Below are 53552 nucleotides of genomic sequence, written 5' to 3'. Positions count from 1 at the left end.
TCCCCGGACCCCCCCCCGCGCCCCACCCCCCGCACCACACCCCGCCGGCCCGGGCTTGGCCCCGCCCCACAACGCCCAGGGCCCCCCCCCACTTTCGCGGGGGCCCCCCTTCCCGGTTCCGGTCGCCTGGGATCTCGCCTCAGATCTCGCCGCGCAGCTTCGCCAGCGCCTCGGCCAGGATCGCCTCGCCGTCGGCGTCGGTGCGCCGCTCACGGACGTAGGCGAGGTGGGTCTTGTACGGCTCGTTGCGCGAGGGAGCCGGCGGGTTGTGCTGGTCCTGCCCGGCCGGGAAGCCGCAGCGCGGGCAGTCCCAGGTGTCCGGGATCGCCGCTTCGGCGGCGAAGCTGGGCCGGGTCTCGTGCTTGTTGGCGCACCAGAAGGAGATCCGGTTGCGCGGGGCGGACTCGCCGCGCTCCGCCTCGCCCATCGGGCCGGCCCCAACCCTGCTGCCACGGATGGCATTGCCACTTGCCACGGTCTGACTCCCTGCGTACTGGTGCGCCGACCCGCCGCGGTGCGCGTCGGTGGCGAAAGTCGTCCTAGTGTAAGCAGGAGTTAAGGATCCGCCACCATCGCCTCCGCCCCCGACCGCTCCAGGATAGGCGCTCGGGCGACGGGGCGTCAGGCTTGTGTCAGCTCTGGTACTTCAGCACCAGGCCCAGGACGATGATGGAGGCGAACCAGCCCAGGCCGACCACGATGGTGATGCGGTCCAGGTTGCGCTCGGCCACCGCCGAGCCGCCGCCGGTGGACATCGCGCCACCGCCGAACATGTCCGACAGGCCGCCGCCCTTCCCCTTGTGCAGCAGCACCAGGAGGATCATCAGCAGACTGAAGATGATCAGGGCAATCGAGAACCCGAGAACCACGACGGGACCAACTCTCTCGTATCTTCGGCGAAGGGGCCGGGCCGCGTACGGCGGTCCGGCCCCAAAGCCTACGTTGCTGCAGCGGCGTTAGCCTACTGCCTGCTCACGGTAGCGCACGATCTTGACGAACTCGTCGGCGTCCAGCGAGGCACCGCCGATCAGGCCGCCGTCGATGTCGGGCTTGGCCATCAGGCCGGCCGCACTCGACGACTTGACCGAACCGCCGTACAGCACGCGGACCTTGCCGGCCAGCTCGGCGTCGTACAGCTCGGCGATCCGCTTGCGGATGGCGGCGCAGACCTCCTGCGCGTCCTCCGGGGTGGCCACCTCGCCGGTGCCGATCGCCCAGACCGGCTCGTAGGCGACCACGATGGTCTCGGCCTGGTGGGCCGGGACGTCCGCCAGGGCGCCGTCCAGCTGGGCCAGGGTGTGCTCGACGTGGGTACCGGCCTTGCGGACGTCCAGCGGCTCGCCGATGCACAGGATCGGGGTGATCCCGGCACGGTAGGCGGCCTTCACCTTGGCGTTGACGATCTCCTCGTTCTCGCCGTGGTACTGGCGGCGCTCCGAGTGGCCGATCACCGCGTAGGTGCACTGGAGCTTGGCCAGCATCGGGCCGGAGACCTCGCCGGTGTACGCGCCGCCGTCGTGCTGCGAGATGTCCTGCGAGCCGTACTTGATCTTCAGCTTGTCGCCGAAGACCAGGGTCTGCACCGAGCGCAGGTCGGTGAACGGCACCAGGACGGCGACCTCGACGGCCTCGTAGTCCTTGTCGGCCAGCGCGAACGCCAGCTTCTGGGTGTGCTGGATGGCCTCAAGGTGGTTGAGGTTCATCTTCCAGTTGCCCGCCATGAGCGGGAGACGGTCGGTCATGTTCTTTCAGTCCTCCAGAGCGGCGAGACCGGGGAGGGTCTTGCCCTCCAGGTATTCGAGGCTGGCGCCGCCGCCGGTCGAGATGTGTCCGAAGGCGTTCTCGTCGAAGCCCAGGATGCGGACGGCCGCGGCGGAGTCGCCGCCGCCGACGACGGTGAACGCGTCGCTGTCCAGCAGGCCCTGCGCGACGGCCTTGGTGCCGTTCGCGTAGTCCGGGTGCTCGAAGACGCCCATCGGGCCGTTCCAGAACACCGTGCCGGCGTCGGCCAGCTTGGCCGCGTACAGCTCGCGGGTCTTCGGGCCGATGTCCAGGCCCTCCTTGTCGGCCGGGATCGCGTCCGAGGCGACGAGGTCCGGGTTCGCCGGGGTCTTGCCCTTGAGGTCCGGGAACTCGGCGGAGACCAGCACGTCGACCGGCAGGACGAACTCGACGCCCCGCTTCTCGGCCTCGGCCAGGTACTCCAGGCAGACCGGGATCTGGTCCGCCTGCAGCAGCGAGATGCCGACCTCGTGGCCCTTGGCCTTGAGGAAGGTGTACGCCATGCCGCCGCCGATCAGGATCCGGTCGGCCTTCTTCAGCAGGTTGTCGATCACGCCGAGCTTGTCGGAGACCTTGGCGCCGCCGAGCACCACCACGTACGGGCGCCGCACCTCGTCGGTGAGCTTCTTCAGGACGCCGACCTCGGTGGCGATCAGGTCGCCGGCGGCGTGCGGCAGGAGCTTCGGCAGGTCGAACACCGAGGCGTGCTTGCGGTGCACGGCGCCGAAGCCGTCACCGACGTACAGGTCGGCCAGGGCGGCCAGCTGCTCGGCGAAGGCGCCGCGCTCGGCGTCGTCCTTGCTGGTCTCGCCGGCGTTGAAGCGCAGGTTCTCCAACAGCGCGACCTCGCCGTTCGCCAGCGCGGCGACGGTGGCCTCGGCGCTGTCGCCGACGGTGTCGGTGGCGAAGGCGACGTCCTTGCCGAGGATCTCGCCGAGCCGCTTGGCAGCGGGCGCGAGCGAGAACTTCGGGTCCGGCTCGCCCTTGGGGCGGCCGAGGTGCGAGGCAACGACGACCTTCGCGCCGGCCGCGGCCAGCTTGGCGATGGTCGGGGAGACGGCGCGGATCCGGCCGTCGTCGGTGATCGTCTCGCCGTCCAGCGGGACGTTCAGGTCGGCGCGCACGAACACGCGCTTTCCTTCGACACCGGCTTCGATGAGCTCTTCGATGGTCTTCACGGGGATTCGGTTGCTCCTGGGGAGATGGTCGATGCGCAGAGGCGGCACGGCGCAGGGGCCGCCTGAGAAGTCCTTGAGCGCGGAGCGAGGGCCCGGTCGGCAGGTGCGCCGTCCGGGCCCTCGCCCCTACATCACGTCAGCTCCCACGCGTCAGAGCTGGCCACCGACGAGGGTGACCAGGTCGACGACGCGGTTCGAGTAGCCCCACTCGTTGTCGTACCAGCCGAGCACCTTGACCTGGTTGCCCTGGACCATGGTGAGCTGGCTGTCGAAGATGCAGGAGGCCGGGTCGTTGACGATGTCCGAGGAGACGATCGGGTCCTCGGTGTAGGCCAGGATGCCCTTGAGCGGGCCCTCCTGCGCGGCCTTCTGGAAGGCCGCGTTGACCTCGTCCTTGGTGACCTCGCGCTCCAGGGTGACGACCAGGTCCGTGATGGAGCCGGTCGGGACCGGGACGCGCAGCGAGGTGCCGTCCAGCTTGCCCTTCAGCTCCGGCAGGACCAGGGCGGTCGCCTTGGCGGCACCGGTCGAGGTCGGGATGATGTTCTGGCTCGCCGCACGAGCACGGCGCAGGTCCTTGTGCGGGAAGTCCAGGGTGACCTGGTCGTTGGTGAACGCGTGGACGGTGGTCATCAGACCCTTGACGATGCCGAAGGCCTCGTTCAGCACCTTCGCCATCGGCGCCACGCAGTTGGTGGTGCAGGAGGCGTTGGAGATGACGTGGTGGTTGGCCGCGTCGTACTTCTCGTCGTTGACGCCCAGGACGATGGTGACGTCCTCGTCGGTCGCGGGCGCCGAGATGATGACCTTCTTCGCGCCGGCGGCGAGGTGCTTCTTCGCAGCCTCGGCCTTGGTGAAGATGCCGGTGGACTCGACGACGATGTCGGCGCCCAGGGCGGCCCACGGGAGGTTGGCCGGGTCACGCTCGGCGGTCACCTTGAAGGTGTGGCCGTCGACGGTGATGCTGTCCTCGGTGTGCGAGACCTCCGCCTGGAGGGTACCCAGGGTGGTGTCGTACTTGAGCAGGTGAGCCAGGGTCTTCGTGTCGGTGAGGTCGTTGACACCGACGATCTCGATGTCCGCGCCCTGGGCCTTGACCGCGCGGAAGAAGTTGCGGCCGATGCGGCCAAAGCCGTTGATGCCTACCCGGATCGTCACGAACCGATCTCCTCGTTAGGTACGCCGGGCCGGAGCCCGACGGGGGTGAGATTTGGGAAGTCCCCGACCGCCTATGACCCTACCCCTCCCGGGCCTGGGAGGGCACATCGCGCCACCTCGTGAGACGTGGCGTGGCGTGCCCTGAACCCGGGTTTCAGGCCGTCCTGCCTTGGCCCGTCGGGCAGTTGGTCACGGGCCAGTGGTCTCTACCAATTCGGGAGTCCGGCGGGTGCCCGGAAACGACGACGGCCGGCGCCCGGGAGCCGGGCGCCGGCCGTGTCGTGATCACGGACGGTGGGCGTCAGTTCATCGCCATCTCGTCGGTCAGGCTGGCCTCGGTGCTCGGCAGGCCGAGCTCGGAGGCGCGCTTGTCCGCCATCGCGAGCAGGCGGCGGATCCGGCCGGCCACCGCGTCCTTGGTCAGCGGGGGGTCGGCGAGCGCGCCCAACTCCTCCAGCGAGGCCTGCTTGTGCTGCATCCGCAACTGGCCGGCCGCAGCCAGGTGCTCGGGCACCTCTTCGCCGAGGATCTCCAGCGCGCGGGCGACCCGGGCGCCGGCCGCCACCGCGGCGCGGGCCGAGCGGCGCAGGTTGGCGTCGTCGAAGTTGGCGAGCCGGTTCGCGGTGGCCCGCACCTCGCGGCGCATCCGGCGCTCCTCCCAGGCGAGCACCGACTCGTGCGCGCCGAGGCGGGTCAGCAGCGCGCCGATCGCGTCGCCGTCGCGGATCACCACCCGGTCCACGCCGCGGACCTCGCGCGCCTTGGCCGGGATGCCGAGCCGACGGGCGGCGCCGACCAGCGCCAGGGCCGCCTCGGAGCCGGGGCAGGTGATCTCCAGCGAGGACGAGCGGCCCGGTTCGGTGAGCGAGCCGTGCGCGAGGAAGGCTCCGCGCCAGGCGGCCTCGGCGTCGCAGGTGGCACCGGAGACGACCGCGGGGGGCAGGCCGCGGATGGGGCGGCCCCGCCCGTCCACCAGGCCGGTCTGGCGCGCCAGCAGCTCGCCGTCCTTGACCACGCGGACCACGAAGCGGCTGCCGCGGCGCAGCCCGCCGGGGGCCATCACGACGAGGTCGGAGGAGTGCCCGAAGATCTCCAGGAGGTCCTTGCGCAGCCGCCGTGCCGCCGCTCCGGTGTCCAGCTCTGCCTCGATCACGATGCGGCCGCTCACGATGTGCAGCCCGCCCGCGAACCGCAGGATCGCCGACACCTCCGCCTTGCGACAGCAGGCCCGGGTGACCGGGAGCCGGCTGATCTCGTCCTTCACCGCTGGAGTCATCGCCATGGCCCGATCCTTCCATGTGTCCGGAAAATCCGGTCGTACGCTGCGGCCAACAGCTCGGGGTCGTGTCGCGGCGTACCGTCGGTGCGGGCCACCGAGCCGAGCACCAGGGCTGCGCCCATCCGCTCGGCCGCCTTCTCCAGTCCGTCGAGGTCGGCCTGGCCGAAGGCGCCGCCGGTGACGGCGCGCTCGTCCACCAGGATCGCATCCACCGCCAGCTCCGGGGCGTGGTCGGCGATGACCTCCAGGTGACGCTGCGGGGTGAAGCCCTCGGTCTCGCCGGGCTGGGGGGCGAGGTTCAGGGTGAGCAGGCGGCGGGCGCGGGTCTCGGTGAGCGCCTTGGCCAGGTCGGGCACCAGCAGGTGCGGCAGCACGCTGGTGAACCAGGAGCCGGGGCCGAGCACCACCCAGTCCGCCTCGCGGACGGCGGTGACCGCCTCCGGGACGGCGGGCGGCCCGTCCGGGAGCAGCCGGATCGACTGCACCGTGCCGGGGGTGACCGCGACGTTCGCCTGGCCCCGGACCGCCGACACCTCGCCGGGCAGCTCCGGGTCGTGGCCGCGGACGGTCGCCTCGATGTCCAGCGGCACCGCCGACATCGGCAGTACCCGGCCCTGGACGTTGAGCAGCCGGCCGACCCAGTCCAGGGCCTCCACCGGGTCGCCCAGCTTCTCCCAGAGGGCGACGATCAGCAGGTTGCCGACGGCGTGGCCGCCGAGCTCGCCGTTGCCGGTGAAGCGCTGCTGGATCACCTCGGACCAGGTGCGGCCCCAGTCGTCGTCCCCGCACAGCGCGGCCAGCGCCTTGCGCAGGTCGCCCGGGGGCAGCACGCCGAGCTCGGTGCGCAGCCGTCCGCTGGAGCCGCCGTCGTCGGCGACGGTGACCACGGCGGTGAGGTCGCTGGTGAGGCGGCGCAGCGCGGACAGCGAGGCGGACAGGCCCTGGCCGCCGCCGAGCGCGGTGATCCTGGGGGCCGGGTTGGCCCTGGCGGGACTACTGCGCGGACGGCTCGGCGCCGGGGGCCGGGCCGGGCTGCCCGCCCGGTCACCGGTCCTGCTCTGCGGCTGCCGCCCGGGCACGTATCCCGCCACACATCACCTCGCGTTCCTCGCCCCGCCACCGGCTCCGCCGGGGGCCCGGCAGGGAAAGCGGCGGTTACTCCCGTCCCATGTCACGGTGAACGAGCACCGTCTCGACTCCGTCGGCGATGAGACGCTTGGTCAGACGCTCGGACATGGCGACGCTGCGGTGCTTGCCACCGGTGCAGCCTACGGCAAGCGTCATGTAGCGCTTCCCCTCGCGTCGGTAGCCCTCGGTCACGATCCGCAACAGCTCGGTGTAGCCGTCCAGGAACTCGTTGGCTCCGGGCTGCCGGAACACGTAGTCGGCGACGTCCGCGTCGGTGCCGGTACGGGCGCGCAGCTCGGGCACCCAGTGCGGGTTGGGCAGGAAGCGGCAGTCCACCACGAGGTCGGCGTCGACCGGCAGGCCGTACTTGAAGCCGAAGGACATCACGGTGGCGCGCAGCTCGGGCTCGTCGTGGTCGGCGAACTGGGCGTCCAGCTTGGCCCGGAGCTGGTGCACGTTGAGGTTGGAGGTGTCGATCACCAGGTCGGCCTCGCCGCGCAGGTCGCGCAGCAGGTCGCGCTCCTGGGCGATGCCGTCCACGATCCGGCCGTCGCCCTGCAGCGGGTGCGGGCGGCGGACGTTCTCGAAGCGGCGCACCAGCGCCTCGTCGGAGGAGTCCAGGAAGACGACCCGCAGCCGGACGCCGCGCTTCTCCAGCTCGTCCAGCGAGGTGAGCAGGTCATCGAAGAACTGGCGGCCACGGACGTCCACGACGACGCCGATCCTGGCGACGTTGCCCTGGGACCGGGCGCCCAGGTCGACCATGGTCGGGATCAGGGCCGGCGGCAGGTTGTCCACCACGAACCAGCCGAGGTCTTCCAGGCACTTGGCGGCGGTGGAGCGGCCGGCTCCGGACATGCCGGAGATGATCACCAGCTCCGGCGCGTTCTCGGCCACGTCTGACACGGTCACTTCGGTTCCCCGCTCTCGGTCTTTCTGCTGGGGAGAACGCGCACGGCACGGCCACCCTTCCCCGGCCCGGGCAGGCGGGCGGGGTCGGGGCACACCGACTGACGGGCGGCGTCGGCCGTCATGGCGTCTCCTGGGATGGTGCGGTCTGGGGTGCTGCTGCCGCCGGCTCGGCGGCCTGGTCGGCCCCGTCCTCGATGATCTCGCCGGTCGCGGTGTTGACCGCGGGTGCGGCGGGTGTACGGGACGACAACGCCGCCGCAACAGTCTCCGCGGTGCGGCGTCCGATGCCGGGTACCGCGCAGAGTTCGTCCACGGTGGCGGCCCGGAGCTTCTTCAGCGAGCCGAAGTGCTTGAGCAGCGCCTGGCGGCGAGTCTCGCCGAGGCCCGGGACGGAGTCCAGTTCCCCGGCGGTGAGTCGCTTGGAACGCTTGTTGCGCTGGTAGCCGATCGCGAAGCGGTGGGCCTCGTCGCGGACCCGCTGGAGCAGGTAGAGGCCCTCGCTGGAGCGGGGCAGCACCACCGGGTCGTCCTCGCCGGGCAGCCACACCTCCTCCAGGCGCTTGGCCAGCCCGCACAGCGCGACGTCGTCGATGCCGAGTTCGTCCAGGGCACGCTTGGCGGCCGCGACCTGCGGTCGGCCGCCGTCGACCACCAACAGCTGGGGCGGGTAGGCGAAGCGCTTGGGGCGGCCCTCCTCGGTGCGCGGGCCGTCCTCGGGCTGCTCGTCCTCCTCGGGGACGGCCCACTCGCCGGTCTGCTCGCGCTCCCGGAGGTAGCGGCGGAAGCGGCGGCCGATCACCTCGTGCATGGAGCGGACGTCGTCCTGGCCTTCGAAGCCCTTGATCTGGAAGCGCCGGTACTCGCTCTTGCGGGCCAGGCCGTCCTCGAAGACGACCATGGAGGCGACCACGTCCTCGCCCTGGAGGTGGGAGATGTCGTAGCACTCGATGCGCAGCGGGACGGAGTCCAGCTCCAGCGCGTCGGCGATCTCCTGCAGGGCGCGGCTGCGGGTGGTGAGGTCGGAGGCGCGCTTGGTCTTGTGCAGCGCGAGCGCCTGCTGGGCGTTGCGCTGCACGGTGGCCATCAGGTCCTTCTTGTCGCCGCGCTGCGGGATGCGCAGGTCGACCTGGCTGCCGCGCAGGCCGTTCAGCCACTCCCGCACCGGCTCGACCGGCTCGGGCAGGGCGGGGACGAGGACCTCGCGCGGGACGGCCTCGCCGCCGCCGTAGAGCTGTTGGAGGGCGTGCTCGACCAGGCCGGCGGTGTCGACGTCCTCGACCTTGTCGGTGACCCAGCCGCGCTGGCCGCGCACCCGGCCGCCGCGGACGTGGAAGATCTGCACGGCGGCTTCGAGTTCGTCCTCGGCGAGGGCCAGCAGGTCGGCGTCGGTGGCGTCGGCGAGCACGATGGCGTTCTTCTCCATCGCGCGCCTGAGGGCGCCGATGTCGTCGCGCAGCCGGGCCGCCTTCTCGTACTCCAGCTCGGCCGCGGCCTCCTGCATCTGTTCTTCCAGCCGGCGCAGGTAGTTGCCGGTGCGCCCGGCCATGAAGTCGCAGAAGTCCTCGGCCAGCGCCCGGTGTTCGTCCGCCGAGACCTTGCCGACGCAGGGCGCGGCGCACTTGCCGATGTAGCCCAGCAGGCAGGGCCGGCCGACCTGCCGGGCGCGCTTGAAGACGCCGTTGGAGCAGGTGCGGACGGGGAAGACGCGCAGCAGCAGGTCGACCGTCTCGCGGATCGCCCAGGCGTGCCCGTAGGGGCCGAAGTAGCGCACGCCCTTCTTGTGCGCCCCGCGCATCACCTGGACCCTCGGATACTCCTCGTCGAGGGTGACGGCGAGTTCCGGATAGCTCTTGTCGTCGCGGTACTTGACGTTGAACCGCGGGTCGAACTCCTTGATCCAGGAGTACTCCAGCTGGAGCGCCTCGACCTCGGTGCCGACCACGGTCCACTCCACCGAGGCGGCGGTGGTGACCATGGTCGCGGTGCGCGGGTGCAGGCCGGCCAGGTCCTGGAAGTAGGACGACAGGCGTGGCCGCAGGCTCTTGGCCTTGCCGACGTAGATGACCCGGCCGTGGGCGTCACGGAACTTGTAGACGCCCGGGGAGGTCGGGATCGCGCCGGGCGCCGGGCGGTAGGTGCTCGGGTCAGCCATGGGTCCACCGTACCGAGTGGGGACGGGGCCGCGGGGAGGAGATCAACTCGACGGGGGTCAACTGCTTCAGCTCGGGGTCACCTTGAGGTTCCCGCCCTCGACCGTGACGGTGTAGGCGGGCAGCGGGGAGGGGGCCGGGCCGTCCTGCACGGCGCCGTCGGCGATGCCGAAGCGGCTGCCGTGGCAGGGGCACTGGATCTGCTGGTTCTTCACCTGGTCCACGATGCAGCCGGCGTGGGTGCACTTGGCGCTGAAGGCCTTGTACTGGCCGGCGGTCGGCTGGGTCACCACGATCTTCTGCTCGCGGTACACCTTGCCGCCGCCCTCCGGTACGGCCGAGGCCGCGCCGAGGTCCACCGGGCCCTTGGCGGCACCGCTGGAGCCGGAGGAACCCGAGGAGGAGCTGCAGCCGGTGACGGCCACGGTGCCGCCGGCCGCCAGGACGGCCGCGGCCCCGCAGAGCAGGGTGCGGCGGGAGGCGGTCGGGCTGGTCTCGGGGGCCTCGGACATCGGTGCGCTCCTACGGTTGCTGCTGCTGCGAGGGACCACGGAATTCTATGCCGCACGCGCCCCGCCGCTCCCGGGAGTCCCACTGTTCGGGCGTCCCGGGAGCGGCGGTGCGGGCGCGGTCGCTCCTTCGCCTACTTCTTCGCGGCGGCGCGCTTGCGCGGTGCCGCCTTCTTCGCCGCGGCGGCGGCGACCGGGGCGTCCGCGAAGTCGCTCGGCAGGATGTCCCGCAGGAACTTGCCGGTGTGGCTCTCCGGAACGGCGGCGATCTGCTCGGGGGTGCCCTCGGCGACCACCGTGCCGCCGCCGGAGCCGCCTTCGGGGCCCATGTCGACGACCCAGTCGGCGGTCTTGATCACATCGAGGTTGTGCTCGATGACGATCACCGTGTTGCCCTTGTCGACGAGCCCGCTGAGCACCTTGATCAGCTTGCTGATGTCCTCGAAGTGCAGACCGGTGGTCGGCTCGTCCAGCACGTACACCGTCCGCCCGGTGGAGCGCTTCTGCAGCTCCGAGGCGAGCTTGACGCGCTGCGCCTCGCCGCCGGACAGGGTGGGCGCGGACTGGCCGAGCCGGACGTAGCCGAGGCCGACGTCGTTGAGCGTCCTGAGGTGCCGGGCGATCGCCGGGACGGCCTCGAAGAAGGCCAGCGCCTCCTCGATCGGCATGTCCAGCACCTCGGCGATGGACTTGCCCTTGTAGTGCACCTCCAGCGTCTCCCGGTTGTACCGGGCGCCGTGGCAGACCTCGCACGGGACGTAGACGTCCGGCAGGAAGTTCATCTCGATCTTGATCGTGCCGTCGCCCGAGCAGTTCTCGCAGCGGCCGCCCTTGACGTTGAACGAGAACCGGCCCGGCAGGTAGCCGCGGACCTTCGCCTCCTGGGTCTCCGCGAAGAGCCGGCGGACGTGGTCGAACACCCCGGTGTAGGTGGCCGGGTTGGAGCGGGGCGTGCGGCCGATCGGCGACTGGTCGACGTGCACCACCTTGTCCACCTGGTCGGTGCCGGTGATCCGGGTGTGCCGGCCGGGCACGCTGCGGGCGCCGTTCAGCTCCCGGGCGAGGTGGGTGTAGAGGATGTCGTTGACCAGCGTCGACTTGCCGGAGCCGGAGACCCCGGTGATCGCCGTGAAGGTGCCGAGCGGGAAGCCGACCGTGACGTCCTTGAGGTTGTGCTCGCGGGCGCCGTGGACGGTCAGCTGGCGCTTCTTGTCCCGCTCGCGGCGGGCGGCCGGGATCGGGATGGACCGCTTGCCGGCGAGGTACTGGCCGGTCAGCGACTCCTTGTTGCCGAGCAGCTCCTTCAGCGAACCGGAGTGCACCACCTTGCCGCCGTGCTCGCCCGCGCCCGGGCCGATGTCGACCACCCAGTCCGCGGTCTTGATGGTGTCCTCGTCGTGCTCGACCACGATCAGGGTGTTGCCGATGTCGCGCAGCCGCACCAGCGTCTCGATCAGCCGGTGGTTGTCCCGCTGGTGCAGGCCGATGGACGGCTCGTCCAGCACGTAGAGCACGCCGACCAGGCCGGAGCCGATCTGGGTGGCCAGCCGGATGCGCTGGGCCTCGCCGCCGGACAGGGTGCCGGCCGCGCGGTCGAGCGAGAGGTAGTCCAGGCCGACGTCGACCAGGAAGCGCAGCCGCTCGTTGACCTCCTTGAGGACCCGCTCGGCGATCTGCTTGTCCCGGGCGTTGAGCTTCATCGCGCCCAGGAACTCGGCGCAGTCGCTGATCGACATCGAGGAGACGTCGGCGATCGACCTGTCCTGGACGGTGACCGCGAGCACCACCGGCTTGAGCCGGGTGCCCTGGCACGTCGGACAGGGCACCTCGCGCATGTAGCCCTCGAAGCGCTCGCGGCTGCTGTCGCTCTCCGCCTCGGTGTGCCGGCGCTGGATGAACGGGACGGCGCCCTCGAAGCCGGTGCTGTACGAGCGCTCGCGGCCGAAGCGGTTGCGGTAGCGGACCTCCACCTGGTGCTTGTGCCCGTACAGCAGCGCCTTCTTGGCGCGGGCGGGCAGCCCGGCCCAGGGGATGTCGGTGCGGAAGCCGAGCTCCCCGGCCAGCGCGTCGATCAGCCGCTGGAAGTACTCCTTGGCGTGCCCCGCCGACCACGGGTGGATCGCGCCCTCGTCGAGCGAGCGCTCGACGTCCGGCACCACCAGCTCCGGGTCGACCTCCATCCGGTTGCCCAGGCCCGAGCAGTCCGGGCAGGCGCCGAACGGCGAGTTGAAGGAGAACGAGCGCGGCTCCAGCTCCTCGAACGACACGTCGTCGTACGGGCAGTAGAGGTGCTCGGAGTACATCCGCTCGCGCTCCGGGTCGTCCTCGGGGAGGTCGACGAAGTCGAGCACGACCATGCCGCCGGACAGCCGCAGGGCCGTCTCCACCGAGTCGGTGAGCCGCCGCTTGGCGCTCTCCTTGACGGTGAGGCGGTCGATCACCACCTCGACGGTGTGCTTCTCCTGCTTCTTGAGCTTCGGCGGCTCGGCGAGCTGGATCGTGGCGCCGTCGACGCGGGCGCGGGAGTAGCCCTTGGACTGGAGGTCGGCGAAGAGGTCGACGAACTCGCCCTTGCGCTCGCGCACCACCGGGCTGAGCACCTGGAACCGGGTGCCCTCGGCGAGCTCCAGCACCTTGTCCACGATCGCCTGCGGCGACTGCTTGGCGATCGGACGACCGCAGTGCGGACAGTGGGGCTTGCCGATGCGGGCGAACAGCAGGCGCAGGTAGTCGTAGACCTCGGTGATGGTGCCGACGGTCGAACGGGGGTTGCGGTTGGTGGACTTCTGGTCGATCGAGACGGCCGGGGAGAGGCCCTCGATGAAGTCCACGTCGGGCTTGTCCATCTGCCCGAGGAACTGACGGGCGTAGGACGACAGCGACTCGACGTAGCGGCGCTGGCCCTCGGCGAAGATCGTGTCGAAGGCGAGCGAGGACTTGCCGGAGCCGGAGAGGCCCGTGAAGACGATGAGGGAGTCGCGGGGCAGGTCGAGCGAGACGTTCTTGAGGTTGTGCTCGCGAGCACCGCGGACGATGAGGCGGTCGGCCACTGCTTCTGGCGCCTTTCTCCGGGGCGAGAGGGCTTGCGGTGAGATTCGGTACTTCTTCCAGGATGCGGCAGCCAGCCTATAGCTCAGACGTTCGAATCTCGACTCTGTCCAGTGGAGACCACCCGAACGAGTGAGGGCGGGGTCGGGACGGTCCGTACCCGTACCGTGCGCGTACCGGAAAACCCGCTGCTCAGGGCCGGGATCCGGCGGTAGCGTCGCAGGGTCAACGAGCGGAGCCCCCCGTGGGCAACGCCCCGCCCCGTCCCGAAGGCAGGATCGATGACCGACCCGCAGTCCGCCGCAGCCTCCGCCACCGCCCGGCTGGGCCAGGTCGAGGAGAGCACCCAGCGCCTGCTGCAGACCGTCTCCGGGCTGGCGCCCGGGGCCGTCGCCGAACCCTCCGCGCTCCCCGGCTGGACCCGCGGCCACGTGCTGGCCCACCTCGCCCGCAACGCCGACTCCCTGGTCAACCTGCTGAACGGCGCCCGCACCGGCACCGACATCCCGCAGTACGCCAGTCACGAGGCCCGCGACGCGGACATCGAACGCGACGCCCCCCGCCCGCTGGAGGTCCACCTCGCCGACCTGCGCGCCTCGCACGCCCGCTTCGCCGAGGCCGCCGCGCAGATGACCCCCGAGGCCTGGACGGCGGAGGTGAAGCACCGCTCCGGCTACGTCTTCCCGGCCTCCGACATCCCGCACAAGCGCCTGCTGGAGGTCGAGTACCACCACGTCGACCTGGCCGCCGGCCACGGTCCGGGCGACTGGCCGGAGGACTTCGCCGTCGAGGAGTTCCACCGGCTCGTGGAGAAGCTCCACGGTCCCGGCCTGCCGCTCGTCGAGGTGCACGCACAGGACACCGGACGGTTCGGCACGATCGGCACCGGCACCACCTCGCTGACCGTCGAGGGCCCGCAGCGCGAGCTCACCGCCTGGCTCTCCGGCCGATCCGCCGGCGCCGGCCTGCTCCGCACCCCCGACACCGCCCTCCCCCCGCTTCCCCCGATGGGCTGACGGCGCGAGGATGATCCTGAACCCTGTTGGCGGGTCCGGACTAGGACGAGGAGCGGACGGATGACGTACCACGGAGCGGTCAAGGTCGGCGGGCCGCCGGACGTGCGGGAGCTGGCGCACCTGATCATCACCAAGGTGGCCGTCGGCCCGTACGACAACAACGCGTACCTGCTGCGCTGCCGGGCCACCGACGAGCAGTTGCTGATCGACGCGGCCGCCGACGCCCCGGTGCTGCTGGAGACCGTCGGGGACGAGCTGGAGACCGTGGTCACCACCCACCGGCACCACGACCACTGGGGCGCGCTGGCCGAGGTGGTCGCCACCACCGGCGCCCGCACCGCCGCCGGCGAGCACGACGCCGAGGGCATCGACGTGCCCACCGAGCTGCTGCTCGCGGACGGCGAGCGGCTTCGGGTCGGTGACGTCGAGCTCACCGTGCGGCACCTGGTCGGGCACACCCCGGGTGCGATCGTGCTCATCTACGACGACCCGCAGGGCCACCCGCACGTCTTCACCGGCGACTGCCTCTTCCCCGGCGGCGTCGGCAACACCTGGGGCGACCCGGCGGCCTTCGAGAGCCTCTTCCGGGACGTCAACGAGAAGATCTTCGACGCCCTGCCGGACGAGGCCTGGGTCTACCCCGGCCACGGCAACGACACCACCCTCGGCGCCGAGCGCCCCCACCTCGACGAGTGGCGCGAGCGCGGTTGGTAGCCGGGGCGCCCCGCACACGGCCGAGGCCCCCGCGACCGGATGCGGTCGCGGGGGCCTCGGCGTTCGGCCGGCGAGCCGGCCTTCGCTCAGCCGCTCAGGCGGCTCAGGCGTCGAGCTTCGCGGGCTCGGCCTGCTCGGCCTGCTCGGCCTCGGCGGCCTTCTTCGAGGCCCGCAGGCTGGTGAACGTGGTGACGGCCAGCACCACCACGATGAAGCCCAGCGAGAACGGGATGCCGATCTCCGGGGCCCACGTCGCGCCCGCCTCGTGCGCGGCGTGCAGCACCAGCTTCACACCGATGAAGCCGAGGATCACCGACAGGCCGTAGCTCAGGTGGACCAGCTTCTTCAGCAGGCCGCCGATCAGGAAGTACAGCTGGCGCAGACCCATCAGGGCGAAGGCGTTGGCGGTGAAGACGATGTACGGGTCCTGGGTGAGGCCGAAGATGGCCGGGATCGAGTCCAGGGCGAACAGCACGTCCGTCGTACCGATCGCCAGCATGACGATCAGCATCGGGGTGATCAGCCGGCGGCCGTGCTCCTTGACCAGGAGCTTGGTGCCGCGGTAGCCGTCGGTGGACGGGAAGCGCCGGGTGATCGACTTGAGCAGGCGGTTCTCCTCGAACTCCTCGTCCTCCTCCTCGGCCCGCGCCTCCTTGATCAGCTTCCAGGCGGTCCAGATCAGGAAGGCGCCGAAGATGAAGAACACCCAGGAGAACTGGGTGACCAGCGCGGCGCCACCGGCGATGAACGCCGCCCGGAGCACCAGCGCGATGATCACACCGAACATCAGCACGCGCTGCTGGTAGATCCTCGGTACCGCGAACTTGCCCATGATCAGGATGAACACGAAGAGGTTGTCGACACTGAGCGACTTCTCGGTGATGTAGCCGGCGAAGAACTCACCCGCCGGCTGCCCGCCGGAGTGCCACCACAGGAACCCGCCGAAGAGCAGCGCCAGCACGACCCAGACGGCCGTCCAGATCCCGGCCTCCTTGATCGAGACCTCGTGCGGCTTTCGCCCGCCGATGAAGAAGTCCGCCACGATCAAGGCGATCAACACGCCGATCGTGGTGGCCCACATGGTTACGGAAACGTCCATTACTGCTCCTCCGGCAGCTAGGCGAGACGGTCATCGTCACTGCCGGAGGTCTCTTCCGCCCGTCGGGCAAAGCCACGTCGGACCAGCGCCCCGGGGTGCCGCGACGGGCACCCGTGATGACGGGGTCGGCTGTCGAGGAATACTCCCCTCCGCTGCCATCGAGAGTAACAGGACAGACAAGGAAAGGTAAAGAAGGTAAAGACCCGTCAGGGCGGCGGCGTCAGAGGAACGGCTCGATCGCCGGCAGCAGGTCCTGGAAGGTGCGCCCCTTCGCCGGGGCGCCAATCGCCTGCATCTCCCAGCCGCCGTTGCCGTCCCGGACCACCTTGGCCATGATCTGCCCGGTGTGCGGCCCGCCGCCCGCCAGCTCGTAGCGGGCCAGCTCCAGCCCGGTGGTCTCGTCCACCAGCCGGCAGTGCGCCCGCTGCACCTCGGCGAAGGTCTGCCCGGTGTACGAACTCACCGTGAACACCACCTGGGTGATGTGCGTCGGCACGTGCATCAGGTCGACCAGGATCGCTTCGTCGTCCTCGTGGCCCGAGCCGCCCTGCAGGTTGTCCCCGGTGTGCCGGACGGAGCCGTCGTTGCTCTCCAGGTGCTGGAAGAACACCACGTCGGACGGGGTCCGCTCGGCGTACAGCAGCGCCGAGGCGTCCAGGTCGATCGTCCTGGTACGGCTGCCGAACAGGCCCCGCTTGGGGGCGGCCTGCCAGCCGAGGCCCATCCGGACCACGGTCAGGGCGTCGCCCTGCCCCTTCTGGAGGCTGACCCGCTGCCCCTTGGCAAGGTTCACCGACACGACGTTGTCCTCTCTGCCGGCCACGCGGTCGCTGCCGCCCGGCTCCCCTGGAACACCCCGTCGCCGTCCCCCGGCTGAGGCCCCCTCTGCGTACGGCCCGCGCCCGTCCCGTGAGCGTGATGCCGCAGGCCAGCCTAGGCCCTGCGGCACCCCCGCCTCCTCAGGGTTTCCCCGTTTGTGGCAAGGCTGAGACACCGCCGGGCTTGACCGGTGCCATTCCGGCCAAGCCCGGCGCCCCGGGTCGAGCGGCTACGCCACACCGGCCTCGCGCATCTGCCGCAGCTCCTTCTTCAGCTCCTTGACCTCGTCGCGCAGGCGGGCCGCGACCTCGAACTGCAGGTCGGCGGCGGCCGTGTGCATCCGGTCGGTCATCTCCTGGATGAGTTCCGCCAGCTCGGCGGCCGGCAGGGACTTGGCGGGCTTGCGCGCCGCGCCCAGCGCCGGCACCGGGGCCTTGCCCTTGCCCTGGCCGCGGTAGCCGGTGGACAGCAACTCGTCGGTGTCCACGTCCTCGCGGGCGAGGGTGTCGAGGATGTCGCCGATCTTCTTCCGCAGCGGCTGCGGGTCGATCCCGTGCTCCTGGTTGTAGGCCTGCTGCACGGCCCGGCGGCGGTTGGTCTCGTCGATCGCCTTCTCCATCGAGGGCGTGATCCGGTCCGCGTACATGTGGACCTGGCCGGAGACGTTGCGGGCCGCGCGGCCGATCGTCTGGATCAGCGACGTCCCGGAGCGCAGGAAGCCCTCCTTGTCCGCGTCCAGGATCGCCACCAGCGACACCTCGGGCAGGTCCAGGCCCTCGCGCAGCAGGTTGATGCCGACCAGCACGTCGAACCGGCCCGCCCGCAGCTCGCGCAGCAGCTCCACCCGGCGCAGGGTGTCCACGTCGCTGTGCAGGTACCGGACCCGGATGTCCAGGCCGAGCATGTAGTCGGTGAGGTCCTCGGCCATCTTCTTGGTCAGCGTGGTGACCAGCACGCGCTCGTCCCGCTCGACCCGCTTGCGGACCTCGTGCACCAGGTCGTCGATCTGGCCCTCGGTCGGCTTGACGATCACCTCGGGGTCGATCAGACCGGTCGGGCGGATGATCTGCTCGACCTGGCCGTCGCCGCGCGACAGCTCGTACGGGCCCGGCGTCGCCGACAGGTACACCGTCTGGCCGATCCGTCCCAGGAACTCCTCCCACTTCAGCGGGCGGTTGTCCATCGCGGACGGCAGCCGGAAGCCGTGCTCGACCAGCGTGCGCTTGCGCGAGGCGTCGCCCTCGTACATCGCGCCGATCTGCGGGACGGTCACGTGCGACTCGTCGATGACCAGGAGGAAGTCCTCCGGGAAGTAGTCGAGCAGGGTGTTCGGCGGGGAGCCGGGCTCGCGGCCGTCGAAGTGCATCGAGTAGTTCTCGACGCCCGAGCAGGTGCCGATCTGGCGCAGCATCTCGATGTCGTAGGTGGTGCGCATCCGCAGCCGCTGGGCCTCCAGCAGCTTGCCCTGCTTCTCCATCCTGGCGAGCGTCCCCTCCAGCTCCTGCTCGATGCCGGTGATCGCGCGCTCCATGCGCTCGGGGCCGGCCACGTAGTGCGAGGCGGGGAAGACGTAGACCGAGTCGTCCTGGCTGATGATCTCGCCGGTGAGCGGGTGCAGGGTGTAGAGCGCCTCGATCTCGTCGCCGAACATCTCGATCCGGACGGCGAGTTCCTCGTAGACCGGGAAGATCTCGATGGTGTCGCCGCGCACCCGGAACGTGCCGCGGGTGAAGGCGACGTCGTTGCGGGCGTACTGGATGTCCACGAAGCGGCGCAGCAGGTCGTCCCGGTCGATCTCCTGTCCGACCTTGAGCGGCACCATCCGGTCCACGTACTCCTGCGGGGTGCCGAGGCCGTAGATGCAGGAGACGGACGCGACCACGATCACGTCCCGACGGGTGAGCAGCGAGTTTGTCGCCGAGTGGCGCAGCCGCTCGACCTCCTCGTTGATCGAGGAGTCCTTCTCGATGTAGGTGTCCGTCTGCGGGACGTACGCCTCGGGCTGGTAGTAGTCGTAGTACGAGACGAAGTACTCGACCGCGTTGTTCGGCAGCAGTTCGCGGAACTCGTTCGCCAGCTGCGCGGCCAGCGTCTTGTTCGGCGCCATCACCAGGGTGGGCCGCTGCAGCTTCTCGATCATCCAGGCCGTGGTGGCCGACTTGCCGGTACCGGTGGCACCGAGCAGCACGACGTCCTTCTCCCCTCCCTTGACCCGTCGCTCCAGCTCGGCGATCGCCGCCGGCTGGTCACCGTTCGGCTGGAAGGGGCTGACGACCTCGAAGGGCGCCACGGACCGCTCAATACTCGTGATGGGACGCACGACTCCACCGTACGACCCACCACCGACAGCCGGGGCCTACTTCGCGCTGTCGCGGGCGAGGGCGACGAGGCGGGAGATGGCGCGCAGGTACTTCTTGCGGTAGCCGCCGCGGAGCATGTCCTCGGGGAAGACCCGGTCGAACGGGATCCCGGAGGCGGTGATGGGCAGTTCGCGGTCGTACATGCGGTCGGCCAAGACGACCAGGCGCAGGGCGGTGGACTGGTCGTCGACCTGGTGCACGCCGCGCAGGCAGACCGCGGCGACGTCGTCCAGCAGCGCGCCGTAGCGGCTGGGGTGGACGGCGGAGAGGTGGGCGAGCAGGGCGTCGAAGTCGTCCAGGGAGGCGCCGGGGGTGCGGGCGGCGGCGGCCTCGACGGCCTCGTCGGAGTACGGCGGCGGGGCGTCGGGCAGGCCGCGGTGGCGGTAGTCCTGGCCGTCGATGCGCAGCGGGCGGAAATGCGCGGACAGGCCCTGGATCTCGCGCAGGAAGTCGGCGGCGGCGAAGCGGCCATCGCCCAGCTTCTCGGGCAGGGTGTTCGAGGTGGCGCACAGCTTGACGCCGTTGTCGACCAGGCGGCCGAGCAGGGTGGAGACCAGCACGGTGTCGCCCGGGTCGTCCAGCTCGAACTCGTCGATGCAGAGCAGCGTGTGCGCGGAGAGGGTCTGCACGGCCTGCTGGAAGCCGAGCGCGCCGACCAGGTTGGTCAGCTCGACGAAGGTGCCGAAGGCCTTCGGGCCGGGGGCGGCGTGCCACAGCGAGGCGAGCAGGTGGGTCTTGCCGACGCCGTAGCCGCCGTCGAGGTAGACGCCGGCCGGGCCGGTGGGTGCGGGGGCGGAGCGGCGGAACCAGCTGCGCTTGGGCGCGGAACCGTTTCCTCCCGCGAGGGTCGCCGCGAACTGCTCCAGGACCTGGACGGCCTCGTACTGGCTGGGCTGGCTCTGGTCCGGGATGTACGACCCGAAGCTCACCTCGGCGAACCGGGGCGGCGGGACCATCTCGGCGACCAGCCGCTCGGCGGGCACGACGGGACGGCGGTCGGCGAGCGCGATCGGGGAGCCGGCCGCGCTCGCGGTGGCTATGGACTCGGTCGCGGTGTCGGGGCGGGAGGCTGCGGGCACATCAGTAGAGGGTACGCCTGGTCCCGGTGCCCTCCGAACCGCCTCCGGACGACCTGCGGTGGAACACTGAGGGCATGCAACAGTTGATCAGCCCGCTGGGTGAGCCGGTCGCCGATCCGGCCGCACTGGAGTCGCTCGCCGCCGTGTACGCGTACCCCGAACAGGTGAATCGGGGCCGCCCCTGGCTGCGCGCCAACATGGTGGCCGGTCTGGACGGCGGGGCCGGGCTCGACGGCCTGTCCGAGGGGCTCTCCGGCGACGCCGACAAGCGGATCTTCGGGGTGCTGCGGGCGCTGTCGGACGTGGTGCTGGTGGGCGCGGAGACGGTCCGCGCGGAGGGCTACCGGCCGGCCCGGGCCCGCAAGGAGTTCGCGGCGGCCCGGGCCGCGGCCGGACAGGCCCCGGCGCCGGTGATCGCGATCGTGACGCGCTCGCTGCAGCTGGACCTGACCGCGCCGCTGTTCACGGAACCGCTGGTCAGGACGGTGGTGATCACCACCGAGGACGCCCCCGAGGAGCGCCGCCGGGCGGTCGCCGAGGTGGCCGACCTGGTGCTCGCCGGCACCGGCTCGGTGGACCTGCGGGCGGGCGTGGCGGCGCTGGCCGAGCGGGGCTGGACCCGGCTGCTCACCGAGGGCGGCCCGCGCCTGCTGGGGCAGCTCGCGGCGGCGGACCTGCTGGACGAGCTGTGCCTGTCGCTCGCCCCGCTGCTCACCGGCGGCGACGCGCCGCGCATCCTCCACGATGCGGAAATGGCTGACGTGCAACCGATGCGGCTGGTCTCATTGATCGAGCAGAAAGGATTCCTCTTCACCCGCTACCTGCGTCACCTGGGTTCGGAATGACCCCGTGACCCCCCGGTCGTGATCCCGTTATGCGATGCCGGGGCCCGGGGGCCGGCCACTGGAAGGGACTCACGTGTTCAAGACGGTACTGATGATCGAAAAGGCTCTCTCGGACGCGGACGTGGAACTCGTCACCACGCTCCACAGCGACGAGAAGGTCTCCTTCGTCGTCCTGATGCAGCCGCGCGGCAAGCAGGACGAACTGCTGCGGGCGCTCGACGACGTCGCCCTCGGCCACCTCGACAAGGTGAGGCGCGAGCACGACGAGTCCGAGAGCGGGCCGACCGTGGCCACCGAGTCGCTGGAGCACAGCCTGCGCCACCTGCGCTCGGCCGGGGCCGAGGCGGTGGGCGAGCTGGTCGAGGAGAAGCCCCTGGAACGGCTGCGCGCGGTCGTCGAGGAGCACCGGGCGGACGAGGTGGTGGTGCTCACCTCACCCCACTTCGTGGAGGAGTTCTTCCACCGCGACTGGGCCTCGCAGGCCCGGCACAAGGTGGGGGTCCCGGTGCTGAGGCTGTTCGCCAGCGACTCCTAGCTCCGCGCGCCGGTGGTGCAGAATCGTCCTTGCGGTCCGCCCGCGAGGACGGTTCCCACGTCGGCTCCCACGCCGGCCGGTGCCGAGCCGTCCGCCCGACCTGTCTGCCCCCGCCCGTACGGAGCCACGCCTTGAACGACGCCGCGCACGACCTGCACGCCCCGCACTTCATCGGCATCGGCGGCGCCGGGATGTCCGGCCTGGCGAAGATCCTCGCAGTGCGCGGTGCCAGCGTCTCCGGCAGCGACTCCAAGGAGTCCGAGACCGTCCTCGCGCTGCGCGCCCTCGGCGCCACCGTGCACGTCGGCCACGCCGCCGAGCACGTGCCGGACGGCACCAGCAGCGTGGTCGTCTCCAGCGCGATCCGCGCCGACAACCCGGAGCTGGCCGCCGCCCGCGAGCGCGGCATCCCGGTGGTGCACCGCTCCGACGCGCTGGCCGCGCTGATGGGCGGCCGCCGCGCGCTCGCGGTGGCAGGCACCCACGGCAAGACCACCACCACCAGCATGCTCGCCGTCGCCCTCGGCGAACTGGGCCTCGACCCGTCCTACGCGATCGGCGGCGACCTCGACGCGCCCGGCTCCAACGCCCACCACGGCACCGGCGAGATCTTCGTCGCCGAGGCCGACGAGAGCGACCGCAGCTTCCACAAGTACGCGCCCGAGGTGGCGATCGTGCTCAACGTGGAACTGGACCACCACGCCAACTACGCCTCGATCGACGAGATCTACGAGTCCTTCGAGACCTTCGTCGGCCGGATCGTCCCCGGCGGCACCCTGGTGGTCTCCGCCGACCACGACGGCGCCCGCGAGCTGACCGCCCGGGTGGCCGGCCGCGAGGGCCTTAACGTGGTCACCGTCGGCTCCGCCGAGGACGCCGACGTCCGGGTGCTCTCGGTGGTCGCCCGCGGCATGACCAGCGAGGTCACCGTCGTCCTGGACGGCGCCGAGCTGACCTTCACCGTCTCGGTGCCCGGCCGCCACTACGCCCACAACGCCGTCGCCGCGCTGGCCGCGAGCGTCGCGCTGGGCGTCCCGGCCGCCGACCTGGCCAAGGCGATCGGCGCCTACACCGGCGTGCGCCGCCGCCTGCAGCTCAAGGGCGAGGCCGCCGGCGTCCAGGTGATCGACTCCTACGCCCACCACCCGACCGAGATGACGGCCGACCTGGAGGCGATCCGCGAGGGCCTGGAGGGCGAGGGCCGGGTCCTGGTGGTCTTCCAGCCGCACCTGTTCAGCCGCACCCAGCAGCTCGCCGAGGAGATGGGCCAGGCCCTGGCGCTGGCCGATGCCTCCGTGGTGCTGGACATCTACCCGGCCCGCGAGGACCCGATCCCCGGCGTGACCAGCGAGCTCATCATCGACGCCGCCCGCCGGGCCGGCGCCGAGGTCACCGCCGAGCACTCCTTCGCCGCCGCCCCCGCCGTGCTGGCCGGCCTCGCCCGCCCGGGCGACCTGCTGCTCACCATGGGCGCGGGCGACGTCACCAACCTCGGGCCCGAAATTCTCAAGCACCTCGCGAACGTTGCTTCCAACGTCTGACGCACGTCCGTCCGACGTCCACCGCGACCGGGAGCCGTGATGAGCTACGAGATCGAGAAGTCCGAGGCCGAGTGGCGCGCCGAGCTCAGCCCCGAGGAGTACCACGTACTCCGCGAGGCGGGCACCGAGCGCCCGTTCGTCGGCGAGTACACCGACACCAAGACGGTCGGTGTCTACGGCTGCCGGGCCTGCGGCGCGGAGCTGTTCAGCTCCGAGACCAAGTTCGACAGCCACTGCGGCTGGCCGTCGTACTACGCGCCGCTGGCGGAGGACCGGGTCCAGTACATCGAGGACACCTCGCTCGGCATGCGCCGGGTCGAGGTACGGTGCGCGCGCTGCGGCGGGCACCTCGGGCACGTCTTCGAGGGCGAGGGCTACGGCACGCCGACCGACCAGCGGTACTGCATCAACAGCATCTCGCTGACGCTGCGACCGGCCGAGTAGGCCGCGCGGCGAGGAGGCCCGGACACCCTGCGGTGTCCGGGCCTCCGTGCCGTCCGGGCCTCCGTGCCGTCCGGGCCTCCGTGCCGTGGGGCCGTCGTGCCGTCCGGCGCTACCCGGTGACCGGTTCGAAGCGGACCGGGAGGTGCACCAGGGCCCGGTGGAACGGGCCCGGACGCCAGAGCAACTCCTCCGCAGGGGTGGCCAGTTCGAGGTCGCTGAGGCGGCTGCCCAGTTGCTCGATCGCGGTGATCGCGATCAGCAGGGCGGGGTCACGGGCCGGGCAGGCGTGCGGGCCGGCCGCCCAGGCCAGGTGGGCGCTCTCGCCGCTGCGCAGCCCGCCGCCGTCGGTGGGCGGCGCGGCCTGGGAGTTGGCGGCCGCGTAGGAGACCAGGAGGAGGGTGCCGGCCTTGATCTCGCGGCCGTGGAACACGATGTCGTAGCGCGGGTAGTGGGCGGAGAGGTTGGCCAGCGGCGGCTCGTGCCAGAGCACCTCGTCGATCGCCTGGTGGGCGGTCATCGCGCCGCCGAACAGCGAGCCGGCGTAGCGGGCGTCGGTGAGCAGGCGCAGCACCGCGTTGCCGATCAGGTTGGTGGTCGGCTCGTGCCCGGCGATCATGGTCAGGCTGATCTGCCGGATCGCCTCGTCGTCGTCCAGCCCGAGCGGGTGGGTGACGAACCAGGAGGCGAGGTCGTGCCGGGGGCGTTCGCGGCGTTCGGCGACCATCGCGGTGACCACCGCGAGGAGCTTCCCGTACGCGGCGCCGGCCTGCGCGGTGGACTCGATCAGCCCGGTGATCGCGGCGACCACCTCGGCGTGCTGCTCCTCGGGCACGCCGAACCAGGTGGTGAGCACGGAGGCGGGCACCTGGCGGGCATACTCGGCGATCAGGTCGGCGCGGCCGACCGCGGCGAAGCGGTCGATCAGCCGGTGGGCGGTCTCGGCGACCTGGCGCTGGAGCCGGTGCGGTTCGAACAGTGCGAGGGCGTCGGTGATCACCGCGCGGTAGCGCGCGTGCGTCTCGCCGTCGCTGAACAGGGCGGTCGGGCGGTAGCCGAGCACCGGCAGCAGCGGGGAGTCCGGCGGGACGGTCCGCTGCCAGGCCCGGGAGTCCTTGGAGAAGGTGTCGCTGTCGCGCAGCAGGTCCAGCGCGGCCTGGTAGTCGGTGACGAGCAGGGCCTCGACGCCGGGCGCGACCTCCACCGGGGCGACCGGGCCGTGCCGGCGCAGCCGCTCGTAGACGAGTTGCGGATCGGCGGCGAAGACCGGGCCGTGGATCGGGGTCGGGCGGGTCTCGACGGTCACGGGCGCTCCTGGGTGACGGTGGAGGCGGTGGGCAGGGCGTCGAGGACGTGCTCGGCCAGCGCGATCAGCGCGTCCAGGCTTCCCTCGCGTTCGCGGGCGTCGCAGAGCAGCAGCGGGGTGGCGGGGTGCAGGTCCAGGTGGGCCCGGAGCACCTCGACCGAGTGGACCGGCGCGTCCGGGAAGCAGTTGACGGCGACGGCGTACGGCAGGCCCTGCTCCTCGACCATGTCCATGATCTCGAAGGAGTCGGCCAGCCGGCGGGTGTCGGCGAGCACCAGCGCGCCCAGGGCGCCGCGGGCGATGTCCTGCCAGAGCGGGAAGAAGCGGCGCTGGCCGGGGGTGCCGAACATGTAGAGCACGACGTTGCCGGGCAGGGTGAGTCGGCCGAAGTCCACGGCGACGGTGGTGGTGGTCTTCTCGGGCAGGCCGGCCAGGTCGTCCACCGGCCGACCGGTCTCGGTCATCGCCTCCTCGGTGTGCAGGGTGGCGATCTCGGAGAGGGTGCGGATGAGGGTGGTCTTGCCGACGCCGAAGGGCCCGGCGACCACCAGCTTCATCAGCGTCTGGTCCCGGTCGGGCAGGTAGCCCACCCGCTCCGGCGGCCCGACGGGACGGTCGTCGGAGTGACCGGTGGGGTGGCCGACGGGCGGGTCGACCGGCGGGTCGACGGACCGGCCGACGGCCTGGCCGACCGGGTCGGCGGCCCGGTCACCGGAGCGCACGGAGTCCAACGAGGAGCCTCTCGACGATGGAGCGGTCGGTCTGCTGGGCGCGCGGGATCGGTGCGCGGGCGTGCAGGCAGCCCGCCTCGACCAGATCGGCCGCGAGGAAGACGGTGGCGCTGACCGGCAGGCGCAGGTGCGCGGCGGCCTCCACCACGGTCAGCGCGCCGGGGCACAGCAGTTCCCAGAGCCGGCGGTGTTCGGGTTCGAGCCCGGTCGGCGGTTCGGCACGGTCGGCGAACAGGACGGTCAGCCGCTCGAAGCCCTCGGTGCCGGGGCGGCTGCGGCCGCCGGTGGCCAGGTAGGCGGGCACCATCCGCCTGCGGGGGACGGCGGTCATGACCGGGCGGTGTCGTCCTGCCGCCGGCACGGGCTCGCGAGCGCGCGGCCCAGGGCGGCGACCTGCACCTGCATCTGGTACGACACGTTGCCGAGTTGGGCGTCCGGGGTGGTGAACACGGCGAGCGAGGTGTTCTCCCCGGCGGGGACGACGATGGCGTAGCCGAGGTCGGACTCCACCACGGTCTGGGCCAGTCGCGGCCGCTCGGCGTCGGTGAACGCGCCGGTGAAGGCGCGGGCGGCGGCGTACACGGTGGCGGTCATCGCGGCGACCCGCTCGGCGGAGGCCCGTCCCAGGCTCTCCGAGGCCCCTTCGACCAGGCCGTCCCCGGTGGCGATGACCGCGTGCAGCACCCCCGGCAGCTCCAGCAGCGGGGTCAGCACCCACGAGATCTCGTCGGTGGCGGTCGGGCTGGGCGAGCTGCTCACTGCTCGGCTCCTTCTAATGTCGTCGGGCCGGTGGTGTGGTCACCGGTGGGGAGGGCGGCGGTGGTGTCGCCGGGGGTGCCGGCGGTGGTCTTGCTGTCCTGGGTCGCGCCGCCGGTGCGTTCGGCGGCGTCGCGTCCGGCACTCTCGCGTCCGGCACTCTCGCGTTCCGCCTGCGCCACGGCGGCCCGGCCGGAGTCGGTGCCCTGCTGCAGCGCCTGCCAGCGGGCGGCGGCCCGCTCGGGGGACCGACCGGGGGCGGCGGGGCCTGTGGTCGCGGTGCCGGCGGGCGCACCGGCCTCCTCGGCGGCCAGCGGACGGCGGCGACGCCGGGTGGGCAGGCCGCTGCCGTCGTCGGCCGGGGAGTCGCCGGAAGCCCGGGAAGCCGGGGCGCCCCCGGATCTCGCGGCGTCCCCGGTTGTCGCGGCGCCCTCGGGAGCCTGCGAAGCCCGGGCATCCACGGCCGACGCCTCCCCCGACGGGCCGTCCGCGCCCGCGGCGGGCACCACGCGGATGGCTGGTGCCGGGTGCGGTCCGGGCTGGTGGTGGCGGTCGGCGAGCTGGGGGCCGTCCTGCTCGTCGGCGTCGCGCATCGGCGGGACGGCGGCGACGGTGGGCGCGGGGGCGGGCCCGGCGCCGGCCCGCAGCGGCAGCGGGGTGAGCACCGACAGCGGCTGCTCGTCGTCGACGACGGTGACCAGCCCGGACGGGATGCGCAGGATGGTCCGCATGCCGCCGTACGGCGATGGCTCGATGTGGCAGGAGAAGCCGTACTGGCGGGCCAGCTTGCCGATCACCGCGAAGCCGGTCTTGGGCGGGTTGCCGAGCTCGGTGAGCAGGAGGTCCGGCGGGCCGGCGAGCAGTCGGCGGGCGCGGCGCAGCTGGTCCTCGTCCATGCCGATGCCGCTGTCGTCGATGATCACCAGCGCGCCGCGGCCGCCCTGCTGGACGGTGACCGGGACGTCGGTCTCCGGGTGGGAGTAGGCGGTGGCGTTGGCGAGCAGTTCGGCGATGGTGACGGCGATCGGCTCGGCGGCCCGGGCGACCACCGCGAGCCGGTGCTCCCGCAGATGGTTGGCGACCTTGATCCGGGCGTAGCCGGGCACCCGGGAGAGGGCGCCGACGACGACCTCGGCGAGCGGCGAGTCGGTGCGGGCCAGACCCGGCCAGGCCTCGCAGAGCACGGCGACGGTCTGGATCCGGCGCAGCGCGACCTCGTTGCGGAAGTCGACCTCCAGCAGCCGGGGGTCGTCGTTGTCGTGCTGGACCTGCTGGACCAGGCTCTGGATCTGGTAGAGCAGGGTCTGGATCCGGGAGGTGGCGCCGCGCATGGCGGCGCGGGCGGCGGCGTCCACCCGTTCCCGCTCGTCGGCGAGGGCTGCGGCGGTGGCGTCCAGCACGGACTGCAGTGCCCGGACGGCCTCCGGGCCGGCGGCCTGCGGGTCCAGCGGGCCGACCAGCGGGGCGTTGGCGTGGCTGAGCCGTACGGCGGTGGCGGCGACCCGCTCCTGGGCGAGGTGGCCGATCTCGGCGAGCAGCGCGGCGGCGCGCGCCTCGGCGGCGGCGAGTCGGCGGTCGGCCTCCTCGGCGCGGGTGGTCGCGGCGGCGCCCTGCCGGACGGCGTCCCGGACGGCCTCCTGGGCGTCCCGGGCCGCGTCCTGCGCCTCGTGGACGGCGTCCTCGGCGACGCGGGTGCGGCCCTCCGCCCGCCGGGCCTCGTCGGTGGAGCGCCGGGCGGTGTCCTGGGCCTCGCGCAGCTGCTGCTCGGCGCGGGCGAGGCGGCCCTCGGCGACGCGGGCGCGCTCCTCGCCCCGGGTGAGCGCGGTCTCGGCGGCCGCCGCGCGGGCGACGGCCCCGGCCCGGCCGCGGGCGAGCACCACCGTGGCCACGGCGGCGACCAGCGCCAGGGCGATCAGCGCGATCTGCGTCATCGGAGTCCTCGGGAGTGCGTGCGGGGCGGGCCGGGCAGGCGGGCGGGGCGGCTTCCCCGGCGGGCCCGGTTCCGGGCGGAACGAGGAACCGGGCGGAACAAGGAACCGGGCAGGGATCGGAACAGGCAGGGCTCGGAACCGGGCGGGACGGGATCCGGGTGTCAGTTCCGGCTGGTGCGCGGGCGCGGGATCCGGGCGGCGGTGCCCTCGGCCAGCTCCCGGGCGACCAGGGCGACCTGCCCCATGGCGTCCAGCGCGCCCGGCGCCGCCGAGCCGTCCAGGTGCCGGTACTCGGCGGCGACGGTGAGCACCAGCCGCTCGGGCAGGCCGAGTTCGGGGTGGCGCTGCTCGGCGATCACCCGCCGGGCGGCGTCCAGCGCGGGTATGCCGGCGGCGTGCAGGGTGTGGGCGCGCTCGCGGACGTACGCGAGGTAGCCGATGTGCTCCCGGACGCCGTCGCGGTCGAGCACCGGGCCGTGGCCGGGGACGAAGATCTCCGCGCCGGTGGCCAGGGCCTGCTCGCAGGCGCCGATGACGTTCTCCAGCGGGCCCGCCCAGTGCGAGGGGTGGTCGCCGGGCTGCTCGGGCGTCGAGGAGAAGATGACGTCGCCGGTGAACACCGCGCGCTGGTGCGGGAGGTGGACGATCAGGTCGCCGCCGGTGTGGGCGGCGGGCAGGCTGGTGATCTGCACGGGGTAGCGCCCGACCCGCAGTTCCAGCTCGCCGGTGAAGATGGTGTCCGGGTGCACCGGGTCCGTGGCGGACCAGTCGAACCGCCCGAAGTGCTCCCGGAGGTAGCCGCCGAGCAGGGAGTCCGGGTCGCTGTTGGTGACCAGGGCGTGCTGCTGCTTCGGGGTGGGCTCCCAGTGGATGTGTTCCAGCGCCTCGCGGGTGGCGATCACCTCGGCGTCCGGCACCACGCCGGCGCCCCACAGGTGGTCGCCGTTGGCGTGGGTGACGACCACCCGGTCGATCTCGACCCCGGCCGGCAGCAGCCGGCGGCTCGCGGCGAGGAACTCCCCGGCCATCGAGGGGTCGTAGGGCGTGTCGATCCAGAGCGCGGTCGTGTCGGAGGCCAGCAGTCCGCAGTTGGCCAGGCCCCAGCCCCGCTTCGGGGGGAGCCACACGTACAGGTCCTCGGCAATCGCGCTCACGTTCGCACGGTTGATCGTCATGTGCGCGATTATGCCCATGATGCGTCAAGAGCGGGGCAAAACCTGTACGAATAGCAGGAGTTCATGGCCTGGTCTCACCCGTGCTGTCCGGATTCGCACCGCAGGGTCGAGACCAATTGTCTCACTGATCGGGACGACTGACGGACACCTCGCCCCGGAAGCCCGACGGGACGTCCGACCGGGGCGCGGGCAGGACGCGACAGACCTCGACCGTGACGTCCACGGTGTCCAGCCCGATCACCCGGCCCTCCACCGCGACGAATCCTTTCTCCCCCGAGCGGAAGAGCGCCGCCAGCGGGGAGTTCCGGCTCGCCGCCGTCAGCGCCTCCACCGCCATCGCGGAGCCGAAGGCGAACACCCCGCAGAGCACGACGCAGGGCGCGTGCCGGGGCGTGCGGGTGACGAAGACGAAGCCGTGGTCGCGGATCAGCTCCCCGGCCGGGTTGAACAGCGCCTCGAAGGTCATCCCGCCCCAGCGCGCGCGGGCCTCCTCCGGGTACTCGATCGCGAAGTCCGGGAACACCGCGTCCAGGACGCCGCCGGAGTAGGCGTTGACGCTCGGGCCGCCGATCGAGAAGGTCGGCATCCGCGGGTCCTGCGCGCCCGCCACCACCAGCTCGATCGTCGCCTTCCGGTTGACCTTGCGCAGCAGGTCGGTGAGTTCCGCTATCGCCCTCGCCTCGGCCATCGGCATGAACAGCACGTTCTTCGGCCCGCGGCTGGTCAGCTGGCAGCCGTCCGCGGTGAGGGCGAACTCCGCGACCTCGATGCTCGGCGTGATGATCTGCACCCGGCTGTACGGCGCCAGCATGGCCCGTAGGAAGCCGTAGCGCAGGAACAGTCTGGTCCTGGCGAGGGACCGGGCCGCGAGGAAGCCGATCACGGCCGGAACCGATGCGATCAGCACCTGGAGCAGGATGTCCATATCATCCCCCGGGGGAAGACTCGACCACGAACCGTACGCCCTGGTTAAGTCCCCGCCCGTGGCCGGAATTACCCCCTCGCGGCGATTCCGAGCGTCAGGATCACCGTACCGAGGGTCACTTCAGGCGCTTGATCCCCTTGCGCTCCCCCGCGCAGCGCTCGTACCCCAGCCACGCGTTGACCGCGAGCATCGGCGCGTTGGTCTCGTCGTTGGAGGTGTACGCGTGCCGGTAGCCCGCCGCGGCCGCCAGGCGCAGGGACTCCAGCTTGGCCAGCTTGCTCAGGCCGCGCCCGCGGAAGTCCCGGCGGCAGGCGGTGAACGCGGACCAGTAGCGGTCCACTCCGTCGGTCTGCGCCATGGTGAACGCGGCGGGCTCGCCGTCCACCACGGCGACCACGGTCAGCGCCAGGTCCAGGTCCGGCCGGGCCCAGTCGCCCCGCAGCCACTCCTCGTACTCCAGGGCGTCCATCGGCACCTCGCCGGGCTCGTCCCGGATGGCGTCCGCCTCGACCAGGAACAGCGGGCGCGGGTCGTCCGCCCAGTCGGTGGCCGGGCGCAGCTCGACGCCGGCCGGCCGTACGGGCGCCTGCGGCAGCGGCAGCGCCAAGTCCCGTCCGCCGAACTGCGCGGGGCGCCCGATCTCGTAGCCCCGGGCGACGCCGAAGGCCAGCGAGGCGGGCTCGTCGTCCAGCCAGGTGTGCAGCTCCGTCACCCCGTGCTCGGCCAGGTGCCGTTCGGCCGTGGCCAGCAGCGCGGTGGCGGCGCCGCGGCGCCGGAACTCCGGCAGCACACTGCCGTTGGCGTACCCGACGCCGCCGGTCGTCGTGCCGAGCACCCGTGCACAGCGCACGGCGCCGACCACCCGGCCGTCGCACTCGGCGACGAAGGTGCGGAAGTGCTCGTCGGGATTCGGTCGGCCGTTCAGCCAGAGCAGGGCCTCGGCGCTCAGCACCAGGTGCTCGCGGCCGGCCCGGTGGGCGGCCGCCACCGCGGTGGCGTCGTCGGAGTGGAATTCACGGATCGTCAAAGAAGTCATGGATTCCCACGTTAGTCGTGCCGCCCCCGCACCGCCTCCGATTATTCGCCGCCGGCAGGGCACCCCAGCTGCGGAAATGCCCCGGGCGGGGGACCGGAGCCCCCCACCCCGGGGCGGCAAGCTCAAATAATGCTCTGAGAAGACCGGGTGAGGCTTGGCAGCCACCCCGGCCGGGGACATCCTCAGCAACACGGCCGCGGAGTCCTGGCGACGACGCCCGCACCATCCGGCGGCCCTCCCACCCCAGCCCTCCGAAGGGGGCGAACCCATGACTTCCCCTGCTCTGGACGTGCCCGTACGGGCCACCGGTCCCGCCGCCCCGACCCGCCTGGGAGTCGGCCTCGGCTGGCGCGGCGAGATCGACACCGTGGTCGAGCGCCAACCCGGCCTGGACTGGGTCGAGGTCGTCGCCGAGAACGTCTGCGCCGGCCACCTGCCCGACTCGCTGACGGTGCTGCGCGAACGCGGCGTCACCGTCGTCCCGCACGGCGTCGGCCTCGGTCTCGGCGGCGCCGAGCTGCCCGACCCCGGCCGCCTCGCCCGGCTCGCCGACACCGCGCTGGCGCTCGGATCGCCGCTGGTCACCGAGCACCTGGCCTTCGTCCGGGCCGGCGGCCTGGAGGCCGGCCACCTGCTGCCCGTCCCCCGCACCCGCGACTCGCTGCGGGTGATCGCCGAGAACGTCCGGATCGCCCAGGACCAGCTCCCGGTGCCGCTCGCCCTGGAGAACATCGCCGCCCAACTCGCCTGGCCGGACGACGAGTTCACCGAAGGCCAGTTCCTCGCCGAGCTGGTCGACCGCACCGGTGTCCGGCTGCTGATCGACGTCGCCAACCTGCACACCAACCGGGTCAACCTCGGCGTCGACCCGGCCGCCGAACTCGACCGCCTCCCGCTGGAGGCGCTCGCCTACGTCCACGTCGCAGGCGGCACCATGGTCGACGGGACCTGGCACGACACGCACGCCCACCCCGTCACCGAGCCGGTGCTGGAGGTGCTGGCCGAGCTCTGCGCGCGGGTCGCACCGCCCGGCGTCCTGCTGGAGCGGGACGCGAACTTCCCGCCGCCCAGTGAGCTGGCCGGTGAACTGGACGCCATCCGCCGGGTGCTGGAGGGGAGCACCCGGTGACGAGCGACCCGACCGCGGCGACCGGCCCGACCGCAGCCCCGGACGCCACCGGCACCGCCGGCGCCCGGGAGCGGCTGGCCCGGCGCCAGGAGGAGCTGCTGGCCGCCCTGGTGGCCGGCGGGCCCGTCCCGCCCGGCTTCGACCCGGTCCAGGTCCGCGCCCAGTCCACCGGCCTCGCCGCCAAGCGGCGCGACACCACCGCCAAGGTGGCCCCGGACCTGCCCCGCCTGCTCGGCGAACGGTACGGGCCGCTCTTCCTCGACTACGCCCGCACCCACCCGCAGACCGGCGGCTACCGCGCCGACGCCCGGGCCTTCGCCCAGTGGGTGCTCACCGACGGCGGCCCGACCGCCGCCGACCACCGCCGGGCCCTGGAGCAGTGGCTCCACCCGGCACCCGTCCGGCCGCCCGGCCCGCTCGCCCGCCTGCGCCGGGCCCTGCGCGGCTAGCGTCCCATCGTCATCCCGGGGGAACCGCCCATGTGGCACAACAGCTACTTCATCGTCCCGGCCGTCCTGCTGGCGGCCGCCGCCCTGTACGCCGCCCGGACCCGGCAGCACATCGGCCGCGTCCCGTACGCCAAGGGCCTGCCCGGCCGCGGCCTGCCGCTGCTCGACACCGCGTTCCTGTCCGGCGGGCCGGGCCGGGTGTTCGACACCGCGCTGGTCCGGATGCACCTGGCCGAGCAGGTCGTGATCAGCCGCTCCGGCCTGGTCACGCTCACCGGCGGCAAGCCGTACGACGCCGTCGACCAGGCGATCCACGAGGCCGTCGGCCGCACCGGCAGCCGGGAGATCGCCCCGCTGCGCCGGATGGTGATGCGCTCGGCCGCCGTCCAGGAGATCGGTGGCCGGCTCGCCGACCGCGGCCTGCTGCGCCGCCCCGAGCGGCTGCTGCGGGCGCGGACCGCCCGCCGGCTCCTCTGGCTCGCGATGCTCGTCGTCGTGGCCTTCGCCGTCGCCTCCGAGCTGATCGACGACGGCGCCCTCGGCCACGACCGCCCCAACCTGTTGATCCCGGGCCTCCTGCTGTTCGCGGGCGCCGTCACGCTGCTCGCCACGTTGCCGATCAAGGCCCGGATCACCCCGGCCGGGACGCGCCAGCTGACCCTGATGGGCGGCTCGCCGTGGACGCCCGCTTCAGGGGTGCCGCCCATGCTGGCGGGCGGCGCGCTGCTGGGCGCGCTCGCACTCGGCGGGCTGGCCGCCGCCGGGCTGGAGAACGACGAGCTGGAGGCCGCGATGCTCGTCGCGACGGCCGAGGAGGAGGAAGCGATGCATCAGGCTGCCACGAGCTCGTCCTGGTTCTCCGGCTCCTCGTCCTCCTCCTCGTCTTCGTCCGCTTCGTCGTCCTCGTGCTCGTCCGGCGGCCCCGCCTCCTGGTGCGGCTCCTCCGGCTCCGGGTCCTCCGGCTGCGGCTCGTCCTCCTCCAGCTGCGGCTCCTCCTCCAGCAGTTGTGGCTCCTCCTCCAGCTGCGGCTCCTCCTCCAGCAGTTGCGGCTCCTCCTCCAGCTGCGGTTCCTCGTCGTCGAGCTGCGGCGGGGGCGGCGGCTGCGGCTCCTGACCGGCCTCGGTTCGTCCCACGACCGACGTCACAGTTCGGTATCGCGGACCGGGAAGACGTTCCCCGCGCCATCGGGCCAGGCATAGAACAAGCCCATGTGGTTGCTCTTCCTCATACCGGCCTGTGTCGCGGCGGTCCTGTCCTGCCTCCGGCTGGTCCGGATGACCGCCACCGCCGACGCCCTGGCCGAACAGGACGGGCTGCGGCCACCGGAAGCCGTCGGCATCGGGCTGTACGAGACCGCCTACCTGGCCGGCGGCCCGGACCGGGTGGTCGAACTGGCCCTCGTCCTGATGGCCGGCCGGGGCCGGCTGCACCTGGCGCACACCGGCTGGACCACCGTGGTCGAGCCCAGGGGCCGCAGTCGCCTGGAGCGGGCGATCATCGCCACCGTCGGGCCGGAGGGCCAGTGCCGCACCGACGAGCTGCGCCGGGCGATGGCCGAACACCCCACGGTGCTGGAGATAGGCGCCCGGCTCGCGCTGGCCGGGTTGGCCACCCCGGCCGTGGTGCAGCGCAGCACCGTCGTGGTGGTCCGGCAGGTCCGGCACGCACTGCTGCTCACGCTGGTCCTGCTGGCCGCCTCGCTGGCCGTCAGCGGCTTCACCGGCGGCGACACCGTCTCCCCGCTCGCCTGGTTCTCGCTGCCGCTGGTGCTCACCTCGGGCACCCTGCTGATGGCCCGGGTGGACGTCTACCCCTACACCCGCTGGGCCTCCCCGATCGGCCAGGAGGTGCTGCGGGAGGTCCGCCCGGCCCGCCAGCGCGGCCTCGCCGACGACGAGGAGCGCGAACTGCTCACCGCCGTCGCCATGAACGGCCCGGCCGTCCTCCCCGACGCCCGCCTCCGCGCCGCCCTGCGCCCGCACCGCACCTGAGGCGGCATCGGGCCCGAAACCGAACCTGCACGACCGCGCACCACCCCGCCGGAACGGCCGGAGGCCGGCTCCCCGCACCAGGGGGAGCCGGCCTCCGGACGGAGCGCGGGCGGCTCAGGCCAGGCCGCCCAGCAGCTCGCTGACCGGCTTGCGGCGGCCGGTGAAGAACGGCACCTCCTCGCGGACGTGCAGCCGGGCCCGGGACGGGCGCAGGTCGCGCATCAGGTCCACGATCCGGTGCAGCTCGTCCGCCTCGAAGGCCAGCAGCCACTCGTAGTCGCCGAGCGCGAACGAGGCCACCGTGTTGGCCCGCACGTCCGGGTAGCCGCGCGCCATCTTGCCGTGCTCGGCGAGCATCGCGCGCCGCTCCTCGTCCGGCAGCAGGTACCACTCGTAGGAGCGCACGAACGGGTACACGCAGACGTAGTCGCGCGCGCGCTCGTCGGCGAGGAAGGCCGGGATGTGCGACTTGTTGAACTCGGCCGGGCGGTGCAGCGCCATGTTCGACCAGACCGGCTCCAGCCGACGGCCCAGGCCGGTACGGCGGAAGCGGTTGTACGCCTCCTGCAGGTCGTCCGAGTCACCGGCGTGCCACCAGACCATGATGTCGGCGTCCGCGCGCAGACCGGAGACGTCGTACGTGCCGCGCACGGTCACGTCCTTCGCGGCCAGCTGCTCGAACAGCTCGTCCACCTCGGCGGCCAGGGCGGCACGGTCCTCGGGCAGGGCGTCCCTGAGCTTGAACACCGACCACATGGTGTAGCGGATGACCTGGTTCAGGTCGCGCGCCTTCTTCTTCTCGGGTCGCTGCTCCGGCTCCCGCTCAACGCTCTCAGTCATGCGCCCATTGTCCTCTCCGTGGAACCTTCCCCGGTCGCCGGGGTCAACAGTTTGTCGATGGCGGCCACCGCAGCGGCCGCCGAGCCGATGCACGCCGGAATGCCCACCCCGTCGTACGCGGCGCCGCACAGCGCCAGCCCGCCCACCCGCTCGGCCGCCGCCCGGACCCTGGCCACCTTCTCCGGGTGGCCCACCGGGTACTGCGGCAGACCGGCCTCGAAGCGCGAGACGAAGGTGTCGTACGGCCGGGCGGTCAGGCCGATCGCCTCCCCCAGGTCCGCCAGGGAGCGGGCCACCAGCTCCTCGTCCGGCAGGCCCAGCGCCTCCTCCTCGCGGTGCCGGCCCAGCGAGGTGCGCAGCAGGAACGCGTCCGGCGCGGAGCGCTCCAGCCAGCCCCACTTGTTGGAGGAGAAGGTCGACGCCTTGATCCGCCGACCGTCCACCGGCGGCACCAGGAACCCGCTGCCGCCGGGGAGTTCGGCCAGGTCGGAGCGGCGGAACGCCAGTGTCACCAGCGCCATGCCCGCGTACTCGACGGAGTCCAGCTCGGCGGCGGCCGCCGGGGCGTCCGCGCGCAGCAGCCGGGCCGCGGCCGGGGCCGGGACGGCCAGCACCACGGCGTCCGCGTGCAGCACCTCGCCGCCGGTCCGCACCTGCCACCCGTCGGGGGCGCGGCGCAGCTCGTCCACCGGGGCTTCCGTGCGCAGGTCCACGCCCGCCTCGGCACAGGCCGCGGCGACCGCCTCCGGCAGGGTGCCGAGGCCGCCGCGCAGACCGTTGAACACCGGGGTGCCGACCACCGTCGGCCGGGAGGCCAGCTCGCGCACCCCCTCGACCAGCGAACCGCCGCCCCGGGCGATCCCCAGCAGCTGCGGTACCGCGGCACGCAACGAGATCTCGTCCGCGCGCCCGGCGTAGACGCCGCCCAGCAGCGGCTCGACCAGCCGGTCCACCACCTCCCGGCCCAGCCGGTCGGCCACGTAGCGGCCGATCGCGACGTCCTCCCCCACCTCGGTGGGCTGCTCGTGCCGGGCCCGCTCCAGCCCTTCGGCGGTGAGCACCCCGGAGGCCGCCAGCGCCTCCAGGTCGCCCGGCACTCCCATCACCTGTCCGCCCGGCAGCGGCCGCAGCGCGCCGCGGGTCCAGATCGCCGCCTTGGCGGTGGTCGGCGGCTCCAGCTGCTCCCCCAGGCCGACCGCCCGGGCCAGCTCCACCGCCTCCGGCCGCCGCGCCAGCACCGACTCCGCCCCGAGGTCCACCCGGACCCCGCCGACCTCGCCGCCCCACAGCTTCCCGCCGACCCGCCCGGACGCCTCCAGCAGCGTCACCCGGGCCCGCGGCGCACCCCCGGCCGCCCCGCTCAGAAAGGCGGCCGCGGCCAGCCCCGCGATCCCACCACCGACGACGACGACCCGTGCATCCGACATGCTCCGCAGTCTCGCAGGTCTTTACACGGACGCCTCAATCCGCTGCACGCCCGTTGCCCGGCACCAGTGCGTCCAGGTCGATCACGACCGGGAACGGCACCGGACGTTCGAGCGCACCCCGGAAGATCCCAGCCGGCGCGTAGGCGCTCGTCGCCCCGTCCAACTCGTAGACGTGCACGACCGGCCGCCCGGCCTCGTCCTCGACGATCCAGTAGTGCGGGATGGCCGCCTCGGCGTACTTGCGGACCTTGACAGTGCGGTCGCGGTCGGCTGACTCCGACGAGACGACCTCGATGACGAGCGCCACCTCATCGGGAGCGAACTGGGTGCGGTCGGGGTCGAATGCGGCCTTGACGACGAGGACATCGGGCTCGGGCCGGTTCCGCTTGTCGAGCTTGATCGTCATCTCCCGTCCGACCCTGTGGCCCTCCGGCAGCTGACGCCGCAGTGTGTACACGAGGTCCGTCACGACATCACCGTGCCACCAGCGCTGCGGGGACATCATGAAGACCAGCGCTCCATCGATCAGTTCGGTGTGCCGCGGTGCCTGCGGCAGGTGGTCGAGGTCGTCGGCAAACCAACCCTCGGCTCTGGGCGCGTACATCCAGTCCGGCAGCTCGCTCATGCCTCTACGGTAGCGAGATCTCAGCCCTGATATCCGGTTGCTCGGACAGTGTGCTAGAGAAGCCGCCATGGTGTACCTGTGGGGCGAGGCGGTGCGGTGGGTGGACGACGAGCCGCAGCCGGGGGTGGTGGAGGTCTGCTTCGCGGACGCGGACGGGCGGCGGTGGTCCGTGGTCGACAAGACCGCGATGTTCGGGACGGAGCAGGCACTCGGGCCGGATGTGTGGCTCGACGCGGACTCGCCCTACCCGGTGCCGGTCGAGATCGACTGCACGGTGCTGGAAACGGGCCCGGACGGGGTGCTCACGGTGTCCATCCACCGGCCGCACTACCTCGAAACCGTGTGCGGGCAGCGAGAGTTCCGGGTCCGCCGGGACCGGATCGTCGAGGACTGAACGCACCTCCGTAGGCTCGGCCGCATGGAACCGATCGTGGTGAGTGCGTGTCTGGCCGGGATCCCCTGCCGGTACGACGGGCGGGCGAAGACCTCGGCGGACGCCGTGCGGCTGGTCGAGGAGGGGCGGGCCGTGGTGGTGTGCCCGGAGGGGGCGGGCGGGTTGCCGACGCCGCGGCCGCCGGCGGAGATCGTGGGCGGGGACGGCGCGGACGTGCTGGACGGACGGGCGCGGGTGGTGGACGCAACCGGGGCTGACTGCACCGGGGAGTTCCTGGCCGGCGCCCGGGCGGCGCTCGCCGCCGCCGAGGCGGCGGGGGCGCGGCGGGCGGCGCTGATGGCGCGCAGCCCGTCCTGCGGCTGCGGGCAGGTGTACGACGGGACGTTCTCCGGGGCGCTGCGCCCCGGAGACGGGGTGACGGCCGCGCTGCTGCGGCGCGCGGGGATCGAGGCCACCGCCGGGTAGCGGGCCCCGGGAAGGGGGCCCGCCGCCGCGGGAGCGTCAGCGCGCGCTGGCCTCGTGGACGAAGGCGACGAGGCGGCTGAGCGCGTCCGGGTCCATGGACGGCAGCACGCCGTGGCCGAGGTTGAAGATGTGGCCGCTGGTGCCGAGCGCCTGGGCGGCGTGCAGCACCTCGCGGGCCTTGGTCTCCACGACCTTGGTGGGCGCGTAGAGCACCGCCGGGTCGAGGTTGCCCTGCAGGCCCTTGCCGGGGCCGACCCGCTCGGCGGCGACGTTCAGCGGCACCCGCCAGTCGACGCCGACGATGTCCGCGCCGGCCTGGCCCATCAGTCCGAGCAGCTCGCCGGTGCCGACGCCGAAGTGGATCTTCGGCACGCCGTAGTCGGCGACGGAGTCGAAGACCTTGGTGCTGGCCGGCAGCACCGAGCGGCGGTAGTCGTCCGGCGCGAGCGAGCCGACCCAGGAGTCGAACAGCTGGATCGCCGAGGCGCCCGCCTCGATCTGCACCTTCAGGAAGGCCGAGGTGATGTCGGCGAGCCGGTCCACCAGGGCGGCCCACAGCTCGGGCTGCCCGTACATCATGGCCTTGGTGTTCTCGTGGTTCTTGGAGGGCCCGCCCTCGACCAGGTAGCTGGCCAGCGTGTACGGCGCGCCGGCGAAGCCGATCAGCGGGGTCTCACCGAGCTCGTCCACCAGCAGGCCGATGGCCTCGGTGATGTAGGGGACGTCGTCCGGCTCCAGCGGGCGCAGCCGCTGCAGGTCCTCGAAGGTGCGGATCGGGTCGGCGATGACCGGGCCGACGCCGGCCTTGATGTCGACGTCGATGCCGACCGCCTTGAGCGGCACCACGATGTCGCTGAAGAAGATCGCCGCGTCCACCTTGTGCCGGCGCACCGGCTGCAGGGTGATCTCCTTGACCAACTCGGGCCGCATGCAGGACTCCAGCATGGGGATGCCCTCGCGGACCTTCAGGTACTCGGGCAGCGAGCGGCCGGCCTGGCGCATGAACCAGACGGGCGTGTGCGGTACCGGCTCGTGCCGGCAGGCGCGCAGGAACGCGGAGTCGTACGCGGCGCCGCGGCGCGCGGGGGTGGTCCGGCCGTCGTTGCTGGCCGCCGTCGTGTCTGCCGTAGTCTCGCTCACGCGTCAAATCTTCGCACGCGTCCCGGGGGCCTCTTCCCGGCCGGTCTCGTCGGTTCCTCCAAGATCTGCCCGGGTTTGCCGTTCCGGCACGCCGCTGGGAGAGAAGTTGCGGCGATAACCCGGGGTTTCGACCTAGTCTTCGGGTCATGGCAGCGGTCGGAGGGCACCCCGCGCAGGGTGGCGGAGCAGGTGGCGGAACGGGTCGCGAGGGGGCGCCGAGCGAGTTCCGGGCTGCCGTGGCGGCCCTGGACGGGGCCCGGCTGCGGCCCGAGGTGCAGCTCTCCCCCGCGCCGGCGCCGCGTCGGCTCGCCCCGTACTCCTTCGCGGTGACCGCCGCGGTCGAGGTGGACGGCGAGGAGCTGGCGGACGGCCGGCTGGTGCTGCTGTACGACCCGGCCGGGCAGGAGTCCTGGAACGGGGAGTTCCGGGTGGTCACGATGACCCGGGCCGAGCTGGAGCCGGAGATGGCCGGCGACCCGATGCTGTGCGAGGTCGGCTGGGCCTGGCTGCTGGACTCGCTGCAGGCGCACGGCGCCGGGTACGCGGAGCCGTCCGGCACGGTGACCAGGTGCGCGTCCCAGTACTTCGGTGGTCTGGCGGACCGCCCGTCGTCGACCGAGATCGAGATCCGGGCTTCCTGGACGCCGGCCGACGGCCGCTTCGAGCGGCACCTGGCGGCCTGGGTGGACCTGCTCTGCATCAGTGCCGGCCTGCCGCCGGCCGCACCCGCGCCGCAGGGGCCACCCGAGGTGCCGTCACTCGGTGGAGTGGTCCCGATGCCTGCGCGTCGACGCCCGCGGTCGCACTGACGGGTGGTGCCCGGGCCCTGCGGCGCCGGACGGCCGGACGCCACCCCCAGGGCTGACGGAGTGTGACTTCGGACCCGCTCTGCGTCAATAAAGCGGTCGATACCGACCGGCTTGCATCGAATCTGATCGATTTTGTGCGAATACGAGGCATGTCGCATCAATCATTTGCGCGATTTGTCCGTATTGTTACTCACTAGATCGTGATCTTTCGCTAAAGCCGGGCACGGTAGCTGCCGAAGCAGACTGTGACCCTTTCCGAACGCGGAACACTCCGACCGCCCCCATCGGGGTTCCGTCCGCCACTCCCCGCAGGAGGCCTGGTGTCGGTCCTTCTTGAGCACCCCGCAAACGTGGTCGCCTACCGCCCGACCAAGCCCACCGCCATGGTGGTCATCGCCGATCCCCGCGTCCGAAACACCGTCACCCGTCACCTCTGGGCGCTCGGCGTCCGCGACGTGATCGAGGTGTCCTCGATCGCCGAGGCCCGCCCCAGGGTCTCCACCCCGCGCGACATCTGTGTCGCCGACGTCCACCTCCCGGACGGCTCCGGACTGACCATCCTCGCCGAGACCCGCGCCGCGGGCTGGCCCAACGGCCTGGCACTGTCCGCCGCCGACGACATCGGCGCGGTCCGCAGCGCACTGGCCGGCGGCGTCAAGGGCTACGTGGTCACCGGCACCCGGACGAACGTCGCGATGCCGGGCCGACCGGGCCTACCGCTCGGCGCCGCCGGGCTCGCCGGCCGGATGCGCCGTCCCGGGATGCCGGGCATGCCGGGCGCCGCCGGAGCGCCGGGCGCCCCCGGAGCCCCCGGAGCGCCGGGCCCGCAGCAGGCCGCCTACCGCGAGCTGTCCGGCCGCGAGGTCGAGGTGCTGCGGCTGGTCGCCGAGGGTCAGTCGAACAAGGCGATCGGCGTGGCGATGGGCCTGTCGGCGCTCACCGTGAAGAGCCACCTCGCCCGGATCGCCCGCAAGCTGGGCACCGGCGACCGCGCCGGAATGGTCGCCGTCGCCCTGCGCACCGGGATCATTCACTGAGACCGAGCGCTCCCGACCGCCGCGGCGGCCGAGGAGGAACGTTTCCTCCTCGGCCGCCGCGCCGCCGTCCAGGGCCCGGCCGAAGCCGGGTGAAGAGCGGGCGGGCACCCCTGCGAGTGACGGTCTGACCAGTCCGACAACACTCCCGGCCCCGAGGACCGTCGTACCCTTGGTGGGTGACCGACGCCGTAGCAGCCATCCCAGAAGAAGCAGCCCCGGTCCCGCTCCTGGAGCCCAAGGAGGGGATCCCGCCCGTCGTGGCGGACGAGCAGGCGCTGGCCGCCACGGTCGCGGCTTTCGCCGCGGGCACCGGGCCGGTCGCCGTCGACGCCGAGCGCGCCTCCGGCTACCGCTACGGGCAGCGCGCCTACCTCATCCAGCTGCGCCGCGCGGGCTCCGGCTCCGCCCTGATCGACCCGATCGCCTGCCCCGACCTCAGCGCGCTCGACGCCGTCCTCGCGGACGCCGAATGGGTGGTGCACGCGGCCACCCAGGACCTGCCCTGCCTGGCCGAGGTCGGTATGAGACCCCGTCGGCTCTTCGACACCGAGCTGGCCGGGCGGATCGCCGGCTTCGCCCGGGTCGGCCTCGGACCGATGACCGAGAACGTGCTGGGCCTGAGCCTGGCCAAGGAGCACTCGGCCGTCGACTGGTCCACCCGCCCGCTGCCCGAGCCGTGGCTGCGCTACGCCGCTCTGGACGTCGAGGTGCTGGTCGAGCTGCGCGACGCACTCGAACAGGAGCTGGACGCCCAGGGCAAGCTCGGCTGGGCCCTGGAGGAGTTCGCCGCGATCGCCGCCGCCCCCCGCCCGGCACCGCGCACCGACCCGTGGCGGCGCACCTCGCAGCTGCACAAGGTCCGACGGCGTCGCCAGCTGGCCGTGGTCCGCGAGCTGTGGCTGGCCCGCGACCGGATGGCGCAGGAGCGCGACGTCTCCCCCGGCCGGGTGCTCTCGGACGCCGCGATCGTCAACGCCGCGCTGGCCATGCCGCTGAACGTCGCCGCACTGCAGGCCGTCCAGGGCTTCGGTCCGCGGGTGCACCGGCGCCAGCTGGAGCAGTGGCTGGCGGCCGTGCAGCGCGGCCGGGAGATCCCGGAGGGCCAGCTGCCGCCGGCCGCCGCACCGCACGACGGCCCCCCGCCGCCGCGGGCCTGGGCCGAGAAGGACCCGGTGGCCGCCGCCCGGCTCTCCGGCGCGCGCAGTGCGGTCAGCGAGCTCGCCGAGCGGCACCACCTGCCGGCCGAGAACCTGATCACCCCGGACCTGGTCCGACGGGTTTCCTGGGAGCCGCCGGCCGACCGCGGCCCGGAGGGCGTGGCCGCCGCGCTGCGCCGACTGGGCGCCCGGCAGTGGCAGGTGGACCTGGTGGCGCCGGCGGTGGCCGCCGCGTTCGCCGCGGCCGTGGCCGCGGTCCAGGACTGACACCGGCAAGGACCCGAAAGGGGATGCCGTCCGTACGGGCGGCATCCCCTTTGTCGTACCCGGGAACAGCTCTCCTGGTCGGACGTGTCGCGGGACACACGGTCAGAACCGTCCGAGGGGCCTGGGCAGGGTGGTTACCGACCGGTAGCATGACCGTGATGCGGCGCCGCTCGGGTCTTCGACGGCGGCAGCCTGCCCACCTCAAATGTTGGTCCCTGGGAGGAGAGCCCCCGTGCCTCGTACCGCGAGGGACGTCGTCTTCGTCGATGGCGTCCGCACCCCGTTCGGCAAGGCCGGCCCGAAGGGCATCTACCACGAGACCCGCGCCGACGACCTCGTCGTCAAGTGCATCCGGGAGCTCGTGCGCCGTAACCCGAACCTGCCCGTCGAGCGCATCGACGAGGTCGCCGTGGCGGCCACCACGCAGATCGGCGACCAGGGTCTGACCATCGGGCGCACCGCCGCCCTGCTGGCAGGCCTGCCGAAGTCCGTCCCCGGCTACTCGATCGACCGCATGTGCGCCGGTGCGCTGACCGCCGTGACCGCCACCGCCGGCGGCATCGCCTTCGGCGCGTACGACGTGGTCGTGGCCGGCGGCGTCGAGCACATGGGCCGCCACCCGATGGGCGAGGGCGTCGACCCGAACCCGCGCTTCGTCTCCGAGAAGCTGGTCGACGAGTCCGCCCTGTTCATGGGCATGACCGCGGAGAACCTGCACGACCGCTTCCCGCACATCACCAAGGAGCGCTGCGACGCCTACGCCGTGCGCTCCCAGGAGAAGGCCGCCAAGGCGTACGCCAACGGCGACATCCAGCCCGACCTGGTGCCGATCTCGATCCGCAACACCAACCCCGAGGTCGGCGAGACCGGCTGGGGCCTGGCCACCGTGGACGAGCCGCTGCGCCCGGGCACCACGATGGAGAGCCTGGCCGGTCTGAAGACCCCGTTCCGCCCGCACGGCAACATCACCGCGGGCAACTCGGCCGGTCTGAACGACGGCGCCACCGCCTCGCTGCTGGCCGCCGAGGACGTCGCCGAGGAGCTCGGCCTCCCGGTCAAGATGCGCCTGGTCTCCTACGCCTTCGCGGGCGTCGAGCCCGAGGTCATGGGCATCGGCCCGGTGCCGGCCACCGAGAAGGCGCTGGCCAAGGCCGGCCTGACCATCGAGGACATCGGCGCGTTCGAGGTCAACGAGGCCTTCGCCGTCCAGGTCCTGGCCTTCCTCGACCACTACGGCATCGCGGACGACGACGAGCGGGTCAACCCGTTCGGCGGCGCGATCGCCTTCGGCCACCCGCTGGCCTCCTCGGGCGTGCGCCTGATGAACCAGCTGGCCCGCCGCTTCGAGCAGCGCCCGGACGTCCGCTACGGCCTGACCACGATGTGCATCGGCTTCGGCATGGGCGGCACCATCATCTGGGAGAACCCGCACTTCGAGGGTGGTAAGTGACCATGAGCACCACGACTGAGCTGCTCCAGCACGGCGCCGAGCTGTTCCCGGGCGAGGTCGTCACGACCGCCCACGTGCGCCACCTGGACCTGCCGCTGCAGGCCGGCAAGCTGGCCCTGATCACCCTGGACAACGGCTTCGACCACACCAAGCCGACCACCTTCGGCCCGGGCTCGCTGCTCAAGCTGTCCGTCGCGCTGGACCAGGTCGAGGCCGAGGCCGCCGAGGGCAAGATCGTCGGCGCCGCGATCACCGGCAAGCCGTTCATCTTCGCGGTCGGCGCCGACCTCAAGGGCGTCGAGCTGCTCAAGGAGCGCACGGACGCGCTGGCCATCGGCAAGGGCGGCCACGAGGTCTTCAAGCGGATCGCCGCGCTGCCCGTCCCCACCTTCGCCTTCTACAACGGCGCGGCGATGGGCGGCGGCGTCGAGGTCGGCCTGCACGCCGACTACCGCACGGTGTCGGCCGGCGTCCCGGCCTTCTCGCTGCCCGAGGTCTTCCTGGGCCTCGTCCCCGGCTGGGGCGGCTGCACCATCCTGCCGAACCTGATCGGCGCGGGTAAGGCCGTCAAGGTCATCGTCGAGAACTCGATGAACCAGAACAAGCAGCTCAAGGGCAAGGACGTGTTCGAGCTGGGGATCGCCGACGCGATCTTCGAGCCGGCCGACTTCCTGGAGCAGTCGCTGCTGTGGGCCGCCAAGGTCCTCAAGGGCGACGTCGTCGTCGAGCGCGAGGCGATCGACCGCGGCAAGGCCTGGGACGACGCCGTCGCCTGGGGCCGCCTGGTCGCCGACGCCAAGGTGCACGGCGCCGCTCCGGCCGCCTACAAGGCGCTGGACATCATCGCCGCCGTCAAGGACGCCGACCTCGCCGACAAGGCCAGCCTGCAGGGCGGCTTCGACGCCGAGGACGCGGCCCTGGCCGACCTCATCATGAGCGGCGAGTTGCGCAGCGGCATCTACGCCTTCAACCTGGTGCAGCGCCGGGCCAAGCGCCCGGTCGGTGCCCCGGACAAGTCCCTGGCCCGCCCGGTCTCCAAGGTGGGCGTCGTCGGCGCCGGCCTGATGGCCTCGCAGCTGGCGCTGCTGTTCGCCCGCCGTCTGGAGGTGCCGGTGGTCCTCACCGACATCGACCAGGCGCGCGTCGACAAGGGCGTCGGCTACGTCCACGCCGAGATCGACAAGCTGCTCGCCAAGGGCCGCATCGGCAAGGACAAGTCCAACCGTCTCAAGGGCCTGGTCACCGGCTCGCTCGACAAGGCCGCCGCCTTCGGCGACGCGGACTTCGTCATCGAGGCCGTGTTCGAGGAGATGGGCGTCAAGCAGACCGTCTTCGCGGACCTGGAGAACGTGGTCTCGCCGACCTGTGTGCTGGCGACCAACACCTCCTCGCTGTCGGTCACCGAGATGGCCTCGAAGCTGAAGCACCCCGAGCGGGTCGTCGGCTTCCACTTCTTCAACCCGGTCGCGATCCTGCCGCTGCTGGAGATCGTCCGCGGCGACAAGACCGACGACGCGTCGCTGGCCACCGCCTTCGCCGTGTCGAAGAAGCTGAAGAAGACCTCGGTGCTGTGCAAGGACGCCCCGGCGTTCGTGGTGAACCGGATCCTGACCCGCTTCATGGGCGAGATCCAGAACATCATCGACGAGGGCACCCCGATCGCCGACGTCGAGAAGGCCGTCGAGCCGCTCGGCCTGCCGATGTCCCCGATCGTGCTGCTGGAGCTGGTCGGCCCGGCCATCGCCCTGCACGTCTCGGAGACCCTGCGCGGCGCCTTCCCGGAGCGGTACACCGTCTCCGAGAACCTCGCCGAGGTCGTCAAGGCCGGCAAGCGCGGCTTCTACACCTGGGTGGACGGCCAGCAGGTCCTCGACCCCGAGGTGCTGGAGCTGCTGACCTTCGGCGACTCGGTCCTCACCGAGGAGCAGGTCCGCGCCCGTGCCCTGGAGGCCGTCGCGCAGGAGATCGGCCTGATGCTGGAGGAGGGTGTCGTCGCCGAGGCGCAGGACATCGACCTCTGCATGATCACCGGTGCCGGCTGGCCCTTCCACCTGGGCGGGATCACCCCGTACCTGGACCGTGAGGGCATCTCGGAGCGCGTGAACGGCAAGCCGTTCCTGGCCCCCGGCGTGGCCTCGGTGCCCGCGTAGGGCGTGGCCCCGTGACGGAGGAGCCCCGGTGACCTGGTGGTCACCGGGGCTCCTCCGTGTGTACGGGCCCCTTCGGCGTGTGCGGCGTGTACGGACGTCTCCGCGCGGAGGGGCAGGTATGAATGCCTCCGCGCGGCAGCACGTGTACGGACGTCTCCGCGCGGAGGGGCGTGTACGGACGTCTCAGTGCTTGAGGCGGTAGACGACGGTGTCGGCGAAGACGCCGACCATCTCGTAGTGGGTGTCCAGCAGGTTCTCGATCCGGGGGACCATGACCGGCTGGTACGGGGCGATGCCCGAGTCGTCGACCACGACCTCGGGCAGGCCGTTGGCCAGCTCCTTGTCGAAGGTCTGCCAGGCGTTGGAGACGCTGAACTGCTCGCCGACGTTGGCGCTGCCGTCCTTGCCGCCGCTGTAGTTGGTGAGGAAGCCGGCCGTCAGGTAGCGGGAGGCCGGCTTGCGGTCGGCCAGCCAGTACAGCTCGGGGTGCATGCCCCAGACCAGCACGGTGTCCTTGGGGGTGGTCTGGGCGGCGACGGCGGTGGCGACCTCGGTGGTGCGGTCGAGCCGCTCCCCCGGCCAGGCCAGCGCCAGGCCCCAGAACACCGTGGCGGCGGCCGTGGTGTACACCAGGACGGGCTTCCAGCGGATCGCCGAGGTGGCGACCGCCCCGGTGCCCAGCAGCACCAGCGGCGGGATCAGCTGCAGGTAGTAGTGGCCGAAGAAGTGGAAGCCCACGCTGACCGCGACGACCGAGGAGAGCAGCCAGACCCACAGGTCGGTGGTCGAGCCGTGCTCCTCGCCGGCCACCGGCAGCGGGCGGTGCCGGTACTTGAGCCAGAGCCGGCGCCCGACCGGCAGCAGGAAGCCCAGGCCGGCCGCGACCAGGATCGCGGAGTTGCCGAGGGCGCGGCCGAGCATCTGCAGCCAGGCACCGCCGAAGGAGGCGTAGTCGCCGCTGCCGGTGACCACCCAGAACAGGAAGCCCTTGGGCTTGGTGAGGATCACCGCGACCAGCGCTATCGGCAGGGTGAAGCCGAAGCCGATCTTGAACAGCGCGGGCGGCCAGCGCACCCCGCGTCGGCGGGCGTCCTGGAAGAGCATCCAGAGCACCGGCAACAGCACCGCGCCGCCGGTCTGCTTGGTCAGCGAGCAGAGCGCCACGGCGATGCCCGCGGCCAGCCAGCGGCGCCGCTCGGCGTACCGGAAGGCGGCCACCATGGCGGGCAGCATGAAGACCTCGAAGGTGGCCGCCTGGGTGTCCTCCGGGGAGAGCCCGATGGAGACCAGCAGGTAGAGCAGGCCCGCGCCGGCCCCGGCCCGGTTGCCCCAGCGGCCGCGGGCGATCGAGGCCAGCAGGATCGCGGTGACCAGGTGGGCCACCACGGCCAGGGTGCGCAGCGGCCAGAGCGAGGCGGAGCCGAAGACCGCGAAGCAGGCCTGGTAGAGCCAGGGCAGCAGCGGGGGCTTGCGGTCCACCACGGTGTCGTACAGCACTCCGCCGTCCGCCAGCATCCGGGCCTGGGTGGCCAGGAAGCCCTCGTCCGGGCTCCAGACGGGCCGGGCGAAGGACGGGATGTGGGTGATCAGCGCGACCAGTGCGAGGACCGGCACCAGCCTGGTCCAGTACCCGTTCCGGACGTGGGTACGGACACGCTCGGGCAGGCGCTCGGCCAGTCCGGCGGGGCGGAGGCGGGTGGGGGTCGACACGGTTGACAACCTACCGGGCGGGATCGGCGCCGGTGGCGCCGGTCCCGCCATTCCATAGGATTGTCAGCTTGTTCCGTGACGAACTGTTACAGAGTTACGACGAACAGTCGTCGGCGGAACGGGTGACGCCCCCGTCGGCCCGCGTCGGTCAGGCGTCGACCGGCGCCGCGTCCAGGCTGGCGACCAGGGCGGTCACCTTCCGGGCGATGTCCGGGGCGTTCAGGCCGATCTCGGCCAGGATCTCGTTCCGGCTCGCGTGGTCCAGGAACTCCTGCGGGATACCGAAGTCGCGCACCGGCAGGTCCACGTCCGCGTCCCGCAGCGCCTGCGCCACGGCGGCGCCGACGCCGCCCACCCGGCCGTTGTCCTCGATCGTGACGACCACCCGGTGCTCGGCGGCCAGGCCCGGCAGGGCCCGGTCCACCGGCTTGACCCAGCGCGGGTCCACCACCGTGGCGGTGATGCCCTGGGCGGCCAACAGGTCGGCGACCTCCAGGCTGGTCGGGGCCATCGCGCCGACCGAGACGATCAGCACATCGGCGCGGTGGGCGCCCGACGGCTCCTCGGCGGCGCGCAGCACGTCCATGCCGCCGACCTTGCCGACCGCGGCGACGGCCGGGCCGACCGTGCCCTTGGAGTAGCGGACCACGGTCGGGGCGTCCTTCACCTCGACGGCCTCGCGCAGCTGGGCGCGGACCTGGTCGGCGTCGCGCGGGGCGGCCAGCCGCAGGCCCGGGATGATCTGCAGCATCGACATGTCCCACATGCCGTTGTGCGAGGCGCCGTCGTCACCGGTGACACCGGCCCGGTCCAGCACGAAGGTGACGCCCAGCTTGTGCAGGGCGACGTCCATCAGGACCTGGTCGAAGGCCCGGTTGAGGAAGGTCGCGTAGACCGCGAAGACCGGGTGCAGGCCGTTGGTGGCCAGGCCGGCCGCGCTGGTGACGGCGTGCTGCTCGGCGATGCCCACGTCGAAGATGCGGTCCGGGAAGGCCTCCGCGAACGGGGCCAGGCCCACCGGGTGCAGCATGGCGGCGGTGATGCCGACGATGTCCTCGCGCTCGTGGCCGAGCGCGACCATCTCCTCGGCGAAGACCGAGGTCCAGCTCTGCCCGCCACCGCTCTGGATCGGCAGGCCGGTCTCCGGGTGGATCTTGCCGACCGCGTGGAAGCGGTCCTCGTCGTTGTTCTCGGCCGCGTGGTAGCCGCGGCCCTTCTCGGTGAGGCAGTGCACGATCACCGGGCCGCCGAAACCGCGCGCCTTGGTCAGCGCGGACTCCAGGGCCGTCAGGTCGTGGCCGTCGATCGGGCCGATGTACTTGAGGCCGAGGTCCTCGAACATGCCCTGCGGGGCGATGAAGTCCTTGAGGCCCTTCTTGGCGCCGTGCAGCGTCTCGAACAGCTGCTGGCCGACCACCGGGGTGCGCTGCAGCGCGTCCTTGCCCCAGGACAGGAAGCGCTCGTAGCCCTGGGTGGTGCGCAGGGTGGCGAGGTGGTTGGCCAGGCCGCCGATGGTCGGCGAGTAGGAGCGCTCGTTGTCGTTGACGACGATGACGACCGGGCGGTCCTTGGCGTCGGCGATGTTGTTGAGCGCCTCCCAGGCCATGCCGCCGGTGAGCGCGCCGTCGCCGATCACGGCGACCACCGGGTCGTTCTTGCCCAGCAGCTGGTTGGCCTTGGCCAGGCCGTCGGCGTACGAGAGCACGGTGGAGGCGTGCGAGTTCTCGATCACGTCGTGCTCGGACTCGGCGCGGGACGGGTAGCCGGACAGGCCGCCCTTCATCCGCAGCTGCGAGAAGTCCTGGCGGCCGGTGAGCAGCTTGTGGACGTAGCTCTGGTGACCGGTGTCGAAGAGGATGCGGTCGCGCGGCGAGTCGAAGACCCGGTGCAGCGCCATGGTGAGCTCCACCACGCCGAGGTTGGGGCCGAGGTGGCCGCCCGTCTTGGAGACCTCGGTCACCAGGAAGGTCCGGATCTCCTGGGCCAGTGCGGCCAGCTGTCCGGGCGTGAGCCGGTCGAGATCGCGCGGTCCCCGAATGCGGGTCAGCAGGGCCACCCGTTCCTCCTCGTTCAGTGTTCGCGGACCGCTGGCGGTCCGACGGGCGTCGCTGCCCGGTCCGGCGGCAGGCCGACGGTCGCGGCCGGTACCGACCGGTCGAGTCTAATGTCCGCTTGCCGGACACCGAGCGGCGCGCCCGGTGCCACCGTTCGGTTACCGCCATTCCGGGAGGTCGGCCGGGGGATGGGGGTCACCGCAGATTGACGGACGGGCGTTCGAGCACCTTTACAACGGCGGTCGGAGCCGGGGGTCGTCGGCGGCGGTGCTAGGCGCGGCCCAGGGCGCCGGATTCGCCCATCTCGCTCATCACCAGCGCCAGCGCGCCGAGCACCTCGGCGCGGCCGCCGAGGGTGCCGGGGACCACCGAGAGCTGGCGGGCGGCACTGGGGATGGCGTAGCGGGCGACCGAGTCGCGGATCGGGGCGAGAACCAGCTCACCGGCCTCGGCGAGGTCGCCGCCGAGGATCACCCGCCGCGGGTTGAGCAGGTTGCACAGGGTCGCGACGCCGGTGCCGATCTGCCGGCCGGCGTCGGCGATCACCCGGCGGCAGCCGAGGTCGCCCTGGTGGGCCAGCTCGACCACCCGGGGCAGCGTGAGGTCCGGGCCGAGGGTGGAGCTGAGCAGCGAGAGCAGGTAGCGGGAGCCGACGAAGGTCTCCAGGCAGCCGCGGTTGCCGCAGCGGCACACCGGCCCCGCCTCGTCCAGCGTGATGTGCCCTATCTCACCCGCCGTGCCGCCCGGACCGCGGTAGATCTGGCCGTTGACCACCAGGCCGGCACCGACACCGCTGGCGACCTTGATGTAGGCCAGGTCGCTCAGGCCGCGGCCGGCGCCCCAGACCAGCTCGCCGAGCGCGCCGAGGTTGGCGTCGTTGTCCACGTGCACCGGCATGCCGAGCCGCTCGCCCAGCTCCCGCCCCGGGGCGATGCCCGTCCAGCCGGGCAGGATCGCGGTCGAGCCCAGCGCGCCGGTCTCCACGTCGATCGGGCCGGGCACACCGAGGCCGACGCCGATCACCTTGTCCGAACGGAACCCGGCCTGCGCCAGCAGCCGCTCGACCATCGCCTCGGCGCGGTCGAAACCCTGCTGGGCGGAGACGTCCACGTCGATCGGGGCGCTCTCCTCGGCCAGCACGCGGTGGGCCAGGTTGCCGACCGCGACCCGCAGGTGGGTGTGGCCGAAGTCGATGCCGACCACGATGCCGGCGTCACCGCTGAGCGAGACGCTGCGGGCGCGGCGGCCGCCGGAGGAGGTGTCGGCGACCACGACGGTGCCGCTCTCCTTCAACTCCCGCACGATGTTGGACACAGTGGCCGCGGAGAGGCCGGTGCCGCGGGCGATCTCGGCCTGGGTCAGCGAGCCGGCCATCCGCACCGCGCGCAGCACCCGCTCCAGGTTCGCCCGGTGCAGGGACGACTGCGAGCCCGGTGTGTCCGTCGACATGATCCACCCTCCCAGGGCGGGGACCCCTCCGCCGGGCGTCCCCTTCAACTCCTGAAGGGTACGGCCCGGGGGCGGAGGCGGGGGTGTCGACGGGGAGGGCCGGAGACGGAAACGACCGGGCGGCGGGCGGCAATCAGGACCGGGACGGCGGGCGCACGGGACGAGGACGGCCGCCGGGCGCGGGTAGGCCGAACGGGTACGGCCGGCAGGTGGGGGCGGTCCGGGCGGCGGGCGGGCGGGGCACCGGGGTCACGCCGTGGTGTCGGGGGTGGGGGCCGGGTGATCGGGGGGTGAAGGTGTTGCACGGCCTGGACCTGCGGGGACGGGGTTCGCCGGTCCTGGCAGCGGCCGAAATCCACACACCACTAGCATGGTGCCCAATTCTCACCCGTCCCACCGGAACCGAGGACGGTACCGGCAGGGGGCACTTCCAGACATGACGGGGAATCAGATGGCAGGGGATCACCCTACGCCGGGGGCAGGCGAAACGCCCGGCAACGGTCCGCAGGACAACCGGGGCGTCTCGTTCGGACGCCCGCCGGGCGGCGGTGTCGATCCGGCCGCCGTCGCGGACCAGATGACGCAGCTCGACGGCTCGGCCATCCCGGGCCCGGCCGCCCCTGCCGGGCCGCCGCCCGCGCAGCCGCCGGCACCGCCCGCCCAGCCGCCCGTCGGTGGCGCCGACTACGCGGCGTACGCGCCGACGGCGGCCGGCGGCTTCCCCGCGCAGGCCCCGCCGGCCCCGGCCGGCGCACCGGTCGGCCCGTACGACCCGACGCCCGGCGCCCCGTACGGTGCCCCCGACGCCGGGCAGGGCTACAACACCGGTGGCTACAACTTCCCGCAGCAGCAGACCGGGTACAGCTACCCCGGCGCGCCGACGACGCCCAAGCAGCGCAACCCCGTGATGCTGTGGGGCGGGATCATCGGCGGTGTGCTGGCGATCTCGATCGTGGTCGCCCTGGTCGTGCTGCTCAAGGCCGACCCCGAGCCCACGCCGGGCCCGGGCCCCGTCGCCACCACCGGCGGCACCGGCGACGGCGGCAACTCCGGTGACACCACCCCCGGCCCCAACACCAAGGGCGCCACCTACAACGTCGCCTGGACCGCTCCCAAGGGTGCCAACAGTGACGGCGCGAACCAGATGCTCGGCGTCTGGGGCACCGACAAGCTCGCCGTCCGCGTCGACAGCAGCGGCATCAAGGCCTACAACCTGACGGACGGCAAGGAGGCCTGGACCATCCCCGTCCCGGCCGGCAGCAAGGAGATGTGCACCGCCTCCTACGGGGCCAACTCCAAGGGTGTCGCGGCCGTCTCGTTCAACACCGGTGACAGCGACTGCTCCACCGTCGGCGCCGTCGACCTCAACCAGGGCAAGCTGCTCTGGAGCGTCAAGGTCACGGCCGACCGGATGTCCTCGCCGACCCTGAGCGTCACCGAGAACGTCGTCGCCGTCGGCGGCAACATGGTCGGCGCGCTGAACATCGCCAACGGCCAGCCCGCCTGGCAGTACCAGCCGCGCGACAAGGACTGCAGCGTGCGCGGCCGCGCGGCCG

46 protein-coding genes and 1 pseudogene (1 of these 47 only partly in view) are annotated in these 53552 nt (G+C 72.4%); 17 read left to right on the top strand and 30 right to left on the bottom strand.

Annotation, left to right across the window (positions count from 1 at the left end):
- Nucleotides 1-139: 139 nt before the first annotated feature.
- The 11 genes from ABTY56_RS10445 to uvrA all read right to left on the bottom strand — a co-directional run bounded on the left by ABTY56_RS10445 (nt 140) and on the right by uvrA (nt 13146).
- Nucleotides 140-427: an RNA polymerase-binding protein RbpA gene (locus ABTY56_RS10445; protein ID WP_030238413.1), complete on the bottom strand. Its 288-nt coding sequence runs from the start codon at nt 425-427 to the stop codon at nt 140-142.
- Between the two features lie 205 nt (nt 428-632).
- On the bottom strand, nt 633-869 hold the full coding sequence (gene secG, locus ABTY56_RS10440) for a preprotein translocase subunit SecG (protein ID WP_350521388.1): 237 nt from the start codon (nt 867-869) through the stop codon (nt 633-635).
- Between the two features lie 87 nt (nt 870-956).
- A complete protein-coding gene (tpiA, locus tag ABTY56_RS10435; RefSeq protein WP_350628114.1) occupies nt 957-1742 on the bottom strand; it encodes a triose-phosphate isomerase in 786 nt (261 codons plus the stop codon).
- Nucleotides 1743-1748: 6 nt separating this feature from the next.
- On the bottom strand, nt 1749-2960 hold the full coding sequence (locus tag ABTY56_RS10430) for a phosphoglycerate kinase (protein WP_350628113.1): 1212 nt from the start codon (nt 2958-2960) through the stop codon (nt 1749-1751).
- A 150-nt stretch (nt 2961-3110) separates the two neighbouring features.
- Entirely contained in the window at nt 3111-4118 is a 1008-nt protein-coding gene (gap, locus tag ABTY56_RS10425) for a type I glyceraldehyde-3-phosphate dehydrogenase (RefSeq protein WP_350628112.1), read from the bottom strand.
- A gap of 301 nt (nt 4119-4419) precedes the next feature.
- On the bottom strand, nt 4420-5400 hold the full coding sequence (gene whiA / locus ABTY56_RS10420; protein WP_350521392.1) for a DNA-binding protein WhiA: 981 nt from the start codon (nt 5398-5400) through the stop codon (nt 4420-4422).
- The gene (locus tag ABTY56_RS10415; protein WP_350628111.1) at nt 5391-6488 is read right to left on the bottom strand and encodes a gluconeogenesis factor YvcK family protein; all 1098 of its coding nucleotides are present in this window, start codon (nt 6486-6488) and stop codon (nt 5391-5393) included. Before ABTY56_RS10415 ends, whiA begins: the two co-directional genes overlap by 10 nt.
- 64 nt (nt 6489-6552) lie before the next feature.
- The gene (gene rapZ, locus ABTY56_RS10410) at nt 6553-7437 is read right to left on the bottom strand and encodes an RNase adapter RapZ (protein ID WP_350628110.1); all 885 of its coding nucleotides are present in this window, start codon (nt 7435-7437) and stop codon (nt 6553-6555) included.
- A 118-nt stretch (nt 7438-7555) separates the two neighbouring features.
- On the bottom strand, nt 7556-9589 hold the full coding sequence (gene uvrC, locus ABTY56_RS10405; RefSeq protein WP_350628109.1) for an excinuclease ABC subunit UvrC: 2034 nt from the start codon (nt 9587-9589) through the stop codon (nt 7556-7558).
- A gap of 66 nt (nt 9590-9655) precedes the next feature.
- Nucleotides 9656-10099 (bottom strand): Rieske (2Fe-2S) protein, encoded by a 444-nt coding sequence (locus tag ABTY56_RS10400; RefSeq protein WP_350628108.1) that lies wholly within the window; start codon nt 10097-10099, stop codon nt 9656-9658.
- A gap of 131 nt (nt 10100-10230) precedes the next feature.
- Nucleotides 10231-13146, bottom strand: coding sequence for an excinuclease ABC subunit UvrA (gene uvrA, locus ABTY56_RS10395; protein ID WP_350628107.1), 2916 nt, complete (start codon nt 13144-13146; stop codon nt 10231-10233).
- A gap of 279 nt (nt 13147-13425) precedes the next feature.
- Between uvrA and ABTY56_RS10390 the strand changes: the two genes are divergently transcribed.
- The gene (locus ABTY56_RS10390) at nt 13426-14160 is read left to right on the top strand and encodes a maleylpyruvate isomerase family mycothiol-dependent enzyme (protein WP_350628106.1); all 735 of its coding nucleotides are present in this window, start codon (nt 13426-13428) and stop codon (nt 14158-14160) included.
- 60 nt (nt 14161-14220) lie between these two features.
- Complete coding sequence (locus ABTY56_RS10385; RefSeq protein ID WP_350628105.1) at nt 14221-14874, top strand: MBL fold metallo-hydrolase; 654 nt, start codon at nt 14221-14223, stop codon at nt 14872-14874.
- Between the two features lie 103 nt (nt 14875-14977).
- Here the strand turns inward: ABTY56_RS10385 and ABTY56_RS10380 are convergent, their stop codons facing one another.
- The 4 genes from ABTY56_RS10380 to zapE all read right to left on the bottom strand — a co-directional run bounded on the left by ABTY56_RS10380 (nt 14978) and on the right by zapE (nt 20192).
- Nucleotides 14978-15973, bottom strand: a complete 996-nt coding sequence (locus tag ABTY56_RS10380) for a TerC family protein (protein ID WP_350628104.1) — start codon at nt 15971-15973, stop codon at nt 14978-14980.
- 220 nt (nt 15974-16193) lie between these two features.
- Nucleotides 16194-16772, bottom strand: coding sequence for a TerD family protein (locus tag ABTY56_RS10375; RefSeq protein ID WP_350628103.1), 579 nt, complete (start codon nt 16770-16772; stop codon nt 16194-16196).
- A 249-nt stretch (nt 16773-17021) separates the two neighbouring features.
- Complete coding sequence (gene uvrB, locus ABTY56_RS10370; RefSeq protein ID WP_350628102.1) at nt 17022-19112, bottom strand: excinuclease ABC subunit UvrB; 2091 nt, start codon at nt 19110-19112, stop codon at nt 17022-17024.
- A 36-nt stretch (nt 19113-19148) separates the two neighbouring features.
- Nucleotides 19149-20192: a cell division protein ZapE gene (gene zapE / locus ABTY56_RS10365; RefSeq protein WP_350628123.1), complete on the bottom strand. Its 1044-nt coding sequence runs from the start codon at nt 20190-20192 to the stop codon at nt 19149-19151.
- A 113-nt stretch (nt 20193-20305) separates the two neighbouring features.
- On the opposite strand from zapE, the gene ABTY56_RS10360 reads away from it, so the two are divergent.
- The 4 genes from ABTY56_RS10360 (at nt 20306) to msrB (ending at nt 23596) form a co-directional block, all read left to right on the top strand.
- Entirely contained in the window at nt 20306-21076 is a 771-nt protein-coding gene (locus ABTY56_RS10360) for a pyrimidine reductase family protein (protein WP_350628101.1), read from the top strand.
- Between the two features lie 73 nt (nt 21077-21149).
- Nucleotides 21150-21611 (top strand): indole-3-glycerol phosphate synthase, encoded by a 462-nt coding sequence (locus tag ABTY56_RS10355; RefSeq protein WP_350628100.1) that lies wholly within the window; start codon nt 21150-21152, stop codon nt 21609-21611.
- A gap of 152 nt (nt 21612-21763) precedes the next feature.
- On the top strand, nt 21764-23152 hold the full coding sequence (gene murC / locus ABTY56_RS10350; RefSeq protein ID WP_350628122.1) for a UDP-N-acetylmuramate--L-alanine ligase: 1389 nt from the start codon (nt 21764-21766) through the stop codon (nt 23150-23152).
- Between the two features lie 39 nt (nt 23153-23191).
- Complete coding sequence (gene msrB / locus ABTY56_RS10345; RefSeq protein ID WP_350628099.1) at nt 23192-23596, top strand: peptide-methionine (R)-S-oxide reductase MsrB; 405 nt, start codon at nt 23192-23194, stop codon at nt 23594-23596.
- A 109-nt stretch (nt 23597-23705) separates the two neighbouring features.
- Here msrB and ABTY56_RS10340 read toward each other — a convergent pair whose 3' ends face one another.
- The 8 genes from ABTY56_RS10340 to ABTY56_RS10305 all read right to left on the bottom strand — a co-directional run bounded on the left by ABTY56_RS10340 (nt 23706) and on the right by ABTY56_RS10305 (nt 31453).
- On the bottom strand, nt 23706-24899 hold the full coding sequence (locus tag ABTY56_RS10340) for a cytochrome P450 (RefSeq protein ID WP_350628097.1): 1194 nt from the start codon (nt 24897-24899) through the stop codon (nt 23706-23708).
- A complete protein-coding gene (locus ABTY56_RS10335; protein WP_350628121.1) occupies nt 24896-25456 on the bottom strand; it encodes a GTP-binding protein in 561 nt (186 codons plus the stop codon). Before ABTY56_RS10335 ends, ABTY56_RS10340 begins: the two co-directional genes overlap by 4 nt.
- Nucleotides 25457-25607: 151 nt before the next feature.
- The gene (locus ABTY56_RS10330) at nt 25608-25961 is read right to left on the bottom strand and encodes a DUF742 domain-containing protein (RefSeq protein ID WP_350521410.1); all 354 of its coding nucleotides are present in this window, start codon (nt 25959-25961) and stop codon (nt 25608-25610) included.
- On the bottom strand, nt 25958-26389 hold the full coding sequence (locus ABTY56_RS10325; RefSeq protein WP_350628096.1) for a roadblock/LC7 domain-containing protein: 432 nt from the start codon (nt 26387-26389) through the stop codon (nt 25958-25960). The genes ABTY56_RS10330 and ABTY56_RS10325 overlap by 4 nt, the downstream gene beginning before the upstream one ends.
- On the bottom strand, nt 26386-28317 hold the full coding sequence (locus ABTY56_RS10320) for an ATP-binding protein (protein WP_350628095.1): 1932 nt from the start codon (nt 28315-28317) through the stop codon (nt 26386-26388). Before ABTY56_RS10320 ends, ABTY56_RS10325 begins: the two co-directional genes overlap by 4 nt.
- A gap of 161 nt (nt 28318-28478) precedes the next feature.
- Nucleotides 28479-29492, bottom strand: coding sequence for an MBL fold metallo-hydrolase (locus ABTY56_RS10315; RefSeq protein ID WP_350628094.1), 1014 nt, complete (start codon nt 29490-29492; stop codon nt 28479-28481).
- A gap of 121 nt (nt 29493-29613) precedes the next feature.
- Nucleotides 29614-30417 carry a hypothetical protein gene (locus ABTY56_RS10310; RefSeq protein ID WP_350628092.1) on the bottom strand — a complete coding sequence of 268 codons (804 nt, stop codon included), beginning with the start codon at nt 30415-30417 and terminating at the stop codon, nt 29614-29616.
- Between the two features lie 115 nt (nt 30418-30532).
- Complete coding sequence (locus ABTY56_RS10305) at nt 30533-31453, bottom strand: GNAT family N-acetyltransferase (RefSeq protein ID WP_350628090.1); 921 nt, start codon at nt 31451-31453, stop codon at nt 30533-30535.
- A gap of 268 nt (nt 31454-31721) precedes the next feature.
- Here ABTY56_RS10305 and ABTY56_RS10300 point away from each other — a divergent pair.
- The 3 genes and pseudogenes from ABTY56_RS10300 to ABTY56_RS10290 all read left to right on the top strand — a co-directional run bounded on the left by ABTY56_RS10300 (nt 31722) and on the right by ABTY56_RS10290 (nt 35022).
- Nucleotides 31722-33031: pseudogene (locus tag ABTY56_RS10300) on the top strand (MbnB/TglH/ChrH family RiPP precursor modification enzyme).
- A 30-nt stretch (nt 33032-33061) separates the two neighbouring features.
- Nucleotides 33062-34144 carry a TIGR04222 domain-containing membrane protein gene (locus ABTY56_RS10295; protein ID WP_350628089.1) on the top strand — a complete coding sequence of 361 codons (1083 nt, stop codon included), beginning with the start codon at nt 33062-33064 and terminating at the stop codon, nt 34142-34144.
- A gap of 95 nt (nt 34145-34239) precedes the next feature.
- The gene (locus ABTY56_RS10290; protein WP_350628087.1) at nt 34240-35022 is read left to right on the top strand and encodes a TIGR04222 domain-containing membrane protein; all 783 of its coding nucleotides are present in this window, start codon (nt 34240-34242) and stop codon (nt 35020-35022) included.
- 114 nt (nt 35023-35136) lie between these two features.
- Here ABTY56_RS10290 and hemQ read toward each other — a convergent pair whose 3' ends face one another.
- The 3 genes from hemQ to ABTY56_RS10275 are packed head-to-tail and all read right to left on the bottom strand — an operon-like array spanning nt 35137 to nt 37914.
- Nucleotides 35137-35862, bottom strand: coding sequence for a hydrogen peroxide-dependent heme synthase (gene hemQ, locus ABTY56_RS10285; RefSeq protein ID WP_350628085.1), 726 nt, complete (start codon nt 35860-35862; stop codon nt 35137-35139).
- Nucleotides 35859-37289 carry a protoporphyrinogen oxidase gene (hemG, locus tag ABTY56_RS10280; RefSeq protein ID WP_350628083.1) on the bottom strand — a complete coding sequence of 477 codons (1431 nt, stop codon included), beginning with the start codon at nt 37287-37289 and terminating at the stop codon, nt 35859-35861. The genes hemQ and hemG overlap by 4 nt, the downstream gene beginning before the upstream one ends.
- Nucleotides 37290-37323: 34 nt before the next feature.
- Nucleotides 37324-37914: a Uma2 family endonuclease gene (locus tag ABTY56_RS10275; protein WP_350628081.1), complete on the bottom strand. Its 591-nt coding sequence runs from the start codon at nt 37912-37914 to the stop codon at nt 37324-37326.
- Between the two features lie 67 nt (nt 37915-37981).
- On the opposite strand from ABTY56_RS10275, the gene ABTY56_RS10270 reads away from it, so the two are divergent.
- Nucleotides 37982-38308: a hypothetical protein gene (locus ABTY56_RS10270; RefSeq protein WP_350628079.1), complete on the top strand. Its 327-nt coding sequence runs from the start codon at nt 37982-37984 to the stop codon at nt 38306-38308.
- 24 nt (nt 38309-38332) lie between these two features.
- Nucleotides 38333-38773, top strand: coding sequence for a 2-thiouracil desulfurase family protein (locus ABTY56_RS10265; RefSeq protein ID WP_350628078.1), 441 nt, complete (start codon nt 38333-38335; stop codon nt 38771-38773).
- A gap of 36 nt (nt 38774-38809) precedes the next feature.
- On the opposite strand, the gene hemE is transcribed toward ABTY56_RS10265, so the two are convergent.
- Nucleotides 38810-39913 (bottom strand): uroporphyrinogen decarboxylase, encoded by a 1104-nt coding sequence (hemE, locus tag ABTY56_RS10260; protein WP_502893067.1) that lies wholly within the window; start codon nt 39911-39913, stop codon nt 38810-38812.
- 146 nt (nt 39914-40059) lie between these two features.
- Between hemE and ABTY56_RS10255 the strand changes: the two genes are divergently transcribed.
- The 5 genes from ABTY56_RS10255 (at nt 40060) to ABTY56_RS10235 (ending at nt 46783) form a co-directional block, all read left to right on the top strand.
- Entirely contained in the window at nt 40060-40722 is a 663-nt protein-coding gene (locus tag ABTY56_RS10255; RefSeq protein WP_350628077.1) for a DUF3000 domain-containing protein, read from the top strand.
- Between the two features lie 320 nt (nt 40723-41042).
- Nucleotides 41043-41759 (top strand): response regulator transcription factor, encoded by a 717-nt coding sequence (locus ABTY56_RS10250; RefSeq protein ID WP_030288221.1) that lies wholly within the window; start codon nt 41043-41045, stop codon nt 41757-41759.
- 176 nt (nt 41760-41935) lie between these two features.
- Entirely contained in the window at nt 41936-43183 is a 1248-nt protein-coding gene (locus ABTY56_RS10245; protein WP_350628075.1) for an HRDC domain-containing protein, read from the top strand.
- Between the two features lie 232 nt (nt 43184-43415).
- Nucleotides 43416-44633 carry a thiolase family protein gene (locus ABTY56_RS10240; protein ID WP_350628074.1) on the top strand — a complete coding sequence of 406 codons (1218 nt, stop codon included), beginning with the start codon at nt 43416-43418 and terminating at the stop codon, nt 44631-44633.
- A gap of 2 nt (nt 44634-44635) precedes the next feature.
- Nucleotides 44636-46783, top strand: coding sequence for a 3-hydroxyacyl-CoA dehydrogenase NAD-binding domain-containing protein (locus ABTY56_RS10235; protein ID WP_350628073.1), 2148 nt, complete (start codon nt 44636-44638; stop codon nt 46781-46783).
- 183 nt (nt 46784-46966) lie between these two features.
- Here the strand turns inward: ABTY56_RS10235 and ABTY56_RS10230 are convergent, their stop codons facing one another.
- The 3 genes from ABTY56_RS10230 to ABTY56_RS10220 form a co-directional block, all read right to left on the bottom strand.
- Complete coding sequence (locus ABTY56_RS10230; RefSeq protein WP_350628072.1) at nt 46967-48493, bottom strand: ArnT family glycosyltransferase; 1527 nt, start codon at nt 48491-48493, stop codon at nt 46967-46969.
- Nucleotides 48494-48641: 148 nt separating this feature from the next.
- Complete coding sequence (gene dxs, locus ABTY56_RS10225; protein WP_350628071.1) at nt 48642-50549, bottom strand: 1-deoxy-D-xylulose-5-phosphate synthase; 1908 nt, start codon at nt 50547-50549, stop codon at nt 48642-48644.
- Nucleotides 50550-50817: 268 nt separating this feature from the next.
- Nucleotides 50818-51996: an ROK family transcriptional regulator gene (locus ABTY56_RS10220; protein WP_350628069.1), complete on the bottom strand. Its 1179-nt coding sequence runs from the start codon at nt 51994-51996 to the stop codon at nt 50818-50820.
- 577 nt (nt 51997-52573) lie between these two features.
- Between ABTY56_RS10220 and ABTY56_RS10215 the strand changes: the two genes are divergently transcribed.
- Nucleotides 52574-53552: the 5' portion of an outer membrane protein assembly factor BamB family protein gene (locus ABTY56_RS10215; RefSeq protein ID WP_350628068.1), read on the top strand. Its footprint extends 680 nt past the window's final position; only the first 979 of its 1659 coding nucleotides appear in the window; the start codon lies at nt 52574-52576; its stop codon lies beyond the right edge, outside the window.

Source organism: Kitasatospora sp. NPDC097691 (assembly GCF_040302665.1).
Classification (GTDB): Bacteria; Actinomycetota; Actinomycetes; order Streptomycetales; family Streptomycetaceae; genus Kitasatospora.
The sequence above is the reverse complement of the archived record's forward strand: the minus strand, read 5'-3'. Positions and strand labels throughout refer to the sequence as shown.

Bases quoted from the DNA above. Each gene is read 5' to 3' on its own strand.
- ABTY56_RS10385 (WP_350628105.1), top strand. From the start codon at position 14,221: ATGACGTACCACGGAGCGGTCAAGGTCGGCGGGCCGCCGGACGTGCGG.
- ABTY56_RS10320 (WP_350628095.1), bottom strand. From the start codon at position 28,317: ATGACGCAGATCGCGCTGATCGCCCTGGCGCTGGTCGCCGCCGTGGCC.
- ABTY56_RS10390 (WP_350628106.1), top strand. From the start codon at position 13,426: ATGACCGACCCGCAGTCCGCCGCAGCCTCCGCCACCGCCCGGCTGGGC.
- ABTY56_RS10335 (WP_350628121.1), bottom strand. From the start codon at position 25,456: ATGAAGCTGGTGGTCGCCGGGCCCTTCGGCGTCGGCAAGACCACCCTC.
- tpiA (WP_350628114.1), bottom strand. From the start codon at position 1,742: ATGACCGACCGTCTCCCGCTCATGGCGGGCAACTGGAAGATGAACCTC.
- ABTY56_RS10270 (WP_350628079.1), top strand. From the start codon at position 37,982: ATGGTGTACCTGTGGGGCGAGGCGGTGCGGTGGGTGGACGACGAGCCG.
- hemG (WP_350628083.1), bottom strand. From the start codon at position 37,289: ATGTCGGATGCACGGGTCGTCGTCGTCGGTGGTGGGATCGCGGGGCTG.
- ABTY56_RS10330 (WP_350521410.1), bottom strand. From the start codon at position 25,961: ATGACCGCCGTCCCCCGCAGGCGGATGGTGCCCGCCTACCTGGCCACC.
- ABTY56_RS10400 (WP_350628108.1), bottom strand. From the start codon at position 10,099: ATGTCCGAGGCCCCCGAGACCAGCCCGACCGCCTCCCGCCGCACCCTG.
- ABTY56_RS10295 (WP_350628089.1), top strand. From the start codon at position 33,062: ATGTGGCACAACAGCTACTTCATCGTCCCGGCCGTCCTGCTGGCGGCC.
- uvrC (WP_350628109.1), bottom strand. From the start codon at position 9,589: ATGGCTGACCCGAGCACCTACCGCCCGGCGCCCGGCGCGATCCCGACC.
- whiA (WP_350521392.1), bottom strand. From the start codon at position 5,400: ATGGCGATGACTCCAGCGGTGAAGGACGAGATCAGCCGGCTCCCGGTC.
- ABTY56_RS10310 (WP_350628092.1), bottom strand. From the start codon at position 30,417: ATGGACATCCTGCTCCAGGTGCTGATCGCATCGGTTCCGGCCGTGATC.
- ABTY56_RS10315 (WP_350628094.1), bottom strand. From the start codon at position 29,492: ATGACGATCAACCGTGCGAACGTGAGCGCGATTGCCGAGGACCTGTAC.
- ABTY56_RS10255 (WP_350628077.1), top strand. From the start codon at position 40,060: ATGGCAGCGGTCGGAGGGCACCCCGCGCAGGGTGGCGGAGCAGGTGGC.
- hemQ (WP_350628085.1), bottom strand. From the start codon at position 35,862: ATGACTGAGAGCGTTGAGCGGGAGCCGGAGCAGCGACCCGAGAAGAAG.
- ABTY56_RS10235 (WP_350628073.1), top strand. From the start codon at position 44,636: ATGAGCACCACGACTGAGCTGCTCCAGCACGGCGCCGAGCTGTTCCCG.
- ABTY56_RS10290 (WP_350628087.1), top strand. From the start codon at position 34,240: ATGTGGTTGCTCTTCCTCATACCGGCCTGTGTCGCGGCGGTCCTGTCC.
- ABTY56_RS10380 (WP_350628104.1), bottom strand. From the start codon at position 15,973: ATGGACGTTTCCGTAACCATGTGGGCCACCACGATCGGCGTGTTGATC.
- ABTY56_RS10360 (WP_350628101.1), top strand. From the start codon at position 20,306: ATGCAACAGTTGATCAGCCCGCTGGGTGAGCCGGTCGCCGATCCGGCC.
- msrB (WP_350628099.1), top strand. From the start codon at position 23,192: ATGAGCTACGAGATCGAGAAGTCCGAGGCCGAGTGGCGCGCCGAGCTC.
- ABTY56_RS10275 (WP_350628081.1), bottom strand. From the start codon at position 37,914: ATGAGCGAGCTGCCGGACTGGATGTACGCGCCCAGAGCCGAGGGTTGG.
- ABTY56_RS10305 (WP_350628090.1), bottom strand. From the start codon at position 31,453: ATGACTTCTTTGACGATCCGTGAATTCCACTCCGACGACGCCACCGCG.
- ABTY56_RS10445 (WP_030238413.1), bottom strand. From the start codon at position 427: ATGGGCGAGGCGGAGCGCGGCGAGTCCGCCCCGCGCAACCGGATCTCC.
- ABTY56_RS10265 (WP_350628078.1), top strand. From the start codon at position 38,333: ATGGAACCGATCGTGGTGAGTGCGTGTCTGGCCGGGATCCCCTGCCGG.
- ABTY56_RS10220 (WP_350628069.1), bottom strand. From the start codon at position 51,996: ATGTCGACGGACACACCGGGCTCGCAGTCGTCCCTGCACCGGGCGAAC.